At 39.6% G+C, this 57,671-nt stretch carries 52 protein-coding genes and 1 pseudogene (1 of these 53 only partly in view); 30 read left to right on the plus strand and 23 right to left on the minus strand.

Features of this window, described 5'->3' with window-relative positions; genetic code table 11:
- Positions 1–341: 341 nt before the first annotated feature.
- The 3 genes from pta to AC1M85_RS02560 all read right to left on the minus strand — a co-directional run bounded on the left by pta (position 342) and on the right by AC1M85_RS02560 (position 5,423).
- Positions 342–2,486, minus strand: coding sequence for a phosphate acetyltransferase (gene pta / locus AC1M85_RS02550; RefSeq protein WP_488213492.1), 2,145 nt, complete (start codon positions 2,484–2,486; stop codon positions 342–344).
- A gap of 64 nt (positions 2,487–2,550) precedes the next feature.
- Positions 2,551–3,774 (minus strand): acetate/propionate family kinase, encoded by a 1,224-nt coding sequence (locus AC1M85_RS02555; protein ID WP_481588683.1) that lies wholly within the window; start codon positions 3,772–3,774, stop codon positions 2,551–2,553.
- Positions 3,775–4,157: 383 nt separating this feature from the next.
- Positions 4,158–5,423, minus strand: a complete 1,266-nt coding sequence (locus AC1M85_RS02560; protein ID WP_035265287.1) for a glutamate-5-semialdehyde dehydrogenase — start codon at positions 5,421–5,423, stop codon at positions 4,158–4,160.
- Positions 5,424–5,710: 287 nt separating this feature from the next.
- On the opposite strand from AC1M85_RS02560, the gene AC1M85_RS02565 reads away from it, so the two are divergent.
- Positions 5,711–7,033, plus strand: coding sequence for an alpha/beta fold hydrolase (locus AC1M85_RS02565; RefSeq protein WP_488213493.1), 1,323 nt, complete (start codon positions 5,711–5,713; stop codon positions 7,031–7,033).
- 63 nt (positions 7,034–7,096) lie between these two features.
- Here the strand turns inward: AC1M85_RS02565 and AC1M85_RS02570 are convergent, their stop codons facing one another.
- Both AC1M85_RS02570 and nagZ read right to left on the minus strand, forming a co-directional pair.
- The gene (locus AC1M85_RS02570; RefSeq protein WP_488213494.1) at positions 7,097–7,942 is read right to left on the minus strand and encodes a class I SAM-dependent methyltransferase; all 846 of its coding nucleotides are present in this window, start codon (positions 7,940–7,942) and stop codon (positions 7,097–7,099) included.
- A gap of 70 nt (positions 7,943–8,012) precedes the next feature.
- Positions 8,013–9,032 carry a beta-N-acetylhexosaminidase gene (nagZ, locus tag AC1M85_RS02575; protein WP_488213495.1) on the minus strand — a complete coding sequence of 340 codons (1,020 nt, stop codon included), beginning with the start codon at positions 9,030–9,032 and terminating at the stop codon, positions 8,013–8,015.
- A gap of 196 nt (positions 9,033–9,228) precedes the next feature.
- Between nagZ and AC1M85_RS02580 the strand changes: the two genes are divergently transcribed.
- From AC1M85_RS02580 to AC1M85_RS02610, 7 genes are all read left to right on the plus strand, one after another.
- A complete protein-coding gene (locus AC1M85_RS02580; protein WP_488213496.1) occupies positions 9,229–11,412 on the plus strand; it encodes a carboxy terminal-processing peptidase in 2,184 nt (727 codons plus the stop codon).
- A 214-nt stretch (positions 11,413–11,626) separates the two neighbouring features.
- Positions 11,627–13,693 carry a putative bifunctional diguanylate cyclase/phosphodiesterase gene (locus AC1M85_RS02585; RefSeq protein WP_481590365.1) on the plus strand — a complete coding sequence of 689 codons (2,067 nt, stop codon included), beginning with the start codon at positions 11,627–11,629 and terminating at the stop codon, positions 13,691–13,693.
- Between the two features lie 120 nt (positions 13,694–13,813).
- Positions 13,814–15,406, plus strand: a complete 1,593-nt coding sequence (locus AC1M85_RS02590) for a peptide chain release factor 3 (RefSeq protein WP_035265298.1) — start codon at positions 13,814–13,816, stop codon at positions 15,404–15,406.
- Between the two features lie 83 nt (positions 15,407–15,489).
- Positions 15,490–16,314, plus strand: a complete 825-nt coding sequence (locus AC1M85_RS02595; RefSeq protein WP_092766769.1) for a hypothetical protein — start codon at positions 15,490–15,492, stop codon at positions 16,312–16,314.
- 130 nt (positions 16,315–16,444) lie between these two features.
- Positions 16,445–17,392 carry an RsiV family protein gene (locus tag AC1M85_RS02600; RefSeq protein WP_092766781.1) on the plus strand — a complete coding sequence of 316 codons (948 nt, stop codon included), beginning with the start codon at positions 16,445–16,447 and terminating at the stop codon, positions 17,390–17,392.
- Positions 17,393–17,399: 7 nt separating this feature from the next.
- A complete protein-coding gene (locus tag AC1M85_RS02605; protein ID WP_488213841.1) occupies positions 17,400–18,233 on the plus strand; it encodes a TatD family hydrolase in 834 nt (277 codons plus the stop codon).
- Positions 18,234–18,300: 67 nt separating this feature from the next.
- On the plus strand, positions 18,301–19,074 hold the full coding sequence (locus AC1M85_RS02610) for a tRNA threonylcarbamoyladenosine dehydratase (RefSeq protein WP_481593314.1): 774 nt from the start codon (positions 18,301–18,303) through the stop codon (positions 19,072–19,074).
- A 55-nt stretch (positions 19,075–19,129) separates the two neighbouring features.
- Here the strand turns inward: AC1M85_RS02610 and dusA are convergent, their stop codons facing one another.
- Both dusA and AC1M85_RS02620 read right to left on the minus strand, forming a co-directional pair.
- On the minus strand, positions 19,130–20,140 hold the full coding sequence (gene dusA, locus AC1M85_RS02615) for a tRNA dihydrouridine(20/20a) synthase DusA (RefSeq protein WP_092766772.1): 1,011 nt from the start codon (positions 20,138–20,140) through the stop codon (positions 19,130–19,132).
- A gap of 176 nt (positions 20,141–20,316) precedes the next feature.
- Positions 20,317–21,246: pseudogene (locus tag AC1M85_RS02620) on the minus strand (IS5 family transposase).
- A 116-nt stretch (positions 21,247–21,362) separates the two neighbouring features.
- On the opposite strand from AC1M85_RS02620, the gene AC1M85_RS02625 reads away from it, so the two are divergent.
- Both AC1M85_RS02625 and AC1M85_RS02630 read left to right on the plus strand, forming a co-directional pair.
- The gene (locus tag AC1M85_RS02625; RefSeq protein WP_488213842.1) at positions 21,363–21,629 is read left to right on the plus strand and encodes a hypothetical protein; all 267 of its coding nucleotides are present in this window, start codon (positions 21,363–21,365) and stop codon (positions 21,627–21,629) included.
- A gap of 129 nt (positions 21,630–21,758) precedes the next feature.
- Positions 21,759–22,121 carry a hypothetical protein gene (locus AC1M85_RS02630; RefSeq protein ID WP_481591549.1) on the plus strand — a complete coding sequence of 121 codons (363 nt, stop codon included), beginning with the start codon at positions 21,759–21,761 and terminating at the stop codon, positions 22,119–22,121.
- Positions 22,122–22,305: 184 nt separating this feature from the next.
- Here AC1M85_RS02630 and AC1M85_RS02635 read toward each other — a convergent pair whose 3' ends face one another.
- The 6 genes from AC1M85_RS02635 to AC1M85_RS02660 all read right to left on the minus strand — a co-directional run bounded on the left by AC1M85_RS02635 (position 22,306) and on the right by AC1M85_RS02660 (position 26,873).
- On the minus strand, positions 22,306–22,776 hold the full coding sequence (locus AC1M85_RS02635; protein WP_488213497.1) for a transposase family protein: 471 nt from the start codon (positions 22,774–22,776) through the stop codon (positions 22,306–22,308).
- A complete protein-coding gene (locus AC1M85_RS02640) occupies positions 22,724–23,119 on the minus strand; it encodes a transposase family protein (RefSeq protein WP_035265307.1) in 396 nt (131 codons plus the stop codon). The genes AC1M85_RS02635 and AC1M85_RS02640 overlap by 53 nt, the downstream gene beginning before the upstream one ends.
- Before the next feature lie 150 nt (positions 23,120–23,269).
- Positions 23,270–23,749, minus strand: coding sequence for a GFA family protein (locus AC1M85_RS02645; RefSeq protein ID WP_488213498.1), 480 nt, complete (start codon positions 23,747–23,749; stop codon positions 23,270–23,272).
- Between the two features lie 153 nt (positions 23,750–23,902).
- A complete protein-coding gene (locus AC1M85_RS02650) occupies positions 23,903–25,072 on the minus strand; it encodes a zinc-binding dehydrogenase (protein ID WP_488213499.1) in 1,170 nt (389 codons plus the stop codon).
- A gap of 153 nt (positions 25,073–25,225) precedes the next feature.
- Positions 25,226–26,428, minus strand: coding sequence for an MFS transporter (locus AC1M85_RS02655; protein ID WP_035265309.1), 1,203 nt, complete (start codon positions 26,426–26,428; stop codon positions 25,226–25,228).
- Positions 26,421–26,873: a RidA family protein gene (locus tag AC1M85_RS02660; RefSeq protein WP_481587565.1), complete on the minus strand. Its 453-nt coding sequence runs from the start codon at positions 26,871–26,873 to the stop codon at positions 26,421–26,423. Before AC1M85_RS02660 ends, AC1M85_RS02655 begins: the two co-directional genes overlap by 8 nt.
- Before the next feature lie 66 nt (positions 26,874–26,939).
- Between AC1M85_RS02660 and soxR the strand changes: the two genes are divergently transcribed.
- Complete coding sequence (soxR, locus tag AC1M85_RS02665; RefSeq protein WP_035265311.1) at positions 26,940–27,440, plus strand: redox-sensitive transcriptional activator SoxR; 501 nt, start codon at positions 26,940–26,942, stop codon at positions 27,438–27,440.
- Between the two features lie 53 nt (positions 27,441–27,493).
- On the opposite strand, the gene AC1M85_RS02670 is transcribed toward soxR, so the two are convergent.
- Positions 27,494–28,417: a DMT family transporter gene (locus AC1M85_RS02670; RefSeq protein ID WP_481587564.1), complete on the minus strand. Its 924-nt coding sequence runs from the start codon at positions 28,415–28,417 to the stop codon at positions 27,494–27,496.
- Between the two features lie 797 nt (positions 28,418–29,214).
- On the opposite strand from AC1M85_RS02670, the gene AC1M85_RS02675 reads away from it, so the two are divergent.
- From AC1M85_RS02675 to AC1M85_RS02685, 3 genes are read left to right on the plus strand one after another with little or no spacing between them, the layout of a single operon-like run.
- Positions 29,215–30,342, plus strand: coding sequence for a Re/Si-specific NAD(P)(+) transhydrogenase subunit alpha (locus AC1M85_RS02675; protein WP_488213500.1), 1,128 nt, complete (start codon positions 29,215–29,217; stop codon positions 30,340–30,342).
- A gap of 11 nt (positions 30,343–30,353) precedes the next feature.
- The gene (locus AC1M85_RS02680) at positions 30,354–30,677 is read left to right on the plus strand and encodes a proton-translocating transhydrogenase family protein (RefSeq protein ID WP_035265316.1); all 324 of its coding nucleotides are present in this window, start codon (positions 30,354–30,356) and stop codon (positions 30,675–30,677) included.
- Positions 30,678–30,680: 3 nt separating this feature from the next.
- The gene (locus AC1M85_RS02685; RefSeq protein WP_488213501.1) at positions 30,681–32,126 is read left to right on the plus strand and encodes an NAD(P)(+) transhydrogenase (Re/Si-specific) subunit beta; all 1,446 of its coding nucleotides are present in this window, start codon (positions 30,681–30,683) and stop codon (positions 32,124–32,126) included.
- A gap of 41 nt (positions 32,127–32,167) precedes the next feature.
- On the opposite strand, the gene AC1M85_RS02690 is transcribed toward AC1M85_RS02685, so the two are convergent.
- The 6 genes from AC1M85_RS02690 to AC1M85_RS02715 all read right to left on the minus strand — a co-directional run bounded on the left by AC1M85_RS02690 (position 32,168) and on the right by AC1M85_RS02715 (position 38,796).
- Positions 32,168–32,785: a GNAT family N-acetyltransferase gene (locus AC1M85_RS02690; RefSeq protein ID WP_481613244.1), complete on the minus strand. Its 618-nt coding sequence runs from the start codon at positions 32,783–32,785 to the stop codon at positions 32,168–32,170.
- A gap of 103 nt (positions 32,786–32,888) precedes the next feature.
- Complete coding sequence (gene rsfS, locus AC1M85_RS02695) at positions 32,889–33,296, minus strand: ribosome silencing factor (protein WP_481610023.1); 408 nt, start codon at positions 33,294–33,296, stop codon at positions 32,889–32,891.
- Between the two features lie 99 nt (positions 33,297–33,395).
- The gene (locus AC1M85_RS02700; RefSeq protein ID WP_481593321.1) at positions 33,396–34,169 is read right to left on the minus strand and encodes a hydroxypyruvate isomerase family protein; all 774 of its coding nucleotides are present in this window, start codon (positions 34,167–34,169) and stop codon (positions 33,396–33,398) included.
- Positions 34,170–34,181: 12 nt separating this feature from the next.
- Positions 34,182–35,054, minus strand: a complete 873-nt coding sequence (locus AC1M85_RS02705) for an NAD(P)-dependent oxidoreductase (RefSeq protein WP_481595057.1) — start codon at positions 35,052–35,054, stop codon at positions 34,182–34,184.
- Positions 35,055–35,092: 38 nt separating this feature from the next.
- Positions 35,093–35,881, minus strand: a complete 789-nt coding sequence (locus tag AC1M85_RS02710) for a crotonase/enoyl-CoA hydratase family protein (protein ID WP_481595058.1) — start codon at positions 35,879–35,881, stop codon at positions 35,093–35,095.
- Between the two features lie 110 nt (positions 35,882–35,991).
- Positions 35,992–38,796 carry a GacS-like sensor histidine kinase gene (locus tag AC1M85_RS02715; RefSeq protein WP_488213502.1) on the minus strand — a complete coding sequence of 935 codons (2,805 nt, stop codon included), beginning with the start codon at positions 38,794–38,796 and terminating at the stop codon, positions 35,992–35,994.
- Between the two features lie 151 nt (positions 38,797–38,947).
- Between AC1M85_RS02715 and cysM the strand changes: the two genes are divergently transcribed.
- From cysM to AC1M85_RS02735, 4 genes are read left to right on the plus strand one after another with little or no spacing between them, the layout of a single operon-like run.
- Entirely contained in the window at positions 38,948–39,868 is a 921-nt protein-coding gene (gene cysM, locus AC1M85_RS02720; protein WP_035265328.1) for a cysteine synthase CysM, read from the plus strand.
- 16 nt (positions 39,869–39,884) lie between these two features.
- On the plus strand, positions 39,885–40,706 hold the full coding sequence (locus tag AC1M85_RS02725; protein WP_481591539.1) for a 3'-5' exonuclease: 822 nt from the start codon (positions 39,885–39,887) through the stop codon (positions 40,704–40,706).
- Between the two features lie 9 nt (positions 40,707–40,715).
- Positions 40,716–42,083 carry a 23S rRNA (uracil(1939)-C(5))-methyltransferase RlmD gene (rlmD, locus tag AC1M85_RS02730; protein WP_488213503.1) on the plus strand — a complete coding sequence of 456 codons (1,368 nt, stop codon included), beginning with the start codon at positions 40,716–40,718 and terminating at the stop codon, positions 42,081–42,083.
- Positions 42,084–42,136: 53 nt separating this feature from the next.
- Positions 42,137–44,443: a RelA/SpoT family protein gene (locus AC1M85_RS02735; protein ID WP_035265331.1), complete on the plus strand. Its 2,307-nt coding sequence runs from the start codon at positions 42,137–42,139 to the stop codon at positions 44,441–44,443.
- Positions 44,444–44,498: 55 nt separating this feature from the next.
- Here AC1M85_RS02735 and AC1M85_RS02740 read toward each other — a convergent pair whose 3' ends face one another.
- Together AC1M85_RS02740 and AC1M85_RS02745 are read right to left on the minus strand one after the other, a co-directional pair.
- The gene (locus AC1M85_RS02740; RefSeq protein ID WP_035265332.1) at positions 44,499–44,930 is read right to left on the minus strand and encodes a hypothetical protein; all 432 of its coding nucleotides are present in this window, start codon (positions 44,928–44,930) and stop codon (positions 44,499–44,501) included.
- 78 nt (positions 44,931–45,008) lie between these two features.
- Positions 45,009–45,785, minus strand: coding sequence for an SDR family oxidoreductase (locus tag AC1M85_RS02745; protein ID WP_481593324.1), 777 nt, complete (start codon positions 45,783–45,785; stop codon positions 45,009–45,011).
- Between the two features lie 107 nt (positions 45,786–45,892).
- Between AC1M85_RS02745 and mazG the strand changes: the two genes are divergently transcribed.
- The 9 genes from mazG to yjgA all read left to right on the plus strand — a co-directional run bounded on the left by mazG (position 45,893) and on the right by yjgA (position 52,571).
- Positions 45,893–46,687 carry a nucleoside triphosphate pyrophosphohydrolase gene (gene mazG / locus AC1M85_RS02750; RefSeq protein WP_488213504.1) on the plus strand — a complete coding sequence of 265 codons (795 nt, stop codon included), beginning with the start codon at positions 45,893–45,895 and terminating at the stop codon, positions 46,685–46,687.
- Entirely contained in the window at positions 46,680–47,090 is a 411-nt protein-coding gene (locus AC1M85_RS02755; protein WP_488213505.1) for a ComEA family DNA-binding protein, read from the plus strand. The genes mazG and AC1M85_RS02755 overlap by 8 nt, the downstream gene beginning before the upstream one ends.
- Positions 47,091–47,243: 153 nt before the next feature.
- Positions 47,244–48,701, plus strand: coding sequence for a polynucleotide adenylyltransferase PcnB (pcnB, locus tag AC1M85_RS02760; protein ID WP_488213506.1), 1,458 nt, complete (start codon positions 47,244–47,246; stop codon positions 48,699–48,701).
- Entirely contained in the window at positions 48,698–49,186 is a 489-nt protein-coding gene (gene folK, locus AC1M85_RS02765; RefSeq protein ID WP_035265339.1) for a 2-amino-4-hydroxy-6-hydroxymethyldihydropteridine diphosphokinase, read from the plus strand. The genes pcnB and folK overlap by 4 nt, the downstream gene beginning before the upstream one ends.
- Before the next feature lie 40 nt (positions 49,187–49,226).
- Positions 49,227–50,036 (plus strand): 3-methyl-2-oxobutanoate hydroxymethyltransferase, encoded by an 810-nt coding sequence (gene panB / locus AC1M85_RS02770; RefSeq protein ID WP_035265341.1) that lies wholly within the window; start codon positions 49,227–49,229, stop codon positions 50,034–50,036.
- Between the two features lie 2 nt (positions 50,037–50,038).
- Positions 50,039–50,878 (plus strand): pantoate--beta-alanine ligase, encoded by an 840-nt coding sequence (panC, locus tag AC1M85_RS02775; protein ID WP_488213507.1) that lies wholly within the window; start codon positions 50,039–50,041, stop codon positions 50,876–50,878.
- A gap of 39 nt (positions 50,879–50,917) precedes the next feature.
- Positions 50,918–51,769: an RNase adapter RapZ gene (rapZ, locus tag AC1M85_RS02780; RefSeq protein WP_488213508.1), complete on the plus strand. Its 852-nt coding sequence runs from the start codon at positions 50,918–50,920 to the stop codon at positions 51,767–51,769.
- Complete coding sequence (locus AC1M85_RS02785; RefSeq protein WP_488213509.1) at positions 51,766–52,035, plus strand: HPr family phosphocarrier protein; 270 nt, start codon at positions 51,766–51,768, stop codon at positions 52,033–52,035. Before rapZ ends, AC1M85_RS02785 begins: the two co-directional genes overlap by 4 nt.
- 2 nt (positions 52,036–52,037) lie before the next feature.
- Positions 52,038–52,571 carry a ribosome biogenesis factor YjgA gene (gene yjgA / locus AC1M85_RS02790; RefSeq protein ID WP_488213510.1) on the plus strand — a complete coding sequence of 178 codons (534 nt, stop codon included), beginning with the start codon at positions 52,038–52,040 and terminating at the stop codon, positions 52,569–52,571.
- 58 nt (positions 52,572–52,629) lie between these two features.
- On the opposite strand, the gene AC1M85_RS02795 is transcribed toward yjgA, so the two are convergent.
- Positions 52,630–54,270, minus strand: coding sequence for an acyl-CoA synthetase (locus AC1M85_RS02795; protein ID WP_481587552.1), 1,641 nt, complete (start codon positions 54,268–54,270; stop codon positions 52,630–52,632).
- Between the two features lie 264 nt (positions 54,271–54,534).
- Between AC1M85_RS02795 and AC1M85_RS02800 the strand changes: the two genes are divergently transcribed.
- The 3 genes in view from AC1M85_RS02800 to AC1M85_RS02810 are tightly spaced (at most 3 nt apart) and all read left to right on the plus strand, a layout consistent with a single transcriptional unit that may run on beyond the window.
- A complete protein-coding gene (locus AC1M85_RS02800) occupies positions 54,535–56,277 on the plus strand; it encodes a neutral/alkaline non-lysosomal ceramidase N-terminal domain-containing protein (protein ID WP_488213511.1) in 1,743 nt (580 codons plus the stop codon).
- Positions 56,274–57,563, plus strand: coding sequence for a D-arabinono-1,4-lactone oxidase (locus AC1M85_RS02805; protein ID WP_488213512.1), 1,290 nt, complete (start codon positions 56,274–56,276; stop codon positions 57,561–57,563). The genes AC1M85_RS02800 and AC1M85_RS02805 overlap by 4 nt, the downstream gene beginning before the upstream one ends.
- Positions 57,564–57,566: 3 nt before the next feature.
- On the plus strand, positions 57,567–57,671 hold the beginning of the coding sequence (locus AC1M85_RS02810) for an alanine racemase (protein ID WP_488213513.1). The gene runs 1,095 nt beyond the window's last position; 105 of the gene's 1,200 nt are visible here — the first part of the coding sequence; it begins with the start codon at positions 57,567–57,569; its stop codon lies beyond the right edge, outside the window.

The following is a 57,671-nucleotide window of genomic DNA, read 5'->3' on the forward strand; positions in this document are numbered from 1 at the left end:
CTGAAGTTAAATCAATTTTTTTTTAAATCGTAGGCATCCATGAATAGGTGAAGCTGATCCCGATCACAATGTCATCTAAAGTTAGGGTTTCGCTACTTTTGAAAAAGTTCAAAAAATAAGAATAAGCAAGTAAATAGTTTTCCTGATCTTTGTTAAATTGATTTGCGATTTCAAAGATTTGTTTAAATATTTCTGAATGACTTTTCAATGTTAAGGGCATATGACTATCATTTTAATATACAGAAAAAACAAATCTATTTGATTTTATTGATGTCTCAAAATAAAAAACCACCCCATCTTTCGAAAGGGTAGGTAACGCGGAGACATCAATTGTTAGAAGCTTAAGATGCCAATTGTTGATCTGCTTGAATAGCAGTGAGTGCAATAGTGAATACAATGTCATCAACCAAAGCACCTCGAGATAAGTCATTGACTGGCTTATTCAAACCTTGCAACATTGGTCCAACACTCACCACATTGGCAGAGCGCTGAACAGCTTTATAAGTGGTATTACCTGTATTAAGATCTGGGAAAATAAAGACATTGGCACGTCCAGCCACTTGAGAGTCAGGAGCCTTAGAACGTCCCACACTTTCGACAGATGCAGCATCATATTGAAGGGGGCCATCGATCAATAAATCTGGACGACGTTCTTTTGCGATGCGTGTTGCTTCAGCAACTTTTTCAACATCAGCACCTGTGCCAGATGTACCAGTTGAATATGAAATCATGGCAATACGTGGATCAATACCAAACGCTTTGGCTGAATCGGCAGATTGAATCGCGATTTCAGCAAGTTGCTCTGCATTAGGATCTGGATTGATTGCACAGTCACCATAAACATACACTTCATCTGGTAATAACATAAAGAAAACAGACGAAACTAAAGAGTAATCAGGTGCCGTTTTAATCAACTGAAATGCAGGGCGAACTGTATTGGCTGTGGTATGAACTGCACCTGAAACTAATCCATCCACTTGATCTAGTGCTAACATCATCGTTCCAAGAACTACTGTATCTTGTAACTGTTCTTTCGCTTGCAGTTCATTTAACTTGCCTTTACGCAACTCTACCATTGGCGCAATATAGTTGTCGCGGATGAGGTCTGGATCAATGATTTCTAAATCATCAGGTAATTCAATCCCTCGAGCTTTGGCTACATCTAAAACTGCTTCTGGTTTTGCCAGTAAGATACAGTGAGCAATACCACGTGATTGGCAGATCGCGGCTGCTTGAATCGTACGAGGTTCATCACCTTCAGGAAGAACAATTCTTTTCTTCGCTGCAATTGATTTTTGTACCAACTCATGACGGAATGCAGATGGAGAAAGACGTGGTTGGTATGAGCCATTCAGCAACTGCGTTACCCAATCCGCATCAATATGGCTAGATACAAATCGAGTGACTTGTTCAGCGCGAGCAGTATCATCTACAGGAATTTCATTGCTTAAATTAGCCAATTGAGTCGCTGTTTCAAATGTACTCAGTGGTGTGTGTAAAATAGGTAAGCCCTGTTTTATCGCAGCTTGGCAGAAAGCCAGTACTTGTTGATTAGGCGCATAATGTTCAGTCAGTACTAAACCTGCAAGAGGAATACCATTGCTGCTTGCTAAACTACTTGCAAGTAATACATCAATACGATCTGATGCGCTAATAATCAGTTCACCTGCCGTGAATTTGTGCAGTTCGCGCTCGATATTTGAAGCGATCAAGCTACTATGCAGAACACGTCGTTGTGCAGCCTCACCTAAGTTAATCCATTCTGCTTGAATATGTTGCGCGATATCAGACATTCGCGGCACACTTAAAGTATTACTAAATGGTACTAATGCAATAACAGGAAGTTGTTCGGAACCAATCAGTGGATGTGTTTTTTGAATTTCCCCAACAAATTGTTGAGTCTCTTGTGTCAGACGAAGATTTGGATCAATGGTCACTGGAATCTGTGCAGACTCCTCAGACAGACCTTTGGTTCGCATGAAAAGCACACCAGCTGTTCGGTTGCTGTTTGCTCCACCAAAATTACGTAATTGGGTTTCAACTTTTTCTGCTGTATAGGCTGGTTGTTTGATATCAGCATTGCTCACAATGATGACTTTCGCATCTAGTGCCTGAGCAAGTTGAGCATTCAGTTCAGATGCAAAACTATCACGGCTGTTTGGAACTAACCCTTCCACAATAATAAGATCATGTTTTTTAGCAATTTGACGATGTAGACGAACAGCTTCTTCTAATAACTCATCACTTTCATCAGCATTTAATTGCTGAACTACATTTTGATATGAGATTGGTTCAACTGTTTCGTTCTGAGAAACATGGCGGAATAACGCTGTGGTGCGATCGAAATTTTCAGAATGTACTTCTTGTGAAAACGGCTTAACAAAACCAGCTTTTACACCTTGACACTCAAGTGCATAAATTAAGCCTAAACACGCTGATGTCAGACCTACACCTTCACCAGTTGGAACAAGTACAATTGTTTTCATATCATCAAAATCTATATCTAAAAATAAAAAAGAAATATGTAAATATGTCTGAGCGGGCGACTACTTAAGCAGTCGCGGTTTCAAGTTCAGACTTTTTTTCAGATGAATTCACATCTCCGATTTGATTCACCACATGTTCTGTTTCTTGTGCAATACGTCCTTCTTCATCTGTAGGAATGACCCAAATTTGCGGACCAGTACCTTTATCAATGCGACCTTCTGTACCGCGAGCTAATTGGTCATTTTTTTCTTTGCTAAAGTTAAAACCAAAATGTGGCAAATAAGATAATGTTTTTTCACGGATAAATGCTGAATTTTCACCAATACCACCTGTGAAGAATAAGCCATCAAGACGAGGTAAACCACAGCTGAGTGCTGCTAATGATTTAGCAAGACGATAGCAGAATACTTCAATAGCAAGTGCAGCATCTTCATTGCCTTCTTCTGAAGCTTCGATAAGTGTTCGCATATCGTTTGACAGGTTTGAAAGTCCTAATAAACCAGATTGGCTATTGAGCATTCTGTCAATTTTGTAAATGTCCCATCCTAGGTTTTTGGCTAAAAAATTATGTAAACTTGGGTCTACATCACCACTACGGGTACCCATCACTAAACCTTCGAGTGGCGTTAATCCCATAGAGGTATCAACACTTTTACCATTCCAAATTGCACAAGTAGAACTACCGTTGCCTAAATGAGCGGTGAGCCAACCACCTTCACGGAAACTACCAGCAAGCTCAGAACCACGATCTGATACATAGGCATGGCTCGTACCGTGGAATCCATAGCGGCGAACATTATGTTCAGTGTATAAAAATTTTGGTACCGCATAACGATAGGCATGCGCTGGCATTGTTTGATGGAACGCTGTATCAAACACTGCAACTTGCGGTAAGTCTGGGAACAAACGTTTAGTCGCTTCGATCCCAACGAGATGTGCAGGATTATGTAATGGAGCTAAAGGTGTTGCTTCACGGATTTTTTCAATAATTTCATCGGTGATTAACTCTGCTTGAGTTAAAGAACCACCATGTACAATACGATGACCAATGGCATCAGGCTTGTGATTCGCTAAGCGAGATAATCCAACTTCAAGTGCTTCTTTATGGTCTGCATTTGGAATACGAATATCAACTGGTTCGTTGCCTACAGTCACGCCTTTGATGCGCGCTTCTGGCGTACCTAAGTTTTCAGCAAGACCATGAATTCGGAAATCTTGATCTTTAAGTAATAATGCAAACTTGATCGAAGAAGAACCGCAATTGATGATAAGAACTGAATGAGGCATGGTGTGTTCCTTTACTGGCAATTTTAATATTTCGTTTGTTTTCTTCCAAATGAACAAAAAATGTTATTTCTTGATCGTGAAGCATTTGTATCATGCGTTTTTTTATTGTCCTAGATAGACTTTAGGTGATTAGACTTAAGCACTATCGACCACTAAGGCAATAATAATTAAAATTTATAGTCTTTATTTATTCATTTATTAAATAAATGATGGTTATATTTTAATTAAATTGTATGCGTAAAACATAGCATGTATTGTATTTTTTATATACCACTTCTGCTTTGTAATTGATTTAATTCATACGTTTTTTATTTTGTTATAATGAGTTGAATCACTCAAAAACAAAGCCCTTTACTCAAAGGGCTTTGTTTTTTAAGTTAGGTTTATTGACGGATTTGGCCATCGCCTAAAACAATCCATTTTTGTGAGGTGAGTCCTTCTAATCCGACTGGACCTCTGGCATGAATTTTATCTGTTGAAATGCCGATTTCAGCACCTAAACCATATTCAAAACCATCAGCAAAACGAGTAGAGGCATTAACCATGACCGAACTTGAATCGACGCGAGTAAGGAATTTTCGCGCCGTGCTAAAGTTTTCAGTAATAATCGAATCAGTGTGATGCGATCCGTATTTATTGATATGCAAAATTGCTTCTTCAACGCCACTGACCACTTTAACCGCTAAAATAGGTCCTAGATATTCCTCATACCAGTCTTCTTCGGTCGCAGTTTTAATCTGTTCACCTAAAATTGCTTTGACTTTCAAGCAACCACGCAATTCAACTTGTTTTTCAGCATAAAGTTCAGCAATGCGAGGCAGAAAGTCGTCAGCAACTTTTTCATCAACCAGCAGCGTTTCCATGGCATTACATACGCCATAGCGATGAGTTTTTGCATTTAACGCAATTGGCAATGCTTTTTGTAGATCTGCTTGGGCCTCAACGAAGACGTGACAGTTACCATCAAGATGTTTGATTACAGGAATAGTCGCTTCACGTGTAATACGTTCAATTAAGCCTTTGCCACCACGTGGAACAATAACGTCAACATACTCAGAGAGGGTAATCAATTGCCCAACTGCAGCACGATCTGCTGTATTGACAACTTGGACTGCGTTAACTGGTACACCAGCTTGCTCTAAACCTTTTTGAATTGCGGTAGCAATGGCTTTGTTTGACTCTAATGCCTCTGAACCACCGCGAAGAATGATGGCATTGCCAGACTTAATCGCTAAAGAGGCTGCTTCTAGAGTGACGTTAGGACGTGATTCATAAATCATACCTACGACACCTAAAGGCACTCGCATTTTTCCAAGCTGAATACCAGACGGGCGATAAGCTAGGTCAGTAATTTCACCAATGGGATCAATTAAACTGATGACATCTTTAAGACCTTGTAACATTCCACTGAAGCGTGTGGGTGTAAGTTCCAAACGATCGAGTAATGCGCTGTCTAAATTGTTTTCATGACCACGAGTCATGTCTAGTTTATTCGCAGCTAGAATTTGAGCTTGATGGTCTTCCAAAGCGGTATGGATTGCCGTCAAAGCATTATTTCGTTCAAAAGTCGAAGAGCCAGCCAAAAAGCGTGAAGCTTCACGCGCATTCTGACCGACGACTTGCATGTACTGTTCGATGGAGTCTTGCATAGCAGTTTAACTGATCATTTTAAAATCTCATTCAAATAGTAGCAGCGCAGATGACAACAATCTATGTTTATAAGCGAAAAAAGCTAAGTTGATAAAACTTGTAACTATTTTTAGAACCTAACGGCAGTTAAAAAAGATAAAAGGTGAATTCTTGCATTGCGCAGATTTCATGCATCTGTATAAAATGAAATGAATGTTAATTATGTTGCATAATCATAACGAATTGAGAGTATGATCAAATTAACGGCTGTGAAAACAAAACAATAAAGCCAAATGGAGATAAGGGAATGAATTCCATGATAAAAATGGAGCTTGAAGATTATTCAGCTGAAGACAGCACTCATTTTTTTGATCTGTACCATAAAAATAGTTTTAAAGAGCCGCCACGAACCACATGGATTGATGGGTGGAAAATTGAATATATGGCGATCGCATCGCCAGAAACACTGCATCAGACGCCAACTCTGATTGTCGGAGGCGCATTTCAAAATTTTAATTCATATAAATATTGCGTTGAACAGCTCTTCGAGAAAGGACCTGTTATTTTAATCGACTTACCATCTTTAGGTTCAAATCAACAAATCCACAATCGTGATACTGGAATTTCTGCTGGTACTCTAGAGCTACCAGAGCTTTCAAAAATGTTAGGTCAATGGTTGGATTTGGTGGAGATTAAGAAAGTCTCTGTTATGGGGATGTCATTAGGCTCTGTGGTTGCTTCCTGTTTTGCTCATTATCGTCCAGAACTGGTAGATCGATTAATTCTGATGGGCGTCATGCAGAAGACGCGGAAAAGCTGGCGTATGTTGCTTGAAGAGTCATTAAGATTGATGCAAGAGCAACGTATGGATGAGTTTGGTCAGGCTGTCATTTTGTATTTGGTGAATCATGCAAAATTAGATCAAACGCGTATGTCTCCAACAGCTAAACGACTTTTTTATAAGCAGATGTCTGAGTTTGATATCGCTGAGCGTGAGCGATATGAAATTAACTGTAATCGTTTATTGCGTCTTTCCCATGTTCCAATTCCGATGTGTAAAACATTAGTAGCATGTGGTCAATTCGATAGTTTTACTTTGCCATTTGAGAATGCGAATTTTGCCTTGCAATGTCCAGATGTTGAGTTTGCAATGATTGCAAATGCGGATCATGTGCCTCAATTGCAACGTCGTAAAGAAACCATGAATCTTTTTACCAGTTTCTTAAAAGGCGAATCGATTCACAATCTAGATGGAATCATTTATTTAGATAAAGACCAAATGCAATCTTTGGATCGAAGGGGGGAAGTTCGATTTGCCCTTAAAAATGCGCATTCTGTTTTAATTCATCAAACAAATGCACAACGTTTTGAAGTTGAAATTAAAGACCTGAATTACTTTGGTGTATCATTCTTTTTGGATGACCCATCTCAAGTTGAAGTCTTACAGGAAGATGCTCGAAGTTTTGCAATTGAATTTGAGGATGAGCAAGGACATTTTGCTGTCGAATGCTTAATGTTCGATTTTATTGGAAATGAAGTAAGAGCATTATTCAAGCATGGTTATTTTGAAGTGGCTGATCGCTTACTTCAATTTATAGATACCCATAAACACAATGACAGCGTGGATTAGGCTGTCATTGAATTCATTTGAATCAAAAAATAGATACTTCGTAATATTGCTACGAACGAATCATTATTTTATTGCATGAATCATCCATACTAGATCACCAAGATGCTGATCTGTATCCATATTTTGATTCTTTTTTTCAAAATACAGTTGAGGTTGAATGACTTCAACTTCAGTAAAACCTGACAGTTTAAAAAAGTGCTGTACCTCTAAAGGGTCTTTAAAGTGGAAGGTAAATGCACTTCTTGAAGCGTATTTGAGTAATTTGCTGCTCGACCAAATTAAGTTAGCCAGTTTATGTTGCACAGGCTCGGGATAAAGGTCAGTTAAATAATGAAGCATTTGGAATGGTTGACCAAAACGCACAATCGAATTCAGTAATTGTTTGAGTAAATCTTGATTAAAATAATTGATTAATCCTTCACTGATAATCACTAGCGGTCGTGTTGGGTCGAATTCGTCAAAAGCTGTTTTGAAATCATCCGTGAATAAGTCTGCTGATAAAACTTTAGGGCTTTCGGGATCGATTTTATTCAAAGCGGATTGTTTTGTGGTAGCCATGTCTGGTAAATCTAATTCGCGATAATCTATTTCGGGATAATGGGATCTAAACCACCAACCACGAGGTGAAAGTCCCGCTGCAATTTCTAAAATTTGCAGGTTTGGATATTGTTTGATTAATAATTTTAAGTGATCGTCTAATAATGTATGTCGTGTCTTCAGGGTTGAACGCATACTTCCACCGATAAACTTCTCAGCCATACTTTCAAAAGGGTGAGCGAATTGCACCAACGCTTTACCTTTCGAAGTCGCAAATGCTTCGTGAGAGATACCCATTTGGTACCAAATATAGCCAGTGTAGTGAGCAGTAAACGAAATATGACGGTGCTTCGATTGTTTTGATTGAGACATACACATCCTTAGCTATGATTATTATTGGATTGGTCAAGATAAAGGGAGCATTAGAATGCTCCCTGTATTATTAAAATGATTGTCTAAAATCTTCAATGACCTTTTTGACAGATTTCCATTCGTTGCCTAAGTCAAGTTGTTCACCAATGCGATTCTCTTGAATCTTACCGCGCATACGCTCTAAGCGTTCTTGGTTCGGCAATGGATAATTCTCTATGGCACTGAGCGCGACACATGCAGATTCCCGATTATTGCAGACTAAGCCCATATCACAGCCAGCTTCAAGCGCGGCTTTGATGCGAGCATCTGCACCACCTGCAACACAAGCTGCTTGCATACTTAAGTCATCAGAAAACAAGACACCATCGAACTCAAGTGTTTCACGAAGTACTTTTTGAACCCAATACTGAGAAAAACCAGCAGGATTTGGATCTACTTTTTCATAAATCACATGTGCTGGCATGAGTGCGTCAAGTTGAGGTTGGAGTTGAATAAAGCTTTGCATATCTTGAGCTTCAATTTCAGCATAACTTCGTGTATCCACAGCTGCAGCAATATGTGAATCAGCTTTAACCGAGCCATGGCCAGGGAAGTGTTTCCCTGTGGTTGCCATACCTGCGCGTTTCATACCTTGCATAAAGGCTTGGGCTAAAGGGATGATATCTGAGATATTTTTAGCAAAAGCACGATCACCAATAACATCGCTAATGTCGTTAAGGTCTAATACAGGTGCAAAGCTGAAATCGATCCCGACTGCAAGAACTTCGGTAGCCATGAGCCAACCGCATTGTTCAGCCAATTCAATTGATCGTTCTGGCTGACTTAAATAGAGCTCACCGAAACGTCCCATGGCAGGAAGGAGAGTGAAGCCTTGTTTTAAACGTTGTACGCGTCCGCCTTCTTGATCGACTGCAATTAAAATATCGGGACGAACTTGGCGCATATGATCCGTTAAGGCGCGAACTTGTTGAGGTGATTCAATATTTCTTCCAAACAAAATGACTCCACCAACTTGTGGAGATTGTAGGAGTTGAATATCTTCTTGATTAAGTGTTGTGCCCTCAATATCAAGCATCAATGCGCCAATCATAGTGGAATCCGTGATTCTAATTTTAAAAGAGAAAACAATACCCGAATTTTGCAATGATTTGCTACATTTTCTCCGTACAGATTATGATAAAACTATACGGCAGAAATAAAAAAGTTGTTTAAGGTTTTGAATATTAATATTTCTATCTGAAAACAATAGTGTAAATTTGGTTTATCCAAGGAAAGACAAATTCGTTATGAAACTTCAAACAATCGCTTGCGCGGTAGCCATTGCCACTGGTGGTTTATTTTTTGGTCATACAATTAATGTTGCGATCGCAGCGAATGAACCAGCGGTTCAACAGGTTCAGAATATAAAGCCCACACAAGAACAAGCTTTAGTTTCAAGACAATTAGCAACTTTGGTGGATCGTCAGCACTATTTAAATATGCGTTTAGATGCTACGACCTCACAACGTATTTTTGATATGTATATTGATAGTCTTGATCCTGACCATAGCCTTTTCTTGGCAGATGAAGTGGCAAACTATAAGAAAAAATACGGACCAACTTTTGGAGCGGTGCTCAAAGCGGGTAACCTTGAAGGACCTTATGCCATTCACGCTCAATATCGTGATCGTTTAAAGTCATTCTATGAGTTTATGTTGGCGGAGTTAAAAAAACCGCAAAACCTAAATCAACCTAATGTGTTTATCGAGTCTGATCGTGAAAAGGCTCCATTTTTCAAAAATAAAGCTGAGCAAGAAAATCAATGGCGCAAAATGTTGGTGTCTCAGTTAATCAATTTAACGATTGCTAAAGAAGAAGATTTGGCTAAGCAAAAAGCGCTGAAAGATGATCCTTCTTTAGCAGCAGGACAAGATCTCACTTCAGCTGAAGATTTAACGCCAGTTCAGACTTTGACCAAGCGCTATATGCGTCAATTAGAACGTATGAAGCGTACAAAAAGCGATGACGTTTTAGAAAAAACGCTCAATGCTATGTTGGCGACCTATGACCCGCACAGTAATTATTTCCCGCCAATCGATGCGATTGAGTTAAATCGTCAGACCACATTGCAGCTTGAGGGGATTGGTGTGTCGATCCGTCCAGAACGCGGGAATGAAGACTATACGCGTATCGAGACGATCGTAGATGGTGGTCCTGCGTTTAAGACGGGGCAGGTCAAGTCTGGTGATCGTATTATTGGTGTCGCGCAAGACGGTGACAAAATGGTCGACGTCATTGGATGGACCAGTTCTGAAATCGTTGGATTGATCCGAGGTAAGCGTGGGACTAAAGTCACCATTAAATTGCTCGGACCTGGAGCATCTATGAGTCAGGCACGTACCGTAACTATCGTACGTGATGTGATTCAAGAAGAGGATGCGGGTGTACGTTCAAGAACAGTTGAAATTGTACGTGATGGCAAGAAACATAAAGTTGGAGTAGTCGAAATTCCATCGTTCTATTACAACTACCGTGCCCGTCGTGCTGGTGAAAGCTATCGTTCAGTATCTGAAGATACCAATAATGCATTGAAAAGTTTAGCTGCGCAAAATGTCGATGGCATTATCGTTGATCTTCGTAATAACCCTGGTGGTTCACTCGAAGAAGTGGCAAAAATGATTGGGCAAGTGATTAAATCTGGTCCAGTGGTTCAAATTCGGGATGGGAATGGTAACGTCAGTGTCTTCGAAGATCGTGATGGAGGTGCTCAAACCTACGCAGGTCCGTTAGCGGTCATGGTGAATCTGGCTTCTGCATCAGCAAGTGAAATCTATTCAGCTGCTGTGCAGGATTATGGTCGTGGGATTGTGATTGGAAGTACTACGACAGGTAAGGGTACAGCTCAAGTTCAATTGGACAGCTTAGCGTATGGTCAAGCGACATTGACGCAACGAAAGTTTTACCGTGTTACTGGTGGAAGCACACAAAATAAAGGGGTTGTGCCTGATATTCAATTGGTTGATATCTACGATGAAGAGTTTGGGGAGCGTAAAGCTAAGAATGCTTTAGAGTGGGATACCATCCCTACAGCTCCTTTCAAACGTGAGGGAGAGGTGCAGGCCTTTGTACCAAAATTAGCTGCTCATTCAAAACAGCGTGTTGCGAATGATATTCAATTTAAGTATCTAGAAGCGCGCAAAGCGATTTCGCAGAAAGCTAAAGAGAAAAAACAAATCGTGTTAGATCTCGATCAACGTAAAGCTGAACTCATCGCTTTGGAAAAAGAAACGTTGGCGGAAGAAAACAAACGCCGTATAGCAATGGGTAAAACTGCTTATCCAAATTGGGAAAGTTATCAGGCGTCGATGGAGGCTTTGGCTGAATCGCGTGCTAAGATGAAAACTAATCAACGTCCACCTTTACCTGAGGAAGAGGCATTTGTCACTGAATCAGCTCATATCTTGCTCGATTACATTGCCTTGCAAAAATAAAAATATTTATTGTTAAGTTTTACTTAAAAATGGCGTATTTCGATACGCCATTTTTTATGGATCTCGCCGAAAAACAACTTGACGTTCAATGAGATGGTGATATTGTTGTAGGCGACAAATGCTCATTAAAAAGTTGAACCTTCTTACATTTATTTGCTGTACTTTTGGGGTTTAAATAAAATAAAAACAGGTTCAGGTACGGATAAGTCTCTATATGATTCATATGAGTTACGATTATGCAATGGTGGCGGGTTCTGCTGTGGCGGCAGTGATCGTCTGCTTTATTGCTATTTCATTTGAACAACTCATTAGTACCCACAAAAACCCAGTTGGTCAAAAAGTGCTGCTCGGTGTAAGTGGCATGATATTTGGTCTTGCGATTTGGGTCATGCATTTTGTTGGAATGCTGGCTTGTCATTTGCCCGAAGATCATAGTTTCGATGTAGGTTTGACGCTATTTTCTTATGTGATCGCAGCTCTCGCTTCAATTTTTGCCATATGGCTCACGACTAGATCTACACTTCCTTTAGCTAGATTAGTTTTGGGTGCACTTCTGATGGGTTTCGGTATTTCAGGTATGCACTATACTGGAATGGCGGGATTGATCGTTCCCAACTACATTATTCGTTATGACACCATTTTGGTGATTTTTTCTGTGCTGATTGCTGTATGTGGTTCAGGGTTGTCATTCTGGCTGATGTTTAAATATAAGCGTACCTATCACAATAAATTGGCATTCAAGCTTGCCGTGGCATTCATGATCGCTTTTAGTATTGTGGGAATGCATTATATTGGTATGGCGGCTGCGACTTTTCAACCCGTGGATGCTAAATATGCAGCATTAAATCAACTCCATGAAGGTCAAGGTTTATTACTTTTTGTCATTATATTTGTCACCTGCTTGGTTTTAGTGGTCAGTTTTTTTGTCGCTATTTTAGAATTACGACTTGAAGAACGAAATCAACAACTAATCAAAATGAATAAGGAGTTGGAAAGTCTTGCTCTTCAAGATAATTTGACCAAACTTCCAAATCGACTTTTTTTGCTTGATTACACCACTTCATTATTTTCACTTCACCAATCTAAAGATCATAAAGTTGCATTCATTTATATTGATTTGGATCGTTTCAAGGCAGTGAATGATGCTTTTGGACATCATATTGGTGATCAGCTTTTAGTGAATTTAGCGCATCGACTCCATGCATTACTCGAAAAAAACCAAAAATTAATTCGTATTGGTGGTGATGAGTTTTTATTGGTTGTTGAAGATTTTTCTACAGACCAAATTGATCAAGTTGCCAATCTAGTATTGAGTAAAATCCAAGAAGGCTTTGTGATCTCGGGGAAGGAAATCAATATCTCAGCAAGTTTAGGTGTGGTCTATTATCCAGATCATGGTGCTGATTTACATGATTTGTTGGTGAATGCTGATGCTGCAATGCTGATGTCCAAAGAGCAAGGTCGCAATACTTATAGTGTGTTTAACTATTCATTAGATCAACAAGAAATCGCACGTAGCCAATCAAAACTTATCAATGATTTGTATCGTGCTGTTGAAGAACAACAATTCATTTTATTTTATCAGCCGAAATTCACAGCAGATTTTAAAATTTGTGGCGTTGAAGCTTTAATTCGTTGGAAGCATCCAAGTCTAGGACTTCTAGCACCGAATATGTTTATTGAGGGTGCGGAGCAAACAGGTCTTATTATTAAAATGGGCTACTGGGCCCTTGAACAAGCGTGTATACAGATTCAAGCTTGGCAAAAAAAGAAATTGCCTTTCTGCCCGATCGCTGTAAATTTATCAGCTGTTCAATTTGAACATAAAGCGCTGGTAGATACATTAAGATGTTTAATCACGCAATACCAGATCGATCCAGCCCATTTAATTATTGAGATTACTGAATCGACAGCAATGCATCATATCGATGTCAGTATTCGTACTTTTGAGAGCCTACGTAATTTGGGGATTGGGCTTGCGATTGATGATTTTGGAACTGGTCATTCAAGCTTCTTATATTTAAAGAATCTCCCGGTAGATGAACTTAAAATTGACCGTGAATTTATTCGAAATCTTTCACCCAATACTAAAGATGAAATTATCTTAGAAAGTATTATTGTATTGGCTAAACGTTTAGGTTTGGTGGTGACAGCTGAAGGCGTTGAAACTCAAAAACAAGCCGATATCTTAAAACGTTTAGGTTGTCAGCAATTACAAGGCTATTTATTGGGTATGCCATTACCTGTGGATCGTTTAGAAAGCACATTTAAGAACTATTAACTTCTGGTCAGTTTCTGATTCATCACATTCACATTCGGTATTGATCTGCTACAATATCGCCAATTTTTATTTTGATCTTTTTTGATCTTCTAAACTGCATGTCTGCAGTAGGTGTTATTCATGAGCTTTAAGCAAGAGTTAGCGGAGCAAGTTGCTCAGCGACGTACATTTGCCATTATTTCCCACCCCGATGCGGGTAAAACAACAATGACGGAAAAGTTATTGTTGTGGGGGCAAGCGATCCAAGTTGCAGGTATGGTAAAAAGCCGTAAATCTGACCGTGCTGCGACATCAGATTGGATGGAAATGGAAAAAGAGCGTGGTATCTCGATCACGACCTCTGTGATGCAGTTCCCTTATAAAGACAAAATGATCAACCTGCTCGATACACCGGGGCATGAAGATTTCTCTGAAGATACATATCGTACCCTTACAGCCGTAGACTCAGCGTTGATGGTGATTGATGGTGCGAAAGGTGTCGAAGATCGTACGATTAAATTGATGGACGTGTGTCGTATGCGTGACACACCGATTATTTCTTTCGTTAACAAAATGGACCGTGAAATTCGCGAGCCACTTGAACTACTCGACGAAATTGAAAACGTACTTAAGATTAAATGCGTACCTTTAACTTGGCCTTTAGGTACAGGCCGTGACTTCGCGGGTGTTTTTAATCTGATCGAAGAAAAATTCTATGTCTATAAAGCAGGTTTTGGTTCAACCATTACAGATATCGAAATTCGTGACGGTTATGACCATGCTGACCTTCGTGAAAAAGTCGGTGAATTAGCTTGGGCTGCATTTGAAGAGTCACTAGAATTAGTTCAAATGGCAAATGAACCGCTTGATCGTGAAGAATTCTTAGCAGGGCGTCAAACTCCAGTATTGTTTGGTACAGCGTTGGGTAACTTTGGTGTAGACCATGTCTTAAATGCATTTAGTGAATATGCACCACCACCAAAAGCACATCCTACCCAAGATCGTAAAGTTGAAGCGACTGAAGAGGGTTTCTCTGGTTTTGTCTTTAAAATTCAAGCCAATATGGACCCTAAACACCGCGATCGTATTGCTTTCATGCGTATCTGCTCAGGCAAATATGAAAAAGGCTTGAAAATGAAGCATGTACGTATTGGGAAAGATGTGCGTATTTCAGATGCATTAACGTTCTTGGCGGGTGATCGTCAGCATTTAGAAGAGGCATGGCCAGGTGACATTATTGGTTTACATAACCATGGTACGATTCAAATTGGCGATACTTTCACTTCGGGTGAAAACTTGCAATTCACAGGTATTCCTCACTTCGCTCCTGAAATGTTCCGCCGTGTTCGTTTAAAAGATCCTTTGAAATCGAAGCAACTCCAAAAAGGTTTAAAAGAGCTTTCAGAGGAAGGTGCAACTCAGGTATTTATGCCACAAAACAGTAATGATCTTATTGTGGGTGCTGTGGGTGTTCTTCAATTCGAAGTTGTAGCTTATCGTTTAAAAGAAGAATACAAAGTAGATTGTATTTACGAGCCTGTGAGCATTAACACTGTTCGTTGGGTTTCATGTCCAGATGAGAAAAAATTTAACGAATTTAAGAAAAAAGCACATGACCAACTTTCAGTTGATGGTGGTGGGCATTTAACGTACTTAGCACCTAGCCGTGTCAATTTACAATTAATGCAAGAGCGTTATCCTGATATTGTTTTCCGTAATACACGTGAACATTAATTTTGCTTGAAAATGTAAAACAGCTTCCTCGTGAAGCTGTTTTTGTATCAGAATAACCAATGATTTAATTTTGGTTGATTTTTGTGATTACTCTAAACTTACAAAAAAAACGATTGCGTATTCTTCTTGCTACCTTAGTCATTGGGATGGCATCTTGTGAAAAACAACCAGAGTCTAAGACACAAAAGTCAGGGCAGTCTGCCCAAGTTAAAAACGCTGATGTGTTACCATACTTAAATGATAACGCGTTTCAAGTTGAAATAAAGAGCGAAAATTGCACAAAATCGGTCTGTGAAAAAATTGAAATTTTAAGTTTAAAAACCGCAGATCAGTGGGTCAATCAACAACTTAACAACCATTTGGCTTTTGTGATTCAAGATCAAATTAATGAAAAAGAACAATTGAGTTTGGATCAATCCATCGAAACCTATATAAGTCGCTCTGAATCATGGATGAAGGAGTTTTCACTGAATCAGCCTTATGAGTTGGATATACTGACGCAAGTCGCCACCCAACGAAATCAATATGTGTTGATCCAATTCATTGTTAACACAAAACAAGCTGAAGTGATCGTTAAAGATCGTGGTTACTTTATGGTATTGGATCGAAAGCAGAAAAAAGTTTTACAGTTGCAGGATGTGATTCAAAAGAACCAAATAAATGATTTTGAAAGAATACTTCAAGTGTCCTATCAAAAATGGTTAAAGGCCCAGAGTGGTGAAGTGAGAAGTATCGCTCCAGTGAATCTCAGCTGGCAAAATCAGGAATGGTTCTTTGATGGTGAAGGGATTGGTGTTCATATTCGTGCGAACGAAATTGTCAAAGGTGGTGAGCAATTGGATATCTATTTGAATCATGCTCAAACCAAGCAGGTGGTTGTACCGCAGATCTTTCAAAAGATGTTTTGAAATATTACAAATATTGTAATGTAGCATATACAATTGCAGTTAAACCCATACAAACGAAGCTTGAGCTATCAATTTCATCGGGTTAGGCTTAAATCAATGATAAATGACCGTTTCTCCTCAAGGTTGTGAGATGTTAAAAAATAAAATAGTTTGGACTGTATCTGTACTTACTGCCGCAATTACGCTGAGCGCATGTCAGCCAAAAGGGGACGGGCCTAAAGAGTCACCTGACACTCAAACTCAAGCAGCATCGGAAGTTCAGATACTCGTGCTTCAGGGTGAAACTGAAAAAGTGCCTGTTCGGTTGGTAGAATGTGATGGTAACAATTGTCCAGAAATTTCAATTGATCGATTGAGAACGAATCAATTTGTGTTAGATGGCTTAATTGATCAAGCGATTATCAAAAATTTACAAGAAACGCTAGAGTTGTTCGAACCTGAGCAGACGCTGCCTAAAGACAAAGATACTCAAGCCGCAAGTGAAGTTGTTGAATATAAAACTGCAGCGCAGTTACTTGCAGAGCAGATTCAGCCCTATATTGATAACTTTGTGGGTTTAGATAAAGAGTTAAAGCACTTGGGGGTTGGACATCAAATTAGTTTGAGTATTAGTCCTAAAATTTTAAATTCACAAGGACCACTTGCAACCGTCGTATTGAATACGAGTAACTATTTAGGAGGTGCACATGGTTCTTCTTCACAAACTTACTTTAATTTTGATTTGAAACAGCAGAAACAAGTGTCACTAGATCAAATTTTAGTGAAAGACCAAAAGAATAAATTAAATCAATTGGCCCATGATGAATTTAAAAAATGGGTCATAGATTCGCAGTTAGCAGATAACGTTGAAGAGTATGAAGAGGCTTGGAAATTTAAACTCACTGATAATTATTATTTGGGTAAGAAGGGTTTAATTCTTCAATACGGTGAATATGAAATTGGTCCTTATGTGGTGGGTTTGCCAAGACTTACGATTCCTTATGAAAAGCTACAGGGTGTGATTAAACCTGAAATGCTGGAGGCTGTTCATTCTTCGGTTCAAGTTGCTGTACCTCAAGCTGCAGGTGAAGCAAAATAACATGTCCATGCCACGTTTGTTTGATACGCATACGCACTTTGATGTAGAAGATTTTGACTTCGATCGTGAGCAACTTGCGTATCAGGCTAAACAGAAGGGAGTGGATGCCCTTGTACTGATTGGGTTTCAACACCAACGCTTTCATACATTGATTGAAACACACCATTGGTTAAATGGTTTAGATCAGGCACCGAGGAGTTATCTCGCTCCTGGTCTACATCCTTTTTATATCGAACAACATCAGCCTCATCATCTAGACGATCTAAAAAAAATTCTTGAAGTACAACAATGCATCGCCGTTGGAGAAATTGGTTTAGATACTTTTCTCAAGCAACATAAGCAGTCGGAAGTTTTCGCTAAGCAACAGGATTTTTTTGCGCAACAAGTCGATTTGGCTCAACAATTTAAGCTTCCTGTGCTGTTACATATTCGTAAATCTCATGCTGAAGCATTAAGGCTGTTAAAAGCAAAGCAATTTGTTCACGGTGGTATCGCCCACGCATTCAGTGGAGGGATAGAAGAAGCGAAGGCATTTATTCAACTTGGATTTAAGTTAGGGGTCACGGGACAGATTACCAATCCCAATGCTAAAAAATTACACCAAATAGTTCAGTATGTTGGTATTGAACATCTGGTCATTGAAACAGACTGTCCTGATATGACGCCATTATGTTGTCAAGCTTCAACTGAACACCGTACCCGTAATACCCCACAGAATTTAATTTATGTTTTAGAAGGTTTGGCACATAGTTTAAATACAAGAGTCGAAGACATTGCGCAACGTGTTTGGGAGAATAGTGTGTCTGCACTCAACCTAAAAAATGAACTGAAATTGTCGTGAGTTCAAAACTCTCTATTCCTCCGAAGTTTTGCTAAAATACGCCTTTTCCAAATAGTGTTAGAGCAATATGACTGACTTAGTTCATGATGATGAATATGAACGCCGTTTTACGGGTGTAGCCAAAATTTATGGTGAAGAAAATTTTCAGCATTATGAAAACAGTCATGTCATGGTGATTGGTATTGGCGGTGTTGGCTCTTGGGCTGTCGAAGCTTTGGCTAGAACAGGTTTGGGCGAGTTAACACTAGTTGATATGGATTCTGTTGCAGCGTCAAATATTAATCGTCAGTTACCTGCGATGACATCAACATTAGGTCATGAAAAAATTGAAGTGATGGCAGAGCGTTGTCGCCAAATTAATCCACGTATAAAAATCAATTTAATTGATGATTATCTAACGCCTGAAAATGTAACGGAGATTTTGAGTTCAAATCCAGATGTTGTGTTGGATTGCATTGATGATGTCAAAGCAAAACTCGCATTGATGCTACATTGTCGTTTCAATAAAGTCCCTTTGATTGTATCTGGTGGTGCTGGTGGTAAATTAGATCCACTCAAAATTCGGGTCGCAGATTTGTCAAAAACAGAATACGACCCGATGCTGGCAAAATTAAGAAGTCAGTTACGCTCAAAAGGTATCTGTAAAAAGCCGAAAGAGAAGTTCGGTATCACCTGTATTTATTCGGTGGATAATCCTTTTTCGAATGCTGATATTTGTGCGAGTGCTGGGTTAAGATGTGGTGGTTATGGTTCAGCCGTGGTGGTGACATCAAGTTTTGCAATGGTGGCAGTGGCTGAAGTGTTAAAACGATTAGATTCGATTCAAGCAAAACAAGCCTAAAAGTGATTATCAAAAAAGGTCTCTATCAAGAGACCTTTTTAATGATGAAATTTGTTTATTCAGCATTGATTTTTAAGCTTTCTTGTTCAGCATGTCTTTGAATGGCTTGTTGCATACCGATTAAGGCATTTTCAATATCTTTTAATGTTTTCGCGTTACCCCCACTCAGGGCTTGTCGCCATTTTCGTGCACCAGGAAGGTTTTGAAATAAGCCTAAAATATGACGTGTAATCACTGAAAGTGGCGCACCATCAGCTAAACGTTTTGCAATATATGGCATCATTTCCTGCATGATCTCAAAACGATCAGGTGCTGACAAATTCCATAATTGTCCTAGTTCAGCCAGTAGATAAGGATTGTGATAAGCCTCGCGACCAATCATGACACCATCCACATGTTGTAAGTGTTGTTGAGTTTCAGCAAATGTTTTGATCCCACCATTGATTTCGATCAATAGTTCTGGGCGATCTTGCTTTAAACGATAGACATCTTCATAACGTAAAGGCGGAATGTCTCGATTCTCTTTTGGTGACAAACCCTGTAGTAAAGCAATGCGTGCATGCACGATAAAATTTTGACATCCCGTTTTTGCAACGGTATCGACAAAATGCAGCATCTCCTCATACGATTGCATATCATCGATGCCGATTCGGTGTTTTACCGTGACGGGAATATCAACTGCATTTTGCATTTCAGCAATACATTCAGCAACCAGCTCAGGCTCAGCCATGAGGCAAGCACCAATTTTATTGTTTTGAACACGATCACTAGGGCAACCAACATTTAAATTGATTTCATCATAGCCCCAATCTTGAGCCATTTTAGAACAGGTTGCGAGGTCTTTAGGATTTGATCCACCAAGCTGTAACACAATAGGGTGTTCTTCTTTGCTGTAATCTAAATGACGGGCTGCATCGCCAAATAAAATTGCGCCTGTGGTCACCATCTCGGTGTACATGATGATATTTGGATTGAATAGACGTGCAAAAAAGCGGTAATCACGAGTCGTCCAATCCATCATGGGTGCGACGGAAATTCGAGGCTGTAAGGATTGGATATAAGACATGGTGAAACCTAGATTGAGTAAATCGTGAAAAGCTCGGCATCTTACCATAATTTAAAAAATGGTTCATTGAGGAAGGTGTTAAAGAATACTGCTTCTAAAGGTTAATGAATCTCTAATTTTTAAAGGCTTTGTTGCACAAAGATTTGAAAGGCAAAGCGCCCCTAATTGAGCCAAATTTAAGGCGTAACTTGGGGAAGTGGTCGACCCAATTCCGTAAACCTGTTGAGGACTGCTACACGTGCATGAACCTCATTGACTTGGCTATCAAAGCTCCTTGCACTGAGTTTATCTCCTATTAATTTGATGCAGTGCATTTTAGTCTCAACCAAACTTCGGCGATGATAGCCTGACCATTTTTCCATAGTGTCCTACCTAAACGTTTAACTGTTCGAAGTAATTCATTTCGCTCTAGCGCGCTGCTCTTTGTATCTTTCCATGGTTTCGCATTTTTTCTAGGTGGAATCACCGCATGCGCTTGCCGATCTGCAATGGCCTGACGGCATTGCTTGCTGTCATAAGCTCCATCGGTATAAACAGAGTCAATCTGTTCATCTTGTGGAATCTGATAAAGTAAATCACCTAGTACCTGTGAATCACTGATATTATTGGTTGTGAGCTGTATAGCACGTATTTGAAGAGTTTCAGCATCTATAGCAATATGTAGCTTACGCCATTGGCGACGATATCCAGGTCCATGTTTCTTGCGTTTCCATTCGCCCTCATCTAGAAACTTCAAGCCTGTAGAGTCCATGAGTAGATGCAGCCCATAGCTACTTTTTTGGTAGCTGATTGCAATATCAATATACTTTTGTCTTCTACAAAGTGTACTGTAATCTGGCGCTGTCCAATTTAATCCGCAAAGTTTAATTAGACTTTGCACAAAGCCAGTGACCATACGTAAAGACAGACGAAATAAGGATTTAATCATTAAGCAGCATTGGATGGCTGCGTCGGAGTAGGTTTGATTTCGTCCTTGTTTGCCTTTTGATAGAGCATACCATTGCGTAGTAGGATCAAACCAAATGGCAATATTTCCGTGATTAATGAGTGCTCGGTTATATGCGGGCCAATTGGTTGTGCGGTAGATTATGTGTAGGCTTCTTCATTTGAAAATTATATGGCTGAAGAAGCCCTTAAGAATAGCTTTGTGAAACAAAGCCTAATGGAACTAAAACACATTATTTATTTGATAAGAATGGGAAATATACTGGGAAATGGTGTTATGAAAATATTTTTATCAGATGTACGACAAGTATTCAGCGGCTTATTGACCCATAAAATCAGTCGAGAGGAAGCTGAAGAGTGGGCAAGAATAAGGATGAATGCGCTTGACCATAATGAATTGTTTTTTGATCCTCCTACTGAAGAGAAGCTTCTATGGAAAGCAATAATTTATTTGAGTGGTGTAGCTTTAAAAATATCACCTGAGGAATATATGGAAGATGATGATGGTATCAAAGAGATGTTTAATACTTATTGGTCAAAGTGATGTGGCGTCATGTATTAAACTGGACGGTATATTTAGCCAGACTTTGAGGAAGTTTAATACACTGCTTTATCTAATAGATGAAGGATGTGTGGATATGGGCTATGAAGCCAAATGTGGGTTTTCAAAATGATGAGTGGTTTTAAAAACCCAGGAGACTTTTTACTCATTTTGGCTTATTTTTTTATTTTTCAGGCTACATTGACTCTCTTTGGTTGGCAATTAAAAGAGAAAAGAGAAAAGATATTGAACTGGAATATTGTAATTGGCTCGCTTCCATTTGTACTCAGTATTGAATTGTTGTTTGATCACTATCAGAATTCATTTTTTGGGGAACTAACATTAATTCTCACTTATTTTTGTATATGTTTTGCTTTAAATACATTTTTTTGGATATTTAGTTTTTTATTTAAATTAAATCTACTTAAAATTAGATGGTATTTTTTTTCTTATATCAATGTTATAGGCGGTTGGATATTTTCAATATTAATTTAAATATTATCAGAAGCTTTGGCTTTTTTTATATAAATCTTTTTATATGAATAAATCTTTATTATAGGAAATATAATTTTTTATTTTAATTGATTTGAATCAGGCGGTTATGAATTATTGTTTGCAACAAAGCCTCTTGGTTATTATATTTTTTTGCTTGGTATAAATATTAGGGTTCTTTCATAAATCATTTTTTACTCAGTTCTAAATTATAAACCCCTGCGATTAAACTGAATCTTAATCCCAATCTTTTGCCACGGTTGCGATATCGCTCAGCAAGGATTTTGAAGGTCTTCAAAGTTCCAAATACATGCTCAATCCCAATTCTTCTTTTATTGATTTTTTGATTGTAAACTTTTAGCTCAGGATCTAGTTTACAGCGCTTTTTTGCTTTTAATGGCAATAGACTATTTGGATACACCGTATAAATCCCTTGATAACCTTTCTCTGCAAGAATAAAAGCACCTTTAGGAATCTGATTCAAGTTGCGTTTGAAAAGCTCGAAATCATGTACAGCACCACAACTCGTGCATAAACTCAGAACTTGCTGTGTTCTATAATGGATAATGGCTTGTACTTTGAAAGTATGAGCTTTCTTCTTACCACTATAGCTTTTCTTCTGTTTTTTTAGGTCTTTGTATTGGGGTTTCTGTGGCATCTACGATCACCACATTCCAGTCGATACCTTCGCCTTCAGGCAAACTCTTGGGTAAATTAAATAGATTGGACTTGATCAGGCAATCCTCTACGTGGCGGACGATTCTTGAAGCAGTAGGCTCTGACACACCATAACTGGTTGCGACATGAAACAATGTTCGATATTCACGCCAATAACTTAAGCACAGCAGGATTTGATCTTCTACACTTAACTTAGATGGTCTACCTTTAGCAGGTACAAGCATTTTTAGCTGTTCCGCCATTAAATCAAAGGTTGACCATGAGATGCCTGTATATCGCTTAAACTGTGTTTCAGAAAGCTTCTTTGAGTCGATGTATTTCATTCGCAAATTATGTATGAATATTTAAAATTATTCGGTACAAATAATCAGCAAAGGATAGATCTTTTTTTGATTTATGAAAGAGATATAATTTAAATTTTTCAATCATTGGTTTAAACAGTGTTCAAGTGAAGTCATATTTTATTGATGATTTTATTTTAGAATTCTATTAGCTACCCCTTCAAGAATAAACTTAGCTGCTTGAGTTTGACTCTGGATAAAACCATTATATTTTGGCAAATCATCAGCTACATCTTGCACACGACGATGGTAAAAAATATGCATATTTTCAGGGGGAACTTGCGAGAAGTCTTTTAAGTTCCATTTAGGAATAAATACCAACTGATCTAATATTCCAAATTCAATAGAAGGGGACTGACATTGTTTGCATATCCCACGACGGATATTGGGTGGTGACTTCAAACGTTTAAAAGTAGTCTGTTTAATATTTAAATCATAAACATCTTGTTTCAAGAATACTAAAACATCTGAAAATGCCTTACCTGTATATTCTTGGCAAACTTGGCAGTGACAAATAAAATGTGCGATGGGTGCATGAGAAAAGCGAAAAGTATTTGCGCCACAAGAACAACTTGCTTCAACATTGAAAGGCATGTGATTTAAATTTGACATAAAACTTCCTTGTTTAAGATCTATTCATAGATGAAATTAAAATTTTAAAGTTCGATTGAGTATCACGCAGGATAAATAAGGACTCTGATCAAGTTTGAGCCCCATAGTAAAAAAATCGCTGAGCACTTATGTCGTATAGAACCTAAAGATTATCTAAAGTGCACTGATATCAGATCCGGTCTTTTTGGGGTCGACCAAAATTTTAGCGTGTTGTTCAGGATCACCTAAGGCCTGAAAAGCATCTTTGACTCCTGCAAGACCTACAACGCCCGTTATCAGAGGAGAACAATCAATTTGACCTTCAGCGATCATATGGAGCGCATCTCTGAACTCAAGTGGCGTATAACCAATCACAAACTGGATTTCGATTTCTTTGTTTAAAGCCAAAGCGGGTTCGATGCTGTCGGATTGCATACATACACCCACACCGATAATTTTAGAAAATAATGGCGCACCGTTAATAATCTGTTGAAGGATGCCTGGCATCCCGACACATTCAAAAATCACAGGACGTTTGGGTAAAGCACCTAATTTGTCAGCCACACGCCACGCATGCCACCATGGAATATGCATAGACTGAATCTTTTCAAAAATACCGATTCCATAGTTAATCGCTTCAGAAGCATCACTCAATAAACCGTATTCTTTCCAACTCTCAAAAGGCGAGGATTGTTTAGGATCAATGACGACATCTGCACCACAAAGTTGAGCCAGCCGACGGCGATTTGGTGAGAAGTCACTGGCAATAATTTTTTTCACACCAATCGCTTTGAGCATTAAAATGACACCTAAGCCTACTGGACCACAACCAATAACAATTGCGGGTTCTGATTTCTTTATTCTGCTCCGACGTACTGCATGTAAAGCAACCGCCATTGGCTCGGTCATTGCTGCAAGATCGGGATGTAATCCATTTGGCACCGCAAACATGAGTTGAGATTGCACCAAGATTTGTTCGGCATAACCACCAGAAGCTTGAGGGGAAAGACCAGTAGCTTGATAACCCCACTGATCAACTTTCAATAGTGGCATCGCACAAACTAAGGTATCTGTTTTAAATTTTTTTCTAGTTTTAGGACCATAATCTAGAACACGACCGCAAAATTCATGCCCCATGACAAAACGGTCTGTTGACTTTGCAACACCTTTTAGACCCACTTTAGCCGTAAGTTCATGCATGTGGTCACAACTATGTTGCATATGTAAATCACTGCCACAAATACCACATCGCACAACTTCTAATAAAGTTTGTCCTTGTGATGGTGTTAGATGGCTGACATCTTCAAGTGTTAATTCATTTTGATGACATACAACAGCTTTCATTCTTGTCCACGAATATTTTTTATAATGATAGTGAACAGTGTGTGTGATTACGCACAAGAGATACACAGCTTTAGAGGACTGAATGATGACTGCAGAGGCTAAATTATTGAAAAAGCCTCCATTTATAGAGGCTTAACATGCATATTTTATGAGTTAACTGAGTTGGGTTCGATGATAACGTTGATCCACTAGCGTGAATAGTGCCGTACAACTGACCAGGATTAATCCTACGATACACGCCATTGCCCATCCACCATGATCCCAAGCATAAATTCCTAGCGCGGAACCACTTGCGCCACCAATGAAATAGCTGGTCATATAAAGTGAATTTACACGAGATTTAGCATCCGGTCTTAAATTAAAAATCACATTCTGGTTGCTACTATGCACCAATGCTAGACCGAGATTCATCAGTCCAAAACCGATGATATAGCAACTTAAATAGAATGCACCTAAATAAAGGAATATCCATGCGCTACCTAGGATTAAAATGCCAAACCAAGTGATTTGTTTGACGTAACCACGGTCGGCGATCTTACCAATTTTCTTGGTGGACAAGGCGCCAAATACGCCAACCAAAGTGACTAAACCCACCATGACATCTTCAAGAGAAAAAGAGGATTTAAGTAAAATAGAAATGGTTGAGAAGAGGATGCTCATCGTTGCAAATGCAAAGGCACCAATGATAGAGCGATAGATTAAACGAGGCTCTTCTTTAAGTAGCAGCCCCATGGATTTAAACACAGCAAAATAACTAATTTTAGAGCTAGGAATATAAGGCAGACGAATATTAAGTACCACAGCGACCATTAACATCAAAATTCCACTGACGATATAAATGAGCTGCCAATTAAATAAGTTGGATAACAAACCAGCTAAACTGGTCGAAATTAAAATGCCTACCAATAATCCGCTCATCAGTAACCCGACGACTTCGCCTGTTCGTTCTGGTCGAACCGCCATCGTGGCAAACGGAATCAAAATTTGTGCTGCAACCGAGAAAAGCCCAGTGATAATTGTGCCAGCCCATAACATATAAAGGTTGAGCGAAAAAGCACAAATAAATAATCCCACTGCTGCAAAGAACATTAAAAATGGGATTAATTTCGTTTTATTGAGAATATCACCAAGTGGTACGATAAAAAGCAGTCCGACAGCATAAGAGACTTGAGCCAAAGTAACAGTTAATGCCACATCTGTTGCAGGGGCATTAAAGTAAAGTTGAACAGAGTGAATTAAGGGTTGCGAATAATAATTAGCGCCTGCACAAATACCACAAGCAATGGCCATCAACCAAAGTAAAGCAGTGTCATTCGTGATGTCTTTTTTATTTAAATCGTCAAGATCGTTATACATGAATAAATGGCTCAGTGGATGAGGAGCAGTAAGCTGTGGCTTCGATTTCAATTTGCATGGCGTCTAATGCCAAGCGAGACACAGGGATTAGTGTGCATGCTGGGAAATTTTGATCTTTCCATATTGTATTCATTTTCAGATTTAACAGGTGATGTTTTTGTTGGTCAAAATTGACAATCAATACGCTTAGAACAGCAATGTTATAAAAGTCGATATGTGCATAGCTGAGAGCGATTTTGAGATTTTCGAAGACTTGGTTGAGTTGTTCTGAATAATCAGTGGAATAATGTCCTTCGGCATTTTCACCACCTTGACCTGATATATGAACGACTGTGTTGAAGTGTTTGACCTCACAGATGTGGCTATATCCAAATTGCCTTGGGGAATAAAGCTGAGGTGGATTTTTAGTGGTTAAACTAAATGGTGGCTTATTTGGTTTTGTCATTCTATCTTCTCTGGATTAAGCTTAGAAAAGTATTATGAAAGCTCAACTTAACTTGAGGTCAAGAGCATGGAAGAACAAAAATTACAACAGTGGCTCAGTATAGGCGCGTTAGCTGCTCGAAGTGGTGTATCGGTCGCAGCACTCAGATTTTATGAAGACAAAGCTCTTATTTGGAGTGTGCGGACGGAAGGAAATCAACGGCGATATCCACGATATATGCTGAGAAGGATTGCCATCATCAAAGTGGCACAGCAGGTTGGGATTTCACTCTCTGAAGTGAAGCAAGCATTTAACATACTCCCTAAGAATAAAACCGCGACTAAATCAGATTGGACCGCATTATCGAGTGCATGGCAAAAAATTTTAGATCAAAAAATCTTAAATATGCTTCAACTTCGTCAACAACTGGATTGGTGCATTGGTTGTGGGTGCTTATCTTTAACTGAATGCCCACTAAGAAATGAAAATGATCAAATGGGGTCTACATCGTCAGGTTCCCACTTTGTTCCACTCGACATTAAATTTGACGATGATCAAGGGAAAATAGAAATTCACTATGAAGACTAAGTTTCATCGTGAAGCATTATTTTGAAATTTGAACTGTGAGGTTAATGTTGTCTTTATTTCAGTTTAGTTTTGGAAAGCGTAATCATCATCACACCCAATATATTCAGCGCACAACCAAACCATTGAATCATATTCATTGATTCCCCTAAAAAGATAGTTGCCAATATAATGGTCAGAATTGGACCAAGTGAACCAATCATGGCTGTTTGAGAAGCACCTAAACGAGCAATACTTTGCGCAATGAGAATAGTTGGAATCACCGTTACCCCAATACCTAATGCAACACCATATCCGATTATTTCTATAGGTTGTTGAAGGATATTGGATATAGGACTTGGCTGAGCAATAAAGTAGTGAAGAATCGTCCCTAAGCAGGCGATAGACATTGCTAAGCCCGTAAAATTCCACGATCCAAATTTTTGGATTAATTTTGGAGTCATCAATAGATAACTCGCAAAGCAAATCGCGCTTGCGAAAACTAAACTCACACCTAGCCAAAAATTACTTTCATGAGGCACATTGCTTTGTTCTTGGAGCATCACTATAAGCGTGCCGCCATAACTTAGTCCAATCGCAAAAATAGTCTTCATTGAAAGAGGATGTTTGAAAATTACACTTGATGCAATTACTGTCATGGTGGGATATAGAAATAGGATAATACGCTCCAAAGAGGCACTGATGTACATCAGACTCATAAAATCGAGCCAACTTGAAAAATAATATCCAATCAAACCAGCAACGAGGAGTAGGGCCCAATCCTGCGCTGAAAATCCGCGATTACGGTGTCGGTTCAACCAACAAATAAAAAGAAAAACGGGTAAGGCACTGAGCATCCTTAAGGCAACCAGCAATGTTGCATCAACATCTTCAGAAACTGCATAAGCTTGTTTGATTAAGATCGCTTTACTACTAAACAAGAATGCTGCCAACAGCGCACATAAACTCCCTAACTGAGTGGGAGTCAGCTTAAGTACCATAAATGTTAAAAATCAATTTTTAAGTAATGGAAGTATAAGCCAATCTTCATTGTAAGCTCTAAAATTCAATCTCTAATTTTCGCTTAATCACCTACCTAGCGACATAAGGCGTTTTGATTTTTTGTTTAAATGCATCATTGTGGTGCGTAATATGAAAAAAACAGTGGTCTATCAACCCAAAAAATACATCAAAAAAATATTTCAAATTTTTTTTGCACGGTTTGTAAGCATTCTTTTCAAGAATCAGTCAGCTTGTATTTCATGTTCAGCCAAAATTTAAGCTCAATTTTAAAACCAAGATTTATCTAAATTTTGTCTTATTTATAATTTTTAAGAATGTCGTGAGAATTTGAATCGATTAGTCTGATTTTTTGTCAATTCGGCAAATTGAGATTTATGAGAATGAAAGAAGCAACTAAAAATGTGACATGCACGGCGCTTTAACACAATCAAAAGGGATAAAAAGAAAGCTAAAAAATGTCAGAATGATCAAAGCTTAATAAAGTCAAGCTCCCTATACTGACGATAAATTAGAAAAAAGTTTCTTTTTTGTTAAAAAATGGATCGAAAATTGAACGAATCTGGAACTATTTTTTATGAAAATGATAGATCAAATACCATGAAATTTTGTGATGATTGTGAATCATGAGTTCAAAATGAGGGTATTTATTAAATAAATATTGGGTGGTAATTTAAAAAAGTTCAATTAGAATCCAAAAAATTCACATGAATACATCCAGGGGTATATCGCAGGAATGCGATATCTACTTTAAGAAAAATTAGCTTGAGGAATGCTCATGCAGATCGGAATCCCTACCGAAACTGTAGTTGGTGAAAGTCGTGTAGCTGCGACACCAGAAACAGTAAAGAAGTTAATTGGTGCTGGTCACAATGTCGTTATCCAACGTAATGCAGGTGTTAAAGCTGCTTATATTGATAGTGCCTATGAACAGGTTGGTGCAAAAATTGTTGATGATGCTTATACCGGCAGTCAATTGGTTTTAAAAGTTCGCGCACCTAAAGGCGAAGAAATACAAAAATTAGCCCCAAACACCACAGTGGTTGCGATGTTTGATCCGTACCGTAATACGGAACTTGATCAATTCGCTGCTCAGCAAGTGTCTGCATTTGCACTTGAGTTATTACCACGTACGTTATCTCGTGCCCAAAATATGGACGTGTTGTCATCACAAGCAAACTTGGCAGGTTATAAATCTGTGCTTCTTGCGGCGGCAGAGTACCAACGTATGTTCCCAATGTTAATGACAGCGGCGGGTACGGTTAAACCAGCTCGTGTAGTCATTATGGGTGTTGGTGTAGCAGGCTTACAAGCGATTGCAACAGCCAAACGTTTAGGTGCTATTGTTGAAGCGACAGACTTACGTCCAACAGCCAAAGATCAAGTTGAATCTTTAGGCGGTAAATGGTTAGACGTACCAATGTCAGCAGAAGAGCAAGCGCGTGCCGATGAAGCTGCAAAAAATGGTTATGGTTGGATGCCTGGTGAACAATATATTAAAGACCAAGCTGCAATTGTAGACAAAGCGGTATCGAATGCTGACATCGTGATCACGACGGCGCTTTTACCAGGTCGTGATGCACCGCGCTTAATTAAAGCTGAAACAGTTGCCAAAATGAAACCAGGTTCAGTCATCCTCGATATGGCAGTTGAAACTGGCGGTAACGTTGAAGGCTCAAAATGCGGTGAAACTGTTGTGACTGATAATGGCGTGAAAATTTTGGGTATTCCAAATATTCCAGCGACCGTTTCTACAGAAGCTTCAGCGCTATATGCACGTAACGTTTATAACTTTGTTGAAACGCTTTTTGATCAAGATAAAAACTACAGCATTAATCAAGAAGATGAAATCCAAAAAGCATTGCTTGTCACTCATGGTGGTCAAGTGTTGTTGAAGCGTGGTTAAGGAGACTGATCATGGTTGAAACTATTACAATTTTTGTCCTCGCAATCTTCGTAGGTTATTACGTTGTTTGGGGAGTGACACCTGCGCTTCACACGCCGCTGATGGCCGTAACGAATGCATTGTCCTCAATTATTATTGTCGGTGCGATGATCCAAACTGTTGGTCTACCTGTTATGGGTGTTGAGGGGGCTGTTGATTTTCAAACCATCAATGTGGTGAGTGTATTAGGTGCGATCGCTGTTTTCTTAGCAAGCATTAATATTTTCGGTGGCTTCGCTGTAACCGCTCGTATGCTTGAAATGTTTAAGCCAAAGCAAAAGAAAAAAGAGGGTTAATACATGGAATTTATTCGTGAGTATGCGGATTGGTTTTACCTAATCGGTGCCGTTCTTTTTATCTTAACTTTGCGTGGCTTGTCTGGTCCTAAGACAGCAATTGCAGGTAACCGTTACGGTATGATTGCAATGGCAATCGCCGTGTTAACAACTTTCTTTGTTGCTGATAATCCTGTGGTATGGATGATTGTCGGTGCAATGGTATTGGGTGCGATTGTTGGTATTGCTCGAGCTCGTACAGTGCCTATGACACAAATGCCAGAAACAGTTGCTCTCATGCACTCACTCGTGGGTCTTGCTGCAGTGTTGATTGCGATCGCTGCAATTATTCACAACAACAAGCTCGTCGAGCTTGGGCCAGACTTACTGGCTGCAAATGGTATGAACTTCCATGAAATGAGTCGCGTACATTTATTCGAATTATTCGTAGGATGTTTCGTTGGTGCCATTACATTCACTGCATCGGTATTTGCTTATGGTAAATTGGCGGCAAAGCAATGGGCAAAAACGATTTCAGGTGCATGGGTTAAACCTGTTCAAGCTTTAATTTTTATTGCTATGCTAGCAGCAGGGATTCACTTCTTCTTGACGGGTAACATGACCTCGTTCTGGGCAATGACAGCACTTGCTTTAGCCTTTGGTTGGGTATGGATTGCGCCTGTTGGTGGTGGTGATATGCCAGTTGTGGTGTCTTTGCTTAACTCATTCTCTGGATGGGCGGCAGCAGGGATTGGTTTTACGCTTGAAAACAACATGTTAATTGTTGCAGGTTCGCTTGTAGGTTCGTCAGGTGCAATTCTGTCTTATATTATGTGTAAAGCAATGAACCGTTCAATCATCAACGTATTGTTTGGTGGTGCAATGGGTGGTGCTGCAGCACCGACAGCAGCAGCTGGTGCAGCAGTTCAACGCAACTACCGTTCTGGTTCTGCTGACGATGCTGGTTTCTTAATGTCAAATGCAGACAGTGTTGTAATTGTACCGGGTTATGGTATGGCGCAAGGTCGTGCTCAAAATGCGGTGAAAGAGCTTGCAAACTTATTGAAAGAGCAAGGTGTAACAGTACGTTTTGCGATTCACCCAGTGGCTGGTCGTATGCCTGGTCACATGAACGTTCTTTTAGCTGAAGCAGATGTTCCGTACGAAGACATCTTAGAGATGGATGAGATTAATTCAGACTTCCCAGCAACAGATGTGGTATTGGTCATCGGTGCGAATGACGTCGTTAACCCTGCAGCGAAAGATGATCCAAACTCACCAATTTATGGTATGCCTATTCTTGAAGCACATAAAGCTCGTACCATTATGGTGATCAAGCGCTCTATGGCGACAGGTTATGCGGGTCTTGATAATGACTTGTTCTATAACGACAAAACAATGATGATCTTTGGTGATGCGAAGAAAGTTGTTGAAGATATGACGAAAGCCATTAATGGTACAGGTCACTAATTCATAGCTTGTTTTTAAAAAACCACCTTCGGGTGGTTTTTTTATTTTTCATGTGTAGGTTTTCGCCACATTCCCCAAATTTCAGGTGCATCGTAGGGCAGATCGCGAAGGTGAAAGATCACTTCAAATCCATAATGACGATAGAGTCCAACATTGCTTGGTGTTGCAGTTTCTAAATAACATGGGATACCGTGTTGATCGCTCTTTGTAAGAATAGGTGTTAAGACTTTGCTGGCTAAGCCTTGTCCTTGGTGGTCAGGACTTACACCTATGAGTTGTAAATAATAATGCGCCTCACTGGGATGATGTTTCTGCACTAGATTAATGATGTGAATAAATTTCACCAGTTGTCTTAAACCGATAATCTTCGTTAATTGAGGGAGTAGTTTAACCTGCTGAATGAGGTTTAAATCCCACTGATTTGGCGGAATCCAAAGTGCAGCAACTGAGCGATCGGGATTGGTATAGACTTCATCATATGGTTGAGCGATATCTTTCAATTGAATACTAAAGAATTGCTCAAGTTTTGCATGTTTTTGTTGGAAACTCAGTTTTTCAGCTTGGATCGCCCAGTTGCAAAACTCTTCGTTCCAAAAGGATTGCTTTAATGTTTCTACCAATGCATCGTGATCTGTTCTTGTGGCTTTTATCATGGTCATATCAAGGTAAACCAAATTAGTGAGTTCTTTTTTGTTGGCTTTATTGTTATTAATATAAAATGCAAAGTATAAAAAAGCGACCAAGAAGGTCGCTTTAATATGTTTATGCTACAGACTCTGTAGTTGAAGCATTACGCCATAAGTTTTCTAAATCATAAAACTTACGTGCTGTAGGTAACATCAGATGTACTACAACAGCGCCAAGATCAACAAGGATCCATTCTGCATCGCTTTCGCCTTCAATACCGATAGGGCGAAAACCTGCTTTACGTGCTTCATCAGCGACGTTGTTTGCAAGCGCTTTCACGTGACGTGTAGAAGTACCTGAAGCAATGACAATTGCATCTGCAACATTGCTCACTTCGCTAACATCAATCGTTGTGATTTCTTTTGCTTTAACGTCAAGTAATGCTTCTTGAACAACTTTTAAGCAAGCTTGAACGTCTTGTTTTGGAGAATTCAAAGAGAGTTCGTGAGAATTAGAAGCGCCGGGCGATGGTTCTAAATTCATGAGAAGTGTATTTTCCTGACTATAACTCATCTTTCACTATAGCGCTTTCTGCTTGAAAATTCAAACTTTGAACAAATTTTATACCACAATATGATGATATTAAAGAAGTTTATTTTTCCATTCGAAAGAATCTGTTGAATGAGATTGGGGGCGATATTCGGCTGCGACAAATCCTTCATACATGCTATTTGCAATGCATTCAAAAATAGCGGGATAGTCAATTATCCCTGTGAGTGGTTCATGGCGACCTGGTACATCTGCAAATTGGATATGCCCAATGTGTTGCATATTTTCTTTGAGTGACAGAATCAGGTCTTCTTGCATTCTAGCCATGTGATAGCAATCGAATTGCATTTTTAGAGCTGGATGATTGACGTCTTTCAGTAACTCTTTGGCTTGATGCATTGTTTGAATCATGAAGTTGGGCATATCAAAGCCATTAATCATCTCAAAAACGGGTTGAATCCCATGCGCTGTGAAGATCTCGCTGACAAATTTAAGATTTGAGACTAAGGTTTCATAGCAGACCTGATATTCAACATTATCTGGTTGCTTGCCAGCCAAAATATTCACTCGAGGTATATTGAGTGAGCATGCATATTCAATCGCTAAGTCAACAGCTTGTTTGAATTCATCAGTTTTACTTGGGCTACTTGCTAATCCGCATCCGCCTTGCATTAAATCTCCGGCAGGAACGTTGATGAGACACAAGCTAAGTTGATGTTCATTGAGTTCATGCTGAATTTGATTAATACTCAGCTCATATGGAAATTGAATTTCTACATGTTGGAACCCATATTCAGCAGCCAGCGCAAAGCGTTCAATGAGTGGAACTTCTGTAAAGATCATCGATAAATTGACAGCGAGCTTCATATTGAATGCGACCTATTTATTGTTTTGTTCAACTTGCAGAATGACTGAGGCAAGGTCTGATTCAGAAAAGCCGTTGGATTGATGCGCTTTCAATTGTTCTAAGGCTTGTTGAGCGACAGGAATATTAAGGTCAAATTGTCGAGCCAAACTCAAGGCGTTATTTAAATCTTTAGACAGCGTCTGAACTTTCCATTGCACAGGCTCAAACTCGTGCGTTGCCATACGTGGTGTTAAAATTTGAAAAGGTTTAGAGTCGGCGAATCCACCTGCTAAGGCAGGTGCAAGCAGTTGAGTATCAACACCCGCCTGATCTGCTAAAGCAACAGCTTCTGCGATGAGTGTGCTATTTGCAGCAACGATGAGTTGATTACAAATTTTGGTGGCTTGTCCTGTTCCAGTTCCACCCATACAGGTTACACGTTGTGAAAGAACTTGATACATTGGTTGTAAAGATTCGATGATGCTCGATGGTCCGCCAGCAAAAATAACTAAACTGCCATTTTCAGCACCAGCTGTTCCACCTGACACAGGAGAATCTATCCAATGCGCTGATTTAGCAGTTGCACGTTGTGCAAGATTTTTAGTTTTATCAACAGATAGACTCGAGAAGTCCACAATAATCTGCTCGGGTTGAATCAGTGATTCAATTTGAGAAAAAACAGCCTCTACCGCATTGTCATCGGCTAAACAAGTTAGGATCAGATCAAATTGTGCTATCTCAGAGAGTTGAAGGGGATGTGCCCCAAGCTGGATTAACGGCTCACATGCGTTTGGACTTCGGTTCCAGACAGCAGTGTAAAACCCAGCCTGTATCAATCGAGTCGCCATTCTGCTACCCATTAAACCCATACCTAAGAACGCGATTTTAGTTTGATCGTTAATCATTACTGAAGCTAATCCCTTATCTAAGTTTGAAAACCAATTTATTTGAATTGACGTGGTAAAAATTCCAAATCTGGATTTTTATCTTTTTTACGCGCGATTTGACTGTTTTTGCCAAGGAGTAATTTGAGTTGCCAAATTTTCTCAAGACGAAGTGATTTTTGGGGTGCGTGTTCCATTGCATCTAAGACTTGTTTGACTGCGGCTAAGGCATCTGGTGAGCGTTGCAACATTTCTTCGGCAAGCTGTTGAGCTTTTTGCATCGGCTTGTCATCAACATGCGTGATCAATCCAATTACTTTGGCATATTCACCATCAAATACACGTGCTGTTAATGATAATTCTTTGGCTAGGTCGACTCCAATAATACCTTTGATTGAGCGCGTTAACCCCATATCTGGAACTAAGCCCCAACGGGTTTCCATGATCGACATTTGGGTATTGGGGTGAGCAATTCGAATATCAGCCGCTAAAGCCAATTGCATACCTGCACCGAAGCAATACCCATCAATAGCTGCAATGACTGGAACAGGGAGTTCTTGCCAGATTAAAAAAGCTTTTTGAAATAGACTTTGACCAGGCTTAATGAGTTCCCATGCGGCATAAGCACGATTTTGTGGATTATTCAGGTCTGTTAAATCAATACCTGCACTAAATACGTTGGCTTCACCAGTGAGAATCACACAGCGGATAGTACGATCAGATTTAATTTTTTTTGCGACTTGCACCAACTCTTTCAAAAGTTGAAAGCTCATCGCGTTACGTTTGTCGGGACGATTCAGAAAAACCGTCGCAATTCCATTATTTTTTTCTACACGTATTACAGCCATTATTGTGACTCGAGTTTATTGTTTCTTGTTTTAAGCATAACATGTCCAAAATAGACTGTCGTGACAGTAGAGTCATCACGTATTGCCTAATACAGTGCGTTGATCGTCTATTAATGATTCAAAATAGACTCGGCTGCTTCTTTTACTTGTACAATCGCATCTTTTAATTCATCCAGCCGTTTCATCACATTTTCAATAAATTGCTCATCTGCTTTTCTACGCTCTTTACGCAGCGTTGAAACGAACTGTTCAAATTCACCTGTGATGCTTTGTAAATTCGGAGTGCCGACGTAGCGTGTTGCCCCATATAAACGGTGTAATACATGTTCGAGCTGCGGATAATCTTCAAGTTCGATGAGTTGTTCTATTTCAGCAAGTTCATTTGGGAAACTATCTACCAGCATCTTCAATAAATCTTGTGCTAAATCTTCTTTATTCGCTGCCAATTGAACGCACTGTTTCCAATCTAAAACCTGATGATCTAAGGTTTCGATACGTAAAGTTTTTTCTTGGGATTTAATTGGATGAATAAACTTATCACTGCTCCAATGGGTCAGAATTTGAATAATCTGATCCATTTGGATTGGTTTGGTGACATAGTCATCCATGCCGACTTTAAGCAACTTTTGTTTCTCATCTGCTAAAGCATGTGCTGTAAGTGCAATGATCGGTGTGTGACGTCCCTCGATGGTGGATTCTAGTGACCTGATCGCACGAGTCGTATCGATGCCGGACATCACTGGCATTTGAATGTCCATAAATATCAGATCAAACGGCTTTTCATCATTTTGAATCTGTTGTTGTAAAATTTGTAGTGCCTCTTGTCCACTTTGCGCTTTAGTTGTTTGAACATTAATTTCGCCGAGCAAAGCTTCTAAAACGATTAAGTTTGGTAGATGATCATCTACTGCAAGTACATGTAAATTAAGGGCTTTAAAGTTATCATGAGGTTCTACTTCAAATATTGGCTGATTTTCCAAAAGCTGAATTAATGATGAACGGCTCAGAGGTTGATACAGTGGTCTCGCTTTGTATTCATTCAACATGTTGAGGTCGAGCGCCATCTGATAGCCATATACGGCTAAGTGACCTTGATAACGTCCGCGAATCTCTTTTAATAAAGCCTCTGGATCACCACTGTGATCTACAATCAACCACGTATTTTCAGGTTGATGTGTTAAACCATTTAGACGGCTGAATAAATCTAGAATGGATTGAGCTTCTGTGTGTTCAACACCATAATTTTCTAAATAATGACGTAAAACATTCGCAGTTGCAGGGTGGGCTAAATAGGAGATGACACGCATGTCATGGAATTGCGGATGAATAATTTCATATTCATCAACCGCAAATTTCGCAGTAAACCAGAATGTTGAACCCTTTTCAGTTGGGGCACGTTCTTGGTTATCTTCAAAGCCAATTTGTCCATGCATAAGACTGACCAATTGTTTTGAGATTGCTAACCCTAAACCTGTGCCACCAAATTGACGAGTAACGGAAGCATCGCCTTGAGAAAATGATTCAAATAACCGTTTACGATCTGTACCACTTAATCCAATACCACTATCTTGAACACTGAAATGCAATAGGCAATATTCTAGATCGTCATGCTCCATGCGAACACGTACAATAATTTCACCATCAGGAGTGAATTTAATGGCATTTGAAATCAGGTTAGTCAAAATCTGTTTACAACGTAAAGCATCGCCAATCACATACTTTGGAATGTTATCGGCATAGTAGAAGGCCATATCGATATTTTTTTGTGCGGCTAATGGCGACAACATGTCCATAACATCGAAGATCGCTTCTTCTAAATCAAATGATGCGGTTTCTAATTCAAGTTTACCGGCATCAATTTTTGAAAAGTCTAAGACATCATTGATCAGTGCTAAAAGATGTGCTGATGATTTGCGAATCGTTTGCAAATACAGGCTTTGATCATTGCTGAGATTCTCTTGGCGCAATAACAAGTGAATAAAACCATCGATACTATTCAGCGGGGTACGCAACTCATGACTGATATTGGCAAGAAAAACAGATTTTGCCTGATTGGATGAGATGGCCTGATCGCGTGCTTGTTTATAAGTAATATTTTGCACTTCAAGTGTATCAAGCGTACGTCTTAAATCGTCTTCGGTCTGCTCGGTATGTTCCTTCAGCTCTAAAAAGCTGAAATGTAGACGCTTCACGACATTCGCAATATCACGTTGGAGTAACCTTAACTCGCCAGTACTATTGATGACCATGTGTTGGTCGAGTGTGTCTGCATTGAGTCGCTGTAATTGCATACGTATTTCGTACATAGGTGCAATCCAACGTCGTGAATAAAAGTTCAAGCACAGTAATAAGAGTAAAAGTGTCAACAAACCCGTCGTGATCAGTACAATGAAAACACGATATTGAGAGATGGCGAGAGGTTGATTATCTAGCTCGATAACAAGCCATTTTTTACTTTGATCAGGCGTATTTAATGCTAAGCCATAAATATGATTATGTTGATCTTTAATCGGACCAAATGTTTGTACATTGGTCGGGAAGCTAGGCCAAGGTTTTTCATTGCGATAGCCTAACCCAAAATAAGGTTTTTGTTGTTGGTCTAGGACTGCGACACTGAGTAAATATTTTTCATTAAACATCTTTTGTAAGATGCTTTTAGCGCGGTCTTGTTGCGCTTGTGAGGGGTTTTTTTCAAGCGCAATAAGTAGGTTTTCTGTCGTGTATTTATAACGACTTAAAATTGCATTTGCGGCAAAGCGTTGTTCTGATTTTGCGGAATTAGACGTTTCTGTGAGCACCAGTGCAGAGCCGACGCTTGCCAGTACCGCAATGGGTACAAAAATGAGGGCAATCAATTGCCCATAAGCATGGTTTAGTTTTAAGCGATTGAAGATTTTTTTATTCAAATTCGACATGTGCAGAGTGACTCATTCCCCATGTTGGGCATATTAGCACGCTTTAAAAAAATGATGGTGCTTTAATCACCCTCATTAAAAAGCCTTTGAAATTGATGCAGTGAGATACTTTTTTTCATACAATACCTGCACCTCAATATGGGTGCAAATAATGAGTAATACACAAGTAGATTTTCAATCAGACGATTTTTTATTAGACCACTATGTGGGTAAAACCCCATTGGTTAGGTTACAGCGTCTGGCAAGTCATACTCAAGCGACTGTATTGGCAAAACTGGAAGGTAATAATCCAGCGGGCTCTGTCAAAGATCGCCCAGCATATAACATGATCATGCAAGCTGAAAAACGTGGTGACATTAAGCCAGGTGATACGCTGATCGAAGCGACTAGCGGTAACACAGGTATTGCATTAGCCATGGTTGCGGCAATGCGTGGCTATAAAATGAAATTGATTATGCCTGCAAGCTCTAGTCAAGAGCGCAAAGATGCAATGCGTGCGTATGGTGCTGAGCTTATTGAATCCGAGAATATGGAAGAAGCTCGTGATATCGCATTGCGAATGGAAAAAGATGGTCTAGGTTTAGTACTCAATCAATTTGGTAATCCAGACAATGTCCAAGCACACTATTTGACAACTGGTCCAGAAATTTGGCAACAAACTGGCGGTAAAATTACGCATTTTGTAAGTTCGATGGGAACAACGGGAACCATCATGGGGATTTCAAAATACCTCAAAGAACAAAATCCAAATATTCAAATTATTGGTTTACAGCCATCTGAAGGGTCGAATATTGCAGGTATTCGCCGTTGGCCTCAAGAATATTTACCGACGATTTTTGATGCTTCTCGTGTTGATCAAATTATGGATATTCCACAAATTGAAGCTGAAAAAATGGCTCGTCAATTGGCACGTAAGGAAGGAATTAGTGCTGGTACTTCTTCTGGTGGTGCAGTTTGGGCATCAATAAAAATCGCTGAACAACATCCTAGTGCTGTGATTGCATGTATCGTGTGTGATCGTGGTGATCGTTATCTCTCTACGGGGTTATTCTCTGTAGAAGATGAACAATAAATTCGAGTAAATCTATATGCGCTTACCTGTTTTAGTGTTTGATATTGAAACATTGACCGATCTTAAATCAGGAGCGCATCTATATGGCTTAGATTTACCAGAAGATAGTATTGAACAAGCGCTGAGTAAGTTAAGACGTCAAGAAGCGGGCACTGACTTTCAGCGACTTGCTTTACATGAAATTGTCTGTATTTCAGGACTATGGATTGATGAAAAGGCGGGAATGAAATTATTTTCATTCAGTCGTGAACATTATTCAGAACCTGAAATTTTACAAAAATTTCTATCAATTTTTGATAAACGTAATCCGACTTTAGTCAGTTGGAATGGCTCCCAATTTGATCTGCCTGTTATTATGTATAGAGCAATGTATCATGGGTTGTCTGCGCCAAGTCTGTTTGATCAAGGCGAAATTGATACACAAAAGCGCTATAATAACTACCAGAATCGTTACCATCATCGTCATATTGATTTGATGGATTTTATGGCAATGTTTAATGCGCGTCACTTCCAAAAACTGGATGATGTCGCTTATATGCTCGGTTACCCGGGTAAGCGCGGAACACCAGGTTATTTTATCCCTGAATATGTTCGTAACAATAATTGGATAGAATTAACCAGTTATTGTGAAGGGGATGTTTTAAACACATGGTTAGTCTATCTGCGCTATGTATTGTTAAAAGGACAGATTTTGCCTGAAGATCATCGTCTGTGGATTCAAGCGACGATTCATTATCTTCAAGGTCAACCCCAGCAAACAGAATTTTTGCGTATTTGGCAAGAATCTGCTGAAAAAACTGACTTCACCGCTTCGGATTTTAAATCAACTCAACATTAGGTTATCTCTTTGAAACAACGTGCCGCACATCGCTCATCTCAACTTCCTCGTTATACATTTACAGTTGAGAGACTTTCACACGAAGGGCGAGGGATCGCACATTTTCAAGGACAGGAACATCCTCAAGACAAATTGGGTAAAAAGGTCTTTATTCGTTTTGCACTGCCAGGAGAAACAGTAGAAGCTCAAATTACCCATCAGGCAAAAAAATTAGAAGAAGCTGATTGTGTGCAGTTGATTGGGGCGCCGAGTCCAATTCGTACACAGCCAGTTTGTCCACATTTTGGAAAATGTGGAGGCTGTAATATGCAGCACATAAAATTAGATGAACAAATTCGTTTAAAACAATCAGTTTTAGAGTCGCATCTCACCCACTTTGCAGGTGCTCTTCCAGAGTCGTGGCTAGAACCATTGCGTTCGACACGTGAAGATTATCGTCACAAGGCTCGTATTGGCGTTCGCTACATTGCTAAAAAAAATAAATTAGTCATGGGTTTTCGTGAGGCTCAATCTAATCAGCTTACTGAAATTAAAACCTGCAAAATTTTAGATGCAGAGCTAGATGCTGCGTTACCTCACCTCAAGGTACTCCTTGAAAATCTAAAAGCAAAAGCAGATATAGGTCATATCGAATTGGCGAAAGGAGATCAAGAGGTTGCACTTTTGATACGTCATACCAACAAATTACTGCAAAATGATGTCAACCAACTGCGTGAATTTGCGTTAGAAAGATCATGGCAGCTTTATTTGCAACCAGCTGGTGTAAGTAGTGTTCATCGTGCGGATGGTGACCTATCTGAGCGATTACATTACTCACTACTGGATTTTAACGTGACGTTTGGATTTAAACCGACTGACTTTACTCAGGTTAACCCCACCATTAATCCACAAATGGTGAAGCTGGCATGTGAATTGCTTGACCTGAGCGGAAATGAGCGTGTTCTTGATTTATTCTGTGGTTTAGGGAATTTCTCATTGCCACTTGCACGTTCTGTAACACGGGGTGAGGTCGTCGCGGTGGAGGGAAGTGAGGAAATGGTGATGCGTGGGACAGAAAATGCACTGAAAAACGGCATCACAAACGTAAAATTTTATGCTCAGGATTTAACGCAAGATTTTTCGCAACATTCTTGGGCAAATCAAGGGTTCGATGCACTCTTAATAGACCCTCCACGCGCTGGAGCTGAAGAAATTATGCACTATGTGCCAAATTTTGGTGCAAAAAAAATCGTCTATGTTTCCTGTAATCCTGCTACATTAGCACGTGATACAGGGATTTTAGTACAACATGGTTATCAGTTGAAGAAAGCTGGTGTGATGGATATGTTCAGTCATACAGGCCATGTTGAATCTATTGCTTTATTTGAAAAAAGCTAGTGCTAAGTGTTGATTTAATAAAATGAAGATTAGATTTAAAAAAGGAGAAGGGTATGGTCACAGTACGTGAGCAGTTACCTGGACGACTGACTGAGTTGTCTGAGGAAACGACTGTAGAACATGCCGCTGAAGCGCAACTTGGTTTAGCAACTTGGCTAGACCGTGCGCGGATTATTTTAGACGGTGCAGAACTTAAAAAATTAGAAGAAGTCGCTCTTAGTGTTTTAAAAAAAGAACTGACTTCTGATCACCATCATAAAACCAATACCTTCGCGACTGGCTTAGGTATGGCAGATATTTTGGCTCACCTACATGTTGATGAAGATACTTTGTCAGCAGCGATGCTTTATCGTAGTGTGCGTGAGGGCATGACGTCGCTTGAGGAGATTCGTAAAAGCTTTGGTGAAAGTGTCTACAATTTGGTGAAAGGCACTTTGGCAATGGGTAAGTTGTCAGAGCTGATCGAAAAAAATAAACGTTTAGAAGATCACTTCAATAATAATCAGCGTGAACATTTAACTGGGATTTACAAGATGTTGATCTCAGTAACAGAGGATGTTCGCGTTGTATTAATCAAGTTGGCTGAGCGTACGCTGGCTTTGCGTGAGTTGGCAAACTCTCCAAAAGAGCGTCAAGAGCGTGTCGCACGAGAAATTTTGACCATTTACTCGCCCTTGGCGCATCGTCTTGGTATCGCGCAGTTAAAATGGGAACTTGAAGATCTTGCATTCCGTTATTTAGCACCAGAGCGCTATAAAGAAATTGCATCTTTACTCAATGAAAAACGCTTAGAGCGCGAACAATATATTCAATTCGTGGTCGATAAGCTGAAAAGTGAGTTGTTGAAGCATGGCATTGAGGCTGAAATCTCAGGTCGTGTGAAACACATTTATTCGATTTATCGAAAAATGAAAAGCAAAAACTTAAGTTTCGATCAGCTATATGACATTCGAGCTGTTCGTGTATTAGTTCAAAATGTATCTGAGTGTTATCACGCTTTGGGGATCGTACACCAAATCTGGCGTCATATTCCCCATCAATTTGATGATTACATCACTAACCCGAAAGCCAATGGTTATCGCTCTTTACATACTGCAGTGATTGCTGAAAATAAATCTTTAGAGATACAAATCAGAACCACTGAAATGCATGAAGAAGCTGAGTTAGGCGTTTGTTCTCATTTCAATTATAAAGAAGGTGCGAAAACTACAGATTATTCATTTAATCATCGTTTACACTCTTTACGTTCCGTGCTTGAGCATTATCAAGAACGAAATGAAGCAGGTGCGCATCCGAATGAAGACGAAACTGAAAATTTCAATCAGCTTCAAGATTTTGAAGATTTTGAAAAAATTTATGTTTTTAGTCGTGATGGTGACATCAAAGAATTACCACGTAATTCAACCGTTTTAGATTTTGCATACCATGTGCATACGGAGGTTGGCAACAAGTGTTATGCAGCACGTGTAAACCAACGTTATGTGCCACTGACTTATACATTAAAAACAGGTGAACAAGTCGAGATTTTGACCAAGAAAGATCGTGAGCCAAATCGTGATTGGTTGGTGAACTCTTTAGGTTATATCAAGACAGCACGTGCAAGAGACAAGTTGCGCCATTGGTTCAGACAGCAAGACCGTAGTAAGAACTTAGAAGTCGGTCGAGAGATTCTCACCAAGGAATTATCACGTCTTGCAATTCACCCAAAAAGTATTGATTTGAGTGATTATTGTGCTCACTTTAACGTTAAAACAGGTGAGGACATTCTTGTATCCTTGGTGAGTGGAGATATCAGTCTTCATGCATTGATTAATCAAGTCAATCGTCATATGCACTTGGATCAAGATGAGCCTGAGTTAGTGCTGAAGCCAGCATTAAATCCACGGGCGAGTCATACATTATCAGCGCATGGGATTCTGATTGACGGTTTGGATAATGTTGAACTACATATTGCACAATGTTGTCAGCCTGTTCATGGTGAGTCGATTGCTGGATATATCACACTCAATCGTGGCGTGAGTATTCATAAGGTGGCTTGTCCGGATTATGTGCGTATGATCAGCCAAGAACCTGAACGCGCTGTTGAAGCAGATTGGGAAATGCAACCCACAAGAGGGCAGAGTGTCCAAATTGTGGTTGAGGCTTATGATCGTCGAGGACTGCTGAAGGATCTAACCCAAGTGATTTTTTCAGATCAGATTAATATTCGCCAAGTGAATACTATTTCGGAAGCGGATGGTATTGCCAATATGAAACTATTGATTGAGGTCAAAGGTTTGGCTCAATTGTCTCGCTTGTTGGCTCGATTGGAACAGCAACCAGGCATCATTAGCGCAAGACGTTTGGTTCAAGGAAATTAAAAAAAAGCCTGCTTTAGCAGGCTTTTTTATGACTGATCACTCAAATAGAGTTAAATCAGATTTTGCATTTTTTAGAACCTTGATAGATTCCAATATTATCGATGTTTGCTTGCGATGCAGCTTTGATCTGTTGCTGTAATGGAATATTTGCAGCATCAGAAGTATCGCTTTCACCCGCTACAGAGTTTGCAACTTGCCCCATTTTTGTTGCTTTTTCTGAGTTGCCACCGAAAGTAGATAATGCATTACCTGCCATACCCGCCCATTTGCTCAATGATTTAGCTGGCGTTTGGGTTGCAGCAGCTGCAATATTTTTATCAGCATTTTCTAAGTTACGCTTAGCATTGGCTTTTTCAACAGCTAGTGTTGCACAATCCATTGCCTTGAGTTCAGCAGTTGAGTGTTGTTTCGTTGGTAGTTCACCCGAAGCTTGAGCAAGAGTCGTTGTTAAAGCAGTAGCGATAGCTAAAGTTAAAATTTTTTTCATTATATATTCTCATTTGTAACGCATTGTTATAAATGCCCCTGTTGGGGCGAGAGAATATACACAAATGTGACTAATTTGTCATTTCTTTTTACTTAATATTAAATTTGTCACTCTATTGATCAATTGAGGACTGAATCTTGACAGGTGATACATTAGTTCAGTTTTGATGCCAACCGTATGGTGAGTCACGGTTAAGTGATGGCTTTTTAAACGTGCGACACGGTAAATTTCCTGAGCAACGTCTTGGGCGCTGAGACTGACTCCCATATTTTGAATCGTACCCGCATCCATGCCTTTTACCATGGCAGTCTGAACAAATAATGGCATGATGTCTAATACGCGTATTCCATATTTTTGCCATTCAACATCAAGACCTTCTGTAATGCCGCGAACAGCAAATTTACTTGCTGAATAGGACACTAAATCAGCTTGACCATAGATAGCAGAAGCAGAGGACATATTGATGATACGTGCGTGGGAGGCCTGTTTTAAGAAAGGGAGCGCAGCATGACAGCCATTGAGAACGCCGTTAACATTGATATTAAATGTTCGATGATGCGATGAGATATCTGTATTTTCGAATGCCCCTGAATATAAGATGCCAGCATTATTTAATAATATATTTATTTCACCAGCCCATTCGTTGAACTCAGTTAAAGCACTTTGCCATTGGTCGTATTGGGAAACATCTAGCAAACCCGCTTTAGCATTTGGCCCTAAAGATTGAGCCAATTGTTCAGCTTGTTCGAGATTGATGTCATAAATACCGACTTTATAACCTTGCTGATAGAATAATTTTGCGGTAGCTGCGCCAATCCCTTGTGCTGCGCCACTGATAAAAATACTAGATGTCATCGAAAATCCTTGTTGTTTTACATCATTTTATGTTCCTAGTTGAGCATAAGATTGTTCATTGAATCAACAATATCTTTAAACTCATCATTCACTAGAGATCAACTTTCATGGAAAAACTTTTAAATATCATGCAAGAGCTTCGTGCGAAATGTCCATGGGATCAAAAACAAACGCCTGAAAGCTTGACTCGCTATGCGATTGAAGAAGCTTATGAGGTTGAAGAAGCAGTTCGATCACAAAATACAGCGCATATAAAAGAGGAATTAGGAGATCTTCTGCTGCAAGTTGTATTTCAAGCGCAAATGTATAGTGAGCAAGGAGCATTTAATTTTCATGATGTGGTGGAAACGTTGTGCGACAAGTTGATTCGAAGACATCCTCATGTCTTTCAATCGGCTCAATTTGAACAACTGAATGAACAGCAGGTGAGTGAACTTTGGCAAAAAATTAAGGCTGAAGAGAAAAAAGACAAAACTAAATCACGTTTAGATGAAATTAAAGCGGGTCCTGCCTTAGATCAAGCCGAACAAATTCAAAAAAATGTAGCTCAGATTGGATTTGATTTCGAAAATGTTGAGCAAGCGTATGAAAAGTTAGATGAAGAGTTATCTGAATTGAGAGAGGCGCTCAACCATCAAAATTCCGACGAAATACAAGAGGAGTTTGGAGATTGTTTATTTTCTTTAATCAATGTTGGACGTAAAATCGGCATTTCAAGTGAGATGGCTCTACTTGGAACCATCCACAAATTTAAACAACGTTTTTCATACATTGAGTTGCAGGCAAAAAATAGAAATACGCCCATTGAAAATATGAGTCTCAAAGAAATGGACCAATTGTGGGATCAGGCAAAAGTGTATCTAAAACAACATAACAATAAAATTCAGGTTCAACATGAATAGCATCTTTTCTTTTCTTCTTCTGATATTTACTGCATGTGTGAGTTTAATCAGTTCGGCATATCCACAACAGTTTGATCAATCTTACTTAAAATGGAAAGCAGAGCAAGAAGCTCATGATCAACGACTTAACCGGCAAAGTGCGAACCATTATTTATCTCGACCAGCCGTAAATACATCATCAAAGCAAGCAGCTGGTGGTGTCGGGCAATCAACTAAAGTTCGTCTTAATACGGCTTCAATGGTTGAACTACAAATGATTAAAGGAGTGGGTGAGAAGAAAGCTGCTGCAATTATTGAGTATCGGCAAAAGCATGGCAGTTTTAAGTCAGTAGATGAACTTCAAAATGTCAAAGGAATAGGTCCAAAGTTTATCGAAAAGAATCGCAACCAGTTAGCCCTCTAACACATTTTTATAGAGATCAAATGGCACTAAGGGGTGTTGAAATTTAATCAATTTTGACGGTGAATCTTGGAGAATAAAATTGCCCTTTGATTGTGTTAGAGCTATGATTAGCACAATTATGATTTTACGTTCTGACGTAGGAGACAGCGTCTTTTGCAAACTTTGCACGCGTCAAAGTGCGGTTTATCCACTGCACAATTACCTTCTTCCATTTTAGATGTTATTGATTCTTTAACTAAAGCCGGCTATGAAGCTTATATCGTCGGTGGTGGTGTCCGTGATTTGATGCTTGGACTTGCGCCTAAAGATTTCGATGCTGTAACCAATGCGACACCTTCACAAATCAAAGAAGTATTTGGTCGTCGTTGCCGAATTATTGGTCGTCGTTTTGAGTTGGCTCATGTCTATTCTGGTCGTGAATTAATTGAAGTGGCCACTTTCCGAGCTCCTCCTAAAAAAGCAGTGACTTCTGCTGCAGGGATGATTCTAAGAGATAATAATTGGGGCTCAATTGAGGAAGATTTTGCTCGTCGAGATTTCTCAATCAATGCGATGTATTACCAACCGCGTAAGGGTATCGTTCTTGATTTCTGTAACGCTATTGATGATATAAAAACAAAAACATTGCGTTTATTGGGTGATCCAAAGTTACGCTTTGAAGAAGATCCAGTTCGTATGTTACGAACACTGAGATTTGCTGCGAAACTTAACTTTAAAATTGATCCTGCAATTTTAGACGTATTTACACCTGAAGCAACCTTGCTTTTACGTGATGTATCACCACATCGTTTATATGATGAATCTCAAAAGTTATTCACAATGGGGCATTTGAATCGTGTGCTCCCGATGTTGATTGAGTTTGGAATCTGGAAGCAATTATTTGCAGATATTCCTCCTCATATTGATGCATTTATTGAACGTGCAGCGAAAAATACAGATCAGCGAATTCAAATTGGTAAAACGATCAACCCTGCATTTTTCTATGCGGTATTGTTGTGGAAACCATTCCTTGAGCGTTGTGATTTTTATATGCACAAAGGTGTTGTGGCAGCTGAAGCACGTGCTCAAGCTGGCTTAGATGTGCTGAAGCGCCAAGCGACACGCACGATTATCCCGCGTTTTGCAGAAACATTTATTCGTGAAGTTTGGGAAATGCAAACTCGTTTGTTGAACCCAAAACCTCAGCAAATTGAAGCACTCTCAGGTCATGCTCGTTTTAGAGCAGGTTTTGACTTTATGTTGCTGCGTGAAAAGTCTGGAGATCAGACGACCAATGGCATGGGTCAATGGTGGGATGCTTATCAGTTGATGTCTTTGGACGAAAAAGAGCGTGTGATTGCGCAGTACAATCGTCAACGTATTAAATCACGACGTAAAGTTGCCGTGGCCGAAGATGTTGCGGAAACAAAGCCTCAGCAGATTGAACCGCTAGTTAAAGAAACGGAGTCACGTAGCCGCCGCAGTCGTAAGGCCGCTTCAGCGAATGAGCGAAGAACAGAGCAAAATGCGAGTATCGCTTTGGATAATGGTATTGCAGCTGATCATCCTATTTTGAAGCGTAAACGTGTCAAACGCGATTTAAATACAGTGGTGTTTGGTCCTATCCAATGACAGTACGAACATATATTGGACTGGGAAGTAATTTAGGTGATTCTCAGCAGTTGATGGCAGAAGCCTATACGAAACTGGCAATGCTGGGTGTGGTGAAAGCATCAAGGCTTTATCATAGTCCACCTATGGGTCCTCAAGACCAACCACATTACCACAATGCGGTCGTTCGTTTAGATACGAGTCTAACGGCGCTTGAATTATTAGATGAATTACAAAAAATAGAAAATGAAGCAGGGCGGGTGCGTTTACGTCGTTGGGGTGAACGCACACTCGATTTAGATCTATTGTTATATGGTGATCAAACGATTCAAAATGATCGCTTAACTGTTCCGCATATCGGGATATTTGAGCGAGATTTTGTCATACTGCCGTTATTAGATCTGGATGTCGAATTAGAAATTCATGGACAGAAAATTCGAGAAACGAATATTGCAAAACACAGCCAATTGGATGTTTTAGCAGATTCATCTTGGATCAATATTTAAACTTTAAAATGTTCTAAGGAACTGTGTTAGAGGACATCTTATGATCAGTCTGAGCGATTTAAGACAATTCAAACAGCAAGGTCGAAAATTTTCATGTCTGACTTGTTATGACGCCAGTATGGCGAAGGCAATGGAAATTGCTGAAATAGATACCATTTTAATTGGTGATTCGCTTGGGATGACTATTCAAGGCCATGATTCAACGTTGCCTGTGAATGTGGAAGATATGGTCTATCACACCTCAGTTGTACGTCGTGGAAATAACCATGCTTTCATCTTAACTGATCTGCCTTTTATGAGTTATGCCACACTCAATGATGCACTAGTAAATTCGAAAAAAGTGATGCAAGCTGGTGCACAAATGGTCAAGCTTGAAGGTGGTGCTTGGCTTGCTGAAACGGTAGAAGTATTGACTCGCAATGGTATTCCAGTGTGTGTCCATCTTGGACTAACGCCACAATCCGTTCATGTATTTGGTGGCTATAAATTACAAGCCAAAACGCGTGAAGCTGCGGATCAGCTGATTGCTGATTGTAAAGCCGTTGTTGAGGCTGGGGCTGCAGTGTTATTGCTAGAGTGTGTACCTGCACAATTGGGTCAAGAAATTACAGAACTATTTCCGCATGTACCTGTGATTGGTATTGGTGCTGGAGCACAAACCGATGGTCAAGTTCTGGTTGTTCAAGATATGCTGGGATTAAACTTCGGTCGTGTTGCACGTTTTGTACGTAATTTTATGAAAGAACAGTCTGGTGAAACGGCCATTCTTGATGCAATCAAATCGTATCATGTTGCTGTACTAGATCAATCTTTCCCTGCTAAAGAACATACGTTCCAAGTTGAGCTTTAATCATGAAAACTGAAACAACAATCCATGGTTTAACCGCATCACTTCATGCTGCTCGTCAAGCACGAAAGACTATTGGTTTTGTCCCGACCATGGGGAATCTACATCAAGGTCACTTAAATTTAGTACGTGAAGCACGTAAATTATGTGATGTGGTTGTGGTCAGTATTTTTGTGAATCCGATTCAATTTGGACCAAATGAAGATTATGACAGTTACCCACGCACACTTGATCAAGACAGTCAGTTGTTGGCTGAAGAGGGTTGTGACATTATTTTTGCACCTTCAGTTGAGCAAATGTATGGCAGTCAACCTCGCTTAACAAACATTAGTGTCGGTCAAATTACCAATGATTTATGTGGTGCTCAACGTCCGGGGCACTTTGATGGTGTTGCGGTAGTGGTAACGAAGTTATTTAATATCGTACAACCACATTTTGCATTTTTTGGTCAAAAAGACTACCAGCAGTTGGCTGTGATTAAGACAATGGTACGTGACTTGAACATGCCGATTGAAATTATTGGTGTGCCAATTGCACGTGCTGAAGATGGTTTGGCATTAAGTTCACGTAATGGTTATCTTTCGGCTGAACATCGTCAAATTGCACCAGTCATTTATCAATCTTTAAAAACTGCTGAAACAAATTTAAAACAAGGTCAAACGCTTACAGAGGTTCTTGCTGAGATAAAATCAACTTTAAGTGATGCTGGCTTTGTCGTGGATTATGTTGAAGCACGTAATCCAATGTTGCAGGCAGTAGAGCAATTTGACCAAGATATTGTGTTATTTGTTGCTGCGAAAATTGGTTCGACACGCTTGATCGACAATTTACAAATCAGTCATTAAAACAAGATTAAACTCGATGATGATCGTCAGGTGTGGTGCATGAAGCGAATTCTTATTGTTACAGGACAATCCGGTTCAGGGAAGTCATCTGCATTGCAGGTTCTCGAAGATTTAGGTTATTACTGTATCGATAATTTGCCGCTAGCATTACTTCCTGAGATCGTTGGAAAGTTAGATCGAGAAAATAATTTAGAACAATTGGCTTTAGGGGTTGATGTTCGGAGTACACGCGCTGATTTGCAAGAATTTGAGCAAGTTTATCAGCAACTGGAAAAACATGGTGAGGTCGAGGTGATTTATCTCACCACCAAAGATCAAGAGTTAATTGCTCGTTTTAGTGCTTCGCGTCGACCTCATCCACTGGCGAATCGTTTTAAAAGTCTGAATGAGTGCATTCAGGAAGAGAAACAATTACTGTTGCCGATTCAATTAAGAGCAACTGTACAGATTGATACATCAGATAAAAGTGTCCATGATCTTAAAGATACATTATTATCCCGCTTAGGGCAGGTAGATAACTTAATTGTTATTTTACAGTCTTTTGGATATAAGCATGGTATTCCGTTGGATGCTGATTTTATTTTTGATGTGCGGCATTTACCCAATCCACATTGGGATTTAGAGCTTAGAAAATATTCGGGCTTAGATGAGCCCATTGAAAAATTCCTGACATCATTTGACCAAGTGAATATGATGTTTGAGGATTTAAAGCAATTTTTAGAGAAGTGGTTGCCTGCCTTTGCAGAAGGGCATCGCCATTACATTACGGTTTCGATTGGATGTACAGGTGGTCAGCACCGCTCTGTATTTATTGTGGATAGACTCAAAAAGGCGCTTGAGGCACAATGGTCTATTCAGGTCTTGCATAGAGAAATGAAGCACTGGTCATGATTGACACAACTGTTGACGTAATTAACAAATTAGGATTACATGCGCGTGCGTCAGGCAAGCTCATTGAGGTCACTACCAAATTTCGAAGTTCGATTAAAATTGGTAAGGGCGATAAATTAGTCGATGCCAAAAATATTATGTCTTTGCTCATGCTCGGTGCAGGCAAAGGAACTACATTAAGACTAGTGATTGAAGGGGCAGATGAAGAGAAAGCTTTGTCTGACGTTCAAGCATTATTCGCAGCAAAATTTTACGAGGCTGAATAATCGTGGCACGTCGATCGCAACGTTTTACTGAAGATGATTTTGAGTCTTTAGAAGGACGTGCAAGTAAAACTGAACAAAAGAAAGCTGTACAACGTATGGCTGCTTTAGGGGCTCAACTTGCTGAGTTACCCAAAAAAAAGATTGAAAGTCTTCCTGTGGAAGAGCGCTTAATTGAAGCTCTTTTGGATGTTCAATTGATAACATCAGGTGAGGCTCGTCGTCGTCAATTTTTGCGTATTGGTAAATTATTACGCAATGAAGACGAGAGCATGATCTTATCTTATTTGACACCTCAACAAGGGGCGAAAAAGACAGCGCAATTGCACCGCTGGGTCGATCGTATGATTGCACAAGGTGAGCCTGTTATTAAAGAATTTATGAAGACTTACAATGCTGCAGAGCAGCATGCAATACGTCAGCATTTACTTCGTATTGAACGTGATATTCAAAAAAACTTAGGTGAGGATGCTGTTGCACAATCTAAGTTAAATTTGCTGAATTACGTTCAGCAAGTTGCGCTCATCTCTGATCGTTAATGGTCATAAAAAAGGTCTGATGTTTCAGACCTTTTTTTATTTCTTAGATGCTTAATATTTAGAGTGCAGCACGATCTTTTGCCCAATCTCGTAATACAAACTTTTGCAGTTTGCCTGTTGAGGTTTTAGGAATTTCAGTAATCACTACGTCTTTGGGTACCTTGAATCGAGCAAGATGTTGTTTGCAGTATTCAATGATTTCTTCAGGTGTAGCTTGTTGCCCTTGCTTCAATTCAATAAATGCGCATGGAACTTCTTGCCAACGTGGATCAGGTTTTGCAACAACTGCAGCTGTCAGCACGGCAGGGTGTTGATACAGTACTTCTTCCACTTCAAGTGAAGAAATATTTTCACCACCAGAAATAATCACATCTTTCGAGCGATCTGTAATTTTGGCATAACCATCAGGCTGGCATACGGCAAGATCGCCAGTATGGAACCATCCACCAGCAAATGCTTCAGCGGTGGCTTCAGGGTTCTTCAAGTAACCTTTCATGACAATGTTGCCACGGAACATAATTTCCCCCATGGTCTGACCATCGTTCGGTACAGGCAGCATCGTTTCAGGATCCAATACTTTCATCCCATCTTGAAGTGGATAAGGTACACCTTGGCGTGAATGTAGTTGAGCTTGTTCTTGGATGCTTAAATCACTCCAGCCTGCTTGCGAAGCACATAGCGCTGATGGTCCATAGGTTTCAGTGAGACCATAAACGTGGGTAACATTGATTCCTAGATTTCGCATACCTTCAATAATGGCAGCTGGTGGCGCTGCACCAGCAACCATCACTTCGACTCGATGATTAATTTCGCGTTGTTGCTCTTTTGGTGTGTTGATCAACATGGACAATACAATTGGTGCACCGCAGAAGTAATCGACTTGATGATCCGCGATCAATTGATAGATCTGTGCTGGATCAACTTTTCGAAGACAAACATTTGTGCCACCGTTGGCGGCCATGGTCCAAGCGAAACACCATCCATTACAATGGAACAGAGGCAAAGTCCATAAATAGGTGGCACGGGGTGTCATACCACAAGCAATGATATTACTCGCTGCATTAATATAAGCCCCACGATGATGATAGACCACACCTTTTGGATTCCCAGTTGTGCCTGAGGTGTAGTTTAAGCTGATGGCATCCCATTCATCCTGTGGTAATTGCCACTCAAACTCAGGATTACCTTGTGAAAGCCAAGATTCATACTCAATTTTTCCAATACGGGGCGCTTGATCATTGAATTCATATTCAGTATCTGCAACATCGATAACATAAATGTCCTGAGGAACTTGTGCTAAAGCTTCCTGTGCTAATTCTGAGAATTCAGGGTCAACTAAAAGTACTTTTGATTCAGCATGTTCAAGCATAAATGCGAGTGTTTTTGCATCTAGGCGCGTATTTAATGTATTGAGTACAGCGCCTGCCATAGGCACTGCAAAATGCGCTTCGATCATGGCTGGAATATTTGGAAGTAATACCGACACAGTATCATTTTTTTGAATACCAAGCTTTTGCAGCTGATCGGCAAATTGACGGCAACGTTTGTACTTTTCTTTCCAGCTAATCCGGCGTGTACCATGAATAATTGCATCTTGCTGAGGGTAGATATAGGCCGCACGCTCTAAATATCTGAGTGGAGAAAGGGCAACAAAATTTGCTGGCGTTCTAGGTAGTTCGTCATACGGACTTAAATTCATTTTAGTATCCATCTTCATTTTTATAATCCTGAGTAAAAGATAAGCAAAAAATAAACGGAATACATTTATCCTTTAGTCGAGCAAACGTGACATTTTGTCAATTAGGCGAAATTTCATATTTTTTAACTTCATTTTATTGCGATTTATTCGTGAAGTTGGTGATATTTATTTGTGCTGAATAATGTAATTGATCGAGAAATAGGGTAAATTTTAAACAGATTTTAAGTTTCAAAATCGAATAATAAAAGCAAAAGGATTTTGCATATGTATATTGTTGGGTGGGGGAAAGATGAAATTAACATCGAACCCAAAGGCTATGCCATGTTTGGCTATGGGATGTGGCATCACCGTGCCTATAAAAAAAGAACTGCGCTGTATGCGAGAACAGTGACCATTCAAAAAGATCAAGATGCCCCATTGATATTATGTTGTCTAGATTTTGGCTGTATTACTTCAGCAATTCGAATCAATGTAATCCAACGCTTGAATGAAACGTTGAGGGATTGTTTCGATCCACATCGTTTGGTTCTAATGGCAACGCATACCCATTCAGGTCCAGGCGGTTGTGGTTATGAAGCTCTTTATAATATGCCGACACCAGGATTTGTGCCTGAGCACCTTGATGCAGTTGTGGATGCTGTGCAATCCAGTATTCAACAGGCATTATCCAATCGCGATTTTACAGAGATTCGATTAGCGACAATTGACATTCCTGAGCAAGTCCCTGTGGCATGGAATCGCTCGATAAAAGCGTATAATCGAAATCTCGATACTGCATTCGTCGATGAATCTGAAACTTACAAAGCAATCAATCGACAAATGCAAGTCCTTGGCTTTTATCGTGGGGAAAAGCTTCATTCTCTGTTGTCACTGTTTGGTGTGCATGCGACATGTTTGGGCAATCAATTAGACGCTCATGATGGTGATAATAAAGGCTATGCCGCAACACTTTCGGAAGAGACCTTAAGTGGTGCTGGGGTGGATGGACCAGTTTGTATATTTGCACAAGCAACAGCAGGCGATGTGTCACCACACTTCCATGGAAAGAATCAGACTAAGATCAGAAAAAAGATAAAAGGAGAAGCAGAATACATCTATGCGAGAAACAATGGTCGTATACAGAGTGAGTATGCTTTAGCCGCTTTAATTGAGCAGCAAAATCAAAAAATTCAATATCAGGATTTGGATGCAGTACTCGAGTATGTGGATATGTCAAATACTGTGGCTGATCCAGAGTTTTCAGGTGGATATAGCAATGCGATAACAAGCCAAGCTTGTCATGGGACAGCATTTATTGCGGGCACACCAGTCGATGGTGTGGGTGCTGCAAAGCCATTGATCATGGCTATGAATTTACTTTCAAAACAATTCAAACGAAGTAAATTGAATTCAAAAGATCCAGCGGAAAGTGCTTATTATCAGAAGCTTTATCATGCTCAAGGACCCAAAAATATTATTTTTGAATCGGGTCAGCATCGCATATTAGGAAAAAAATTAGGTTCACTTCCTGGTGTTTTAGATCCACTCATTGCTGAAATGAATGCTCAAGTTCACGCCGGCGCAATTCAAGAAAGCGATTTAGTGCCACATATTGTGCCAATTCAGCTTATTCGAATCGGTCAACTTTTTATGGTATGTGCTCCCGGAGAATTTACAACAACCTCAGGTAAGCGCGTATTAAATACCATTCAGAAAAATATATTACCGACATTTCCTAACGCAAAAGTTTGGTTTGCATCTTATTGTAATGACTATATGGGCTATGTGACGACATTCGAAGAATATCAAGAACAAGCCTATGAAGGTGGACACACTTTATTTGGTCAATGGACTTTGGCAGCTTTTCAAACCTATTTTAAACATTTGGCTAAACAGATTTGTTTGCCACCTGAACAACGTCAATTATCAAATTGCGTACCTAAAGCAGTACCTCAAAAAGAATTAGAGAAAAGAACCAATCGGGGAAATGTTCAAACCGCCGTTGCACAAAAGGAGTTGGCAACATGAGTAATCTGACACATCATTATTGGTCTAACTGGTCGGGATATTGCCACTCAAACCCGCAACACATCTTATATCCAGATCAATTACATGAATTACAGGATATTGTGATTCAACATCCTAAAGTTCGTGTGGTTGGTGCAGGGCATTCATTTACTCCTTTGGTAAAAACGGATGCGTCTATTATTTCTTTAGACCGATTTTCAAGTGTCTTAAATGCTGATCAGGCTAAATGCCAAGCGACGTTATGGGCAGGTACTCGACTATTCAATTTAGGACAGCATCTTGCTCCTTATGAACAGTCGCTTATGAATCAGGGTGATATTGATCAACAAAGTTTAGCTGGTGCTGTGTCTACAGGAACACACGGGACAGGTGCAGCGCTATATTCTATTTCAGGCTATGTAGAAGATTTTGAGCTATTACAGGCAAACGGGGAGTTAATCCAATGCTCCAAGACGGATAACACTGAAATTTTTCAGGCAGGGAGAGTATCGTTGGGATCACTCGGGATATTAACGAAAATAACCATGCAAAACCGCCCTAGATATAAATTGAAAGAGAAAATTCATTTAGCCCCTGTAGAAGAAAGCCTTGATCAATTTCTCCAATTGATGCACCAACATCGGCATTTGGAATATTTTATTTTCCCTTTTACAGATCAATTAATTTTTAAAACACTTGATGTTACAGAGGGTGAGGTGAAGCCAAGAGAAACTTCTTGGCCATCTGAGGATCAACTTTTAACATGGTGTTGTGAAATTTCTAAAAAAGCCCCTTTTTTGACGAAATATCTTCAAAAATTAGTCGGTGTTTTTGTGAAGCCAACAGAATTCATTGATTGGTCGAGTGATATTTTTGCAACACCTCGGAATACCAAATTCAATGAAATGGAATATCAAATTCCAATTGAGAATGGCATTCAATGCATCAAAGAAGTGATTGCAACGTTTAGAAAATATCAAATAAATTCTTTTTTCCCTATCGAATTCCGCGTGGTCAAAGGGGATGATATTTGGCTAAGTCCTTTCTATCAGCAAGACAGTATTTCGATTTCAATCCATCAATATTATAAGCAGTCACCTCAAAAAGTATTTGATGTTATTGAGCCGATTTTTCAAAAATATCGAGGCCGTCCACACTGGGCTAAGATGCATCAACTGTCTCACCAAGAGATTCGAGCTCTTTATCCGAAATGGAATGAATTTATGCAAATCAGAGAAGCGCTCGATCCCCATCGAAAGTTTCTCAATCCCTATCTTGAAAAACTATTACTTGGGCAACAAGGATGAGAGATGAATAGTTTTTTTAATCAAATGAATGATGATTTGCGGGCACATGGTTTAGGTCAACCTATGCTCTTGATCGATGACGATGCATTAAACTTTAATATTGCTTAT

This window comes from Acinetobacter sp. 24-47-64 (assembly GCF_057737055.1).

Excerpts from the sequence above, each read along its gene's own strand:
- panC (WP_488213507.1), top strand. The coding sequence starts at position 50,039 with ATGAAAACTGAAACAACAATCCATGGTTTAACCGCATCACTTCATGCT.
- AC1M85_RS02610 (WP_481593314.1), top strand. The coding sequence starts at position 18,301 with ATGACTGACTTAGTTCATGATGATGAATATGAACGCCGTTTTACGGGT.
- AC1M85_RS02740 (WP_035265332.1), bottom strand. The coding sequence starts at position 44,930 with ATGAAAAAAATTTTAACTTTAGCTATCGCTACTGCTTTAACAACGACT.
- AC1M85_RS02715 (WP_488213502.1), bottom strand. The coding sequence starts at position 38,796 with ATGTCGAATTTGAATAAAAAAATCTTCAATCGCTTAAAACTAAACCAT.
- AC1M85_RS02805 (WP_488213512.1), top strand. The coding sequence starts at position 56,274 with ATGAGTAATCTGACACATCATTATTGGTCTAACTGGTCGGGATATTGC.
- AC1M85_RS02635 (WP_488213497.1), bottom strand. The coding sequence starts at position 22,776 with ATGCCACAGAAACCCCAATACAAAGACCTAAAAAAACAGAAGAAAAGC.
- AC1M85_RS02800 (WP_488213511.1), top strand. The coding sequence starts at position 54,535 with ATGTATATTGTTGGGTGGGGGAAAGATGAAATTAACATCGAACCCAAA.
- AC1M85_RS02645 (WP_488213498.1), bottom strand. The coding sequence starts at position 23,749 with ATGTCAAATTTAAATCACATGCCTTTCAATGTTGAAGCAAGTTGTTCT.
- cysM (WP_035265328.1), top strand. The coding sequence starts at position 38,948 with ATGAGTAATACACAAGTAGATTTTCAATCAGACGATTTTTTATTAGAC.
- AC1M85_RS02650 (WP_488213499.1), bottom strand. The coding sequence starts at position 25,072 with ATGAAAGCTGTTGTATGTCATCAAAATGAATTAACACTTGAAGATGTC.
- nagZ (WP_488213495.1), bottom strand. The coding sequence starts at position 9,032 with ATGATTGGCGCATTGATGCTTGATATTGAGGGCACAACACTTAATCAA.
- AC1M85_RS02590 (WP_035265298.1), top strand. The coding sequence starts at position 13,814 with ATGAGCTTTAAGCAAGAGTTAGCGGAGCAAGTTGCTCAGCGACGTACA.
- mazG (WP_488213504.1), top strand. The coding sequence starts at position 45,893 with ATGGAAAAACTTTTAAATATCATGCAAGAGCTTCGTGCGAAATGTCCA.
- AC1M85_RS02600 (WP_092766781.1), top strand. The coding sequence starts at position 16,445 with ATGTTAAAAAATAAAATAGTTTGGACTGTATCTGTACTTACTGCCGCA.
- AC1M85_RS02655 (WP_035265309.1), bottom strand. The coding sequence starts at position 26,428 with ATGTATAACGATCTTGACGATTTAAATAAAAAAGACATCACGAATGAC.
- AC1M85_RS02565 (WP_488213493.1), top strand. The coding sequence starts at position 5,711 with ATGAATTCCATGATAAAAATGGAGCTTGAAGATTATTCAGCTGAAGAC.
- AC1M85_RS02785 (WP_488213509.1), top strand. The coding sequence starts at position 51,766 with ATGATTGACACAACTGTTGACGTAATTAACAAATTAGGATTACATGCG.
- AC1M85_RS02685 (WP_488213501.1), top strand. The coding sequence starts at position 30,681 with ATGGAATTTATTCGTGAGTATGCGGATTGGTTTTACCTAATCGGTGCC.
- AC1M85_RS02725 (WP_481591539.1), top strand. The coding sequence starts at position 39,885 with ATGCGCTTACCTGTTTTAGTGTTTGATATTGAAACATTGACCGATCTT.
- AC1M85_RS02605 (WP_488213841.1), top strand. The coding sequence starts at position 17,400 with ATGCCACGTTTGTTTGATACGCATACGCACTTTGATGTAGAAGATTTT.
- AC1M85_RS02555 (WP_481588683.1), bottom strand. The coding sequence starts at position 3,774 with ATGCCTCATTCAGTTCTTATCATCAATTGCGGTTCTTCTTCGATCAAG.
- folK (WP_035265339.1), top strand. The coding sequence starts at position 48,698 with ATGACAGTACGAACATATATTGGACTGGGAAGTAATTTAGGTGATTCT.
- rapZ (WP_488213508.1), top strand. The coding sequence starts at position 50,918 with ATGAAGCGAATTCTTATTGTTACAGGACAATCCGGTTCAGGGAAGTCA.
- panB (WP_035265341.1), top strand. The coding sequence starts at position 49,227 with ATGATCAGTCTGAGCGATTTAAGACAATTCAAACAGCAAGGTCGAAAA.
- AC1M85_RS02675 (WP_488213500.1), top strand. The coding sequence starts at position 29,215 with ATGCAGATCGGAATCCCTACCGAAACTGTAGTTGGTGAAAGTCGTGTA.
- soxR (WP_035265311.1), top strand. The coding sequence starts at position 26,940 with ATGGAAGAACAAAAATTACAACAGTGGCTCAGTATAGGCGCGTTAGCT.
- AC1M85_RS02795 (WP_481587552.1), bottom strand. The coding sequence starts at position 54,270 with ATGAATTTAAGTCCGTATGACGAACTACCTAGAACGCCAGCAAATTTT.
- AC1M85_RS02580 (WP_488213496.1), top strand. The coding sequence starts at position 9,229 with ATGAAACTTCAAACAATCGCTTGCGCGGTAGCCATTGCCACTGGTGGT.
- AC1M85_RS02560 (WP_035265287.1), bottom strand. The coding sequence starts at position 5,423 with ATGCAAGACTCCATCGAACAGTACATGCAAGTCGTCGGTCAGAATGCG.
- AC1M85_RS02640 (WP_035265307.1), bottom strand. The coding sequence starts at position 23,119 with ATGAAATACATCGACTCAAAGAAGCTTTCTGAAACACAGTTTAAGCGA.
- AC1M85_RS02755 (WP_488213505.1), top strand. The coding sequence starts at position 46,680 with ATGAATAGCATCTTTTCTTTTCTTCTTCTGATATTTACTGCATGTGTG.
- AC1M85_RS02735 (WP_035265331.1), top strand. The coding sequence starts at position 42,137 with ATGGTCACAGTACGTGAGCAGTTACCTGGACGACTGACTGAGTTGTCT.
- AC1M85_RS02670 (WP_481587564.1), bottom strand. The coding sequence starts at position 28,417 with ATGGTACTTAAGCTGACTCCCACTCAGTTAGGGAGTTTATGTGCGCTG.
- AC1M85_RS02630 (WP_481591549.1), top strand. The coding sequence starts at position 21,759 with ATGAGTGGTTTTAAAAACCCAGGAGACTTTTTACTCATTTTGGCTTAT.
- AC1M85_RS02570 (WP_488213494.1), bottom strand. The coding sequence starts at position 7,942 with ATGTCTCAATCAAAACAATCGAAGCACCGTCATATTTCGTTTACTGCT.
- AC1M85_RS02710 (WP_481595058.1), bottom strand. The coding sequence starts at position 35,881 with ATGGCTGTAATACGTGTAGAAAAAAATAATGGAATTGCGACGGTTTTT.
- AC1M85_RS02585 (WP_481590365.1), top strand. The coding sequence starts at position 11,627 with ATGATTCATATGAGTTACGATTATGCAATGGTGGCGGGTTCTGCTGTG.
- AC1M85_RS02660 (WP_481587565.1), bottom strand. The coding sequence starts at position 26,873 with ATGACAAAACCAAATAAGCCACCATTTAGTTTAACCACTAAAAATCCA.
- AC1M85_RS02705 (WP_481595057.1), bottom strand. The coding sequence starts at position 35,054 with ATGATTAACGATCAAACTAAAATCGCGTTCTTAGGTATGGGTTTAATG.
- pta (WP_488213492.1), bottom strand. The coding sequence starts at position 2,486 with ATGAAAACAATTGTACTTGTTCCAACTGGTGAAGGTGTAGGTCTGACA.
- AC1M85_RS02745 (WP_481593324.1), bottom strand. The coding sequence starts at position 45,785 with ATGACATCTAGTATTTTTATCAGTGGCGCAGCACAAGGGATTGGCGCA.
- rsfS (WP_481610023.1), bottom strand. The coding sequence starts at position 33,296 with ATGAATTTAGAACCATCGCCCGGCGCTTCTAATTCTCACGAACTCTCT.
- AC1M85_RS02625 (WP_488213842.1), top strand. The coding sequence starts at position 21,363 with ATGAAAATATTTTTATCAGATGTACGACAAGTATTCAGCGGCTTATTG.
- dusA (WP_092766772.1), bottom strand. The coding sequence starts at position 20,140 with ATGTCTTATATCCAATCCTTACAGCCTCGAATTTCCGTCGCACCCATG.
- AC1M85_RS02690 (WP_481613244.1), bottom strand. The coding sequence starts at position 32,785 with ATGACCATGATAAAAGCCACAAGAACAGATCACGATGCATTGGTAGAA.
- AC1M85_RS02680 (WP_035265316.1), top strand. The coding sequence starts at position 30,354 with ATGGTTGAAACTATTACAATTTTTGTCCTCGCAATCTTCGTAGGTTAT.
- AC1M85_RS02700 (WP_481593321.1), bottom strand. The coding sequence starts at position 34,169 with ATGAAGCTCGCTGTCAATTTATCGATGATCTTTACAGAAGTTCCACTC.